Here is a 46,302-nt window from a genome sequence, read left to right as displayed (position 1 = left end):
AGCAGGTCGAGGGCTGGCAGGACATGCCCCTGACCGAAGCCGCCCAGAAGGTCCAGGTGTCGGCCTACCCGTTCCACTACGCCCAGTGGGAAACCCAGGCCGCCGACCTCGTCGCCGAGCACTGGACCAGCTGACCCCACCCGCACCACCCACAAACAAACCCCCACAGACCTGACCCACACAAGGGGAAAGAACTGTTGGCCGGCACCCGAACCGGGTGCCGGCCAACAGCCATGTCCGGCCTCCCGAGCGCAGGCCTCCGGCTTGGTGGGGACCGAGGGATGGTCGGTCGTTGGCGGCCGAGCCGGTTAGCCTGTCAGCCATGCGTCTCTCCGCCCGGGTCGACTATGCCCTTCGCGCGGTCGCCGAGCTCGCCTCGGCGACCGGCAGTACCTCGACCGGCCGAGGGCGGTTCGTGACCGCCGAACAGATCGCCCGAGCCCAGGAGATCCCGCCGAAGTTCCTGGAGAGCATCCTGTTGCAGCTGCGTCGGGGCGGTGTGGTGCAGGCCCAGCGGGGCCCGGAGGGAGGCTACTGGCTGGCGCGGCCGGCGGGCGAGATCTCCCTCGCCGAGGTGATTCGGGTGATCGATGGTCCGCTGGCCCATGTCCGTGGGCAGCGCCCGGAGCAGCTCGGTTACCACGGTGCCGCGCGCGCCTTGCAGGATGTCTGGATCGCTCTGCGGGCAAGCGAACGCCAGATCCTTGAGCTGGTCACCGTAGCCGACGTGGCCGACGGTGCCCTTCCAGCCCGGGTTACCGAGCTGGTCGCCGACCCGCGCGCCTGGACCTGAGCCGCGCCTGGATCTAGGCCGCGCCTGGATCTGAGCCGTAACTCGCCGTTGAACGTTGTTGACCCAGGCCCCACTCATACCGCATTGTCGACCAAGTCGATAGGAGATATCAGAAAACTAGGGAGGCGCGGTGCGTAAGCTGCTGGTCCTCGCGTTCGTGGGGTTGGCCGCGCAACTCGTTGACGGTGCCCTTGGCATGGCATATGGGCTGACCTCCTCAACGCTGCTGCTACTCGCCGGGATCGCACCGGCGGCTGCCTCTGCGTCGGTGCACCTCGCTGAGGTGGGCACCACGTTCGCGGCGGGCGTGGCGCACTGGCGGTTCGGCAACGTCGACTGGCGCGTCGTTGGGCGTATCGCCGTGCCCGGCGCCCTCGGCGCGTTCGCCGGAGCGACCTTTCTGTCTGCTCTCTCCACCGCTGCCGCCGCGCCCTGGATGGCGGCCATCTTGTTCACCCTCGGCGCGTACCTGCTGGTGCGCTTCGCCCGGCCGCTGCGCACCGAACGACGGGCTGGCCGGCTGCGTAGTCGCTTCCTTAGCCCCTTGGGGCTGGTCGCCGGTTTCGTTGATGCCACTGGCGGCGGCGGATGGGGTCCGGTGGCGACCCCCGCGCTGCTGGTCAGCGGGCGACTGGAACCTCGCCGCGTGATCGGGTCGGTGGACACCGCCGAGTTTCTCGTCGCCGGTGCGGCCAGCGTCGGCTTCCTGATTGGGCTTGGTTCCGAGGGCTTTCTGCTGCCGATGGTGCTCGCGCTACTGGCCGGTGGTCTGATCGCAGCACCGGTGGCCGCCTGGCTGGTGCGCCTCGTCCCGGCCCAACTGCTCGGTGCAGCGGTCGGCGGTGTGATTGTGCTAACCAACGCTCGTACGCTGATGCGCGCTCTCGATCTCGGCGCGGGGGTGCGACCTGTGGCGTACGCCCTGCTGGCGCTCGCCTGGGGAGTCGCGTTCGCGTTCGCGCTCCGGGCCTTGCTGCGCGCCCGTCGTGCCCGGACTGTCGTCGCTGTTGCCCGCAGCGCCACGCCATCCCGAGGTGCGAGCACCGCTGAGTCGCCCGGCGGTAACGTCGCCACCGAAGCGTCCCGCGAGGGGACGGTGGCCGGCTCTGGGCCGGTCCGGTAGCGCTTGCCGGGTGAGGGAGGGAGTGGGGCACCGGGCCGGCTTCGCGGAATCCGTCGACTCCGGCCCGGTGCGCCACAACTTGGCAACTCCCGACCCGTCCCGACCGGGAGTGCCAACCACCACCGAAACCAAAATAGGCGGGGCCCGCGTCCCAGGCGTGACAGGGAGGTGAAGATCCTGTTTCGGCGCGTAGTCAGGGCTGTGATCGGTCCTACCCCAGGCCTCGTGCCTGCTCGAAGATCAGGCTGGTCTGGGTGTGCTGCACCGCCGGATCGACTGCCAGGTGGTCGAGCACGAAGTCCCGCAGCGCGTCCGCCGATGCCGCCCGGACATGCAGCACGTAGTCGTCCGCACCGGCCACGTGGAACACCGCCACCATCCCCGGTAGGCGTACTGATCGGGCGCGGAAGGCGGCTACCACGGCCCGGTCGTGGGCGGAGAGCCGTACCGAGATCAGCGCCTGCAACGGCAGGCCCATCGCCGCCGGATCCACCTCGGCGTGGAAGCCGCGGATCGCCCCGCATCCGTGTAGCGCCCTGGTTCGCGCGAGGCAGGTCGACGGCGCCACCCCTACCCGCTCGGCGAGGGCGTTGTTGGGGAGGCGGCCGTCCGCGGCCAGCTCCGCCAGGATTGCGCGGTCGGTGTCATCAAGGCTCGCGTAGGGTGGTGCCGGATTCGGGGAAGAGGACATAGCGCCATCTTTCCGGGAATCTATGCGAGTTTCAACGCAATGCTCCCGAATTTTGTTCGGGCTGAATACTTCTCCATGGCCAAATATTCAATCTCCCCGTCATGACGGTCTCCGGATGCCGAAGCCGAGCAGGTCGGGGTTGGGAGACGACTCCGTCGCCCAGCAGGGAGCCTTCGAGTAGCTCTCCCGGAATCCCCGGTGGCCAACCCGAGCCGGTGCCACGGCTCATCACCCAGCCACTCGCCGGGTGGCGGAGATCCGGAACAACCTCCCGGTATCGCTGGTCTGTCCCGGGCGTCTCGCCGGTGGGGCAGCACCGGCGCTGCCGGGGCGACCGGCGCGGTGCTGGGCGAGCGGGCACGCCCAGCGGTGGACTGTTGCGGCTGTCGGTTGCCGGGAAGCGGTGGCCGCGCCGATGACGGCTCCCTGCTGGTGACCTTCGCGCTGAACCGGAACGGGTGTGCCGCCGGGCGGCACCACCCTGCTGGGGCTGCCGCCCGCAGCTTGACGCCGCTCGCGATCTGTCAACCGCCGGCCACGCGACGGTTGGTGGTGTCCCCGGTGGGATTCGAACCCACACTGTCGGAGGTTTGAGCTCCGTTTCTCTACCGGTTGGAATACGGGGACAGTGGCGCCGACAGCCTCGGTGTCGGGTCATAGAGTACCCACTACGCTAAGGGGCGCGGCACCCGGTCGGGTGTCGGTACGGACTGGTGGGAGTTGCTCGTGGCCGAGACGCAGACGGACGCCGAGCGTAGGCGGGTACTGATCGCCGAGGACGAGGCGCTCATCCGGCTGGATCTCGCCGAGATGCTCGTCGAGGAGGGCTACGAGGTCGTCGGCGAGGCCGGTGACGGTGAGACGGCCGTCCGGCTCGCCAAGGACCTCAAGCCGGACCTGGTCATCCTCGACATCAAGATGCCCATCATGGACGGGCTGGCCGCCGCCGAGCGGATCGCCGGCGAGCGGATTGCTCCGGTCATCATCCTGACCGCCTTCAGTCAGCGGGACCTGGTGGAGCGGGCACGGGCGGCCGGTGCGATGGCGTACCTGGTCAAGCCCTTCCAAAAGAGTGACCTGGTCCCGGCGGTAGAGATCGCGTTGTCGCGCTACTCGGAGGTCGCCGCCCTGGAGGCGGAGGTCGCTGGCCTCACCGACCGGCTGGAGGTGCGTAAGGTCATCGAGCGCGCCAAGGGTGCGTTGATGACCACGTACGGGATGACCGAGCCGCAAGCCTTCAAGTGGATCCAGCGGACCGCGATGGACCACCGGATGACCATGAAAGAGGTCGCCGAGCGGATTCTCCAGGAGACCACCGGCGGCGAGGTGCCCCGTCCGGCCCAGTAGGTCCGGTCCTTCTCCCTCTCCCTCTCCCGCGCCCTCTTCCGACGGTCGCTGCGGTCCGGGGTTGGCGCCGCCGCGGCGTTCGCCCGTCCGGGGTGTGCACCCGACGCGTACCGACGCCGCGGTTGTTCTTTCCTCCCGCCGGATCGATTGATGCCGGTGTCGCTGGTCGTGGCCGGCTGCGCTGGTCATCGCCGGTGTGCGTGCGGCCGCTGGCCAGCTGTGAAGGATGTTACGCGTTGGGGTCGTATTGGCGTTTGTATTCGTAACGGTTTGACAAGCGTGGCTTCGAGGGCTTCCGGGACCGTATCTCGACCAGTACGCTCCGCCATCACGAGCCGTAGCAGGTGTGTGGGCTCACATCGAGGTGGGGAGGCCGCCGTACTGGTGCGGCCGGCTGCCTCGGGTGTGCTCGGGCTCCTGCAACTGGAGGAGGTCTATAGCCGTGAGGCGTAAGTACGTACGGGCGCTCGGCGCCATTGGGTTGTCGGCAGCCCTCATTGGCGCTGCGGGCTGCCAGGCGGAGGAGGACAACTCCGCCGGCAGCAGTGACTGCGGTGGCAAGATCGCCATCTTCGGTGCCTTCAGCGGCCCGAACTCGGGTCTGGTGATCCCGTCGCGCGACGGCGCACTGCTTGCGGTGGATCAGCACAACGAGGCGAACCCGGACTGCGAGGTGACCCTGCAGGAGTTCGACACCCAGGGCGACCCGACCCAGGCCACGCCGGTCGCGAATCAGGTCACCGGTGACGAGTCCTTCCTGGGCGTCATCGGTGGCGCGTTCTCTGGTGAGAGCAAGGCGACGATGGCTGTCTACGAGGCGGCCGGGATGGTGATGGTCAGCCCATCGGCGACCGCGATCGAGTTGACCGCGGGCGGCAACGAGGTGTTCCACCGGGTGGTCGGCAACGACGCCGTTCAGGGTGCCGCCGCTGCCGTCTACCTCAGAGACGTCGTGCAGGCCGAGAAGGTCTTCGTGATCAATGACGGCACCACCTACGGCGCCGGCATCGCCGACGAGCTGACCGAGGCGCTCGGTGGGTTGGCGGGCGGCACCGATCAGGTGCAGGAGAAGCAGGTCAACTTCGCCGCCACCATCTCGAAGATCAAGGCTGCCGAGCCGGACGCGATCGCCTACGGCGGCTACACGAACGAGGCGGCGCCGTTGGTGAAGCAGCTGCGGGAGACCGGCATCACGACGCCCTTCCTCGGCTTCGACGGTCTCTACGACCCGTCCTTCCCGAAGGGTGCCGGGGCCAGCGCCGAGGGTGNGATCNTNACCTGCCNGTGNCTGCCGNCGGANAAGGCNGGTGGCACCTTCGCGGCTGACTTCGAAGCGGCGTACGGCGGGCCTCCGGGTTCCTACGGTGCCGAGGGTTTCGACGCCGCGAACGTGTTGATCGAGGGCTTGGCCGAGGGCAACACCACGCGTGCGGATCTGCTGGCGTGGGTCGACTCGTACGACAAGGAGGGGGTCTCGAAGTCCCTCAAGTTCGCCGACAACGGTGACGTGGACGAGTCCCGGGTGGTGATCTGGGCCTACGAGATCAAGGGCGGTGAGATCACGGCCCAGCAGGAGATCAAGCTCAGCTGAGCCAGGATGACCGTTGCGCGGCCGGGGCTTTCCCCGGCCGCGCAACGGTGCCAAAGGGGAGAAACCCGTGAATTTCGATGCCTTATTCGGCGACCTAGCCCAGCACACTGTCGACGGCTTGTCCAAGGGGGCGATCTATGCCCTCGTCGCCCTGGGGTACACGCTCGTCTATGGTGTGCTCCGTCTGATCAACTTCGCGCACTCTGAGATCTTCATGGTGGGCACCTTCGCGATCCTCGGTACCTGGTCGTTGCTCGGGGTGGCCGACAACCCTCCGATCGGGATGGCGATCGTCTACCTGCTCATCGGTCTGGTGGTCGGTGCGCTGGCCTCGGGTGCCACCGCGCTCACCGTCGAACGGGTCGCCTACCGGCGACTACGCCGGATGAACGCGCCGCCGCTGATCTTCCTGATCACCGCCATCGGGCTCTCGCTCGTCCTGGTGGAGATCTTCGCGCTGTGGATGGCAGGGTTCTTCTCGGGGCGCGGATTCACCGAGAACCGACTCGTGATCGGGATTCCGCCGCTGCTGAAGCAGGAGACGGTTCTCTCGGTGGCGGGCGCCGATATCACCAATGTGCAGATCATCATGGTGGTCTCCGCCCTCGTGATGCTCTACGGGTTGGACCAGTTCATCAACCGGACGCGGTACGGCCGTGGCGTGCGGGCCGTGGCACAGAGCCCAGACACCGCCGCGCTGATGGGGGTGCACCAGGACCGGGTGATCATGCTGGTCTTCGTCCTGGGCGGGTTGATGGCGGGCGCCGCGGCCCTGTTGTGGAACATGCGGTACGGGATCACCAAGTTCGACATCGGCTTCGTGGTCGGGCTGAAGGCGTTCACCGCGGCGGTGCTCGGTGGTATCGGTAACCTCCGCGGCGCACTGCTCGGTGGCCTACTACTCGGGGTCATCGAGGTGTACGCGGCGACGTTGACCCGATCCACCTGGGAGGATGTGGCCGCCTTCGTGGTGCTGGTGGTGGTGCTGATCTTCCGGCCGACCGGCCTGCTCGGTGAGTCTCTCGGAAAGGCGAGGGCATGACAGAGGCACTACGACAATTCAACGAGCGGCGCCGACACGTTCTGGGGGGTATGGGTGACCGGTGGCGGGCCCTGCCTCGTTGGCAGCGTTGGCTGACCCTGCTCGCGGGTGTTGCCTTCCTCTACTACCTGCCGTTCCTCGGTGACATCCCGGGGACGAACCTGATCATTCCGGGGCTGGACTGGTTCCGGACCGACTCCATCGACGGCGGCGCCAACTGGGCAGGGGTGCTCTTCGTCTGCGCCCTGTACGTCCTGGTGGCTATCGGGCTCAACGTCGTGATCGGGCTGGCTGGTCTGCTCGACCTCGGCTACGTCGGCTTCTACGCGGTGGGCGCCTACAGCGTGGCGCTGTTCGGGTCGGCCGAGTCGCCGGTTGTGGGGGCGTTGCAGGAACAGTTCGGCTTCTCCCAGGACTGGGCGATAGCGTGGGCGATCTGTATCCCGATCGCGTTGGCCTTCTCGTTGGTCGCGGGAGTTCTGCTCGGCTGGCCGACACTACGGCTTCGGGGCGACTACCTGGCCATCGTGACGTTGGGCTTCGGCGAGATCATTCGGATCGTCGCGAAGAACTCGGGGTGGGCCGGCGAGGCACAGGGCGTGCCCGGAATTCCCGGCCCGGAGGGCCCACCGTCGCCCGACAACAAGGTCTTCGGACTGCTCGACATCAAGCCCTGGTACTGGCTGGCGTTGAGCGTGGTGCTGGTGATGGTCCTGCTGGTTCGGCGGCTGGAGCACAGCCGGGTGGGGCGGTCGTGGCTGGCCATCCGGGAGGACGAGGACGCCGCCGCGGTGATGGGCGTCTACCCGTTCAAGTTCAAGCTGTGGGCGTTCGCCATCGGTGCCGCCCTGGGTGGGTTCTCCGGTCTGCTCTTCGCCAGCCGGTCGGCCTTCATTCAGCCCGAGACCTTCAACGTCCAGCTCTCCATCCTGTTCGTCGCGATGGTGGTGGTCGGTGGCTCCGGCAACATGGCGGGTGTGGCGGTTGGCGCCTTCCTGCTCGCGTACCTGCCGGAGCGGTTCCGCGACTTCTCGGAGTACCGGGTCCTCGCCTTCGGCCTAGCATTGGTGCTCATCATGCTGCTGCGCCCGCAGGGTCTGTTGCCGAGTCGGCGACGAACGCGCGAGTTGCAGGACAGGGCGAAGGAGGCTCCGGCAAATGTTGCCTAAGCAGAAGACATCGCCCGAGGACGCCGCCAAGCCCGAGGTGCTGCTTGAGGTGGACCGGGTCACGCTCCGCTTTGGCGGGGTGGTGGCGCTGGACGATCTGAGTTTCAACCTGTACAAGGGTGAGATCCTCGGGCTCATCGGTCCGAACGGGGCCGGCAAGACCACCTGCTTCAACGCGATGACCGGGGTCTACCGGCCGACCTCTGGTGCGGTTCGGTTCGACGGACAGCAGGTCAGCGGACGGAAGCCGCACCGGATCAACCAGATGGGGATCGCCCGGACGTTCCAGAACATCCGGCTCTTCCCGGAGATGACCGCGCTGGAGAACGTGCTGGTTGGTGCGGACTCCCAGCACCGCACCAGCGTGGTCGGTGCGTTGTTCCGGCTGTACCGGGTCAAGCCGAAGCCGGAGGAACTGCCCACGGTCGATTCGACCAACGGCCTGGTGCGGTTCTGGCAGCAGGTTCGCCGCTCCTCGGCCCAGGTGTTCGGCATCTCGCGGCACACGCTTGAGGAGCGTGCCGGCGAGCGTAAGGCATACGAGTTGCTGCGCTTCGTCGGGATTGACGACCGCGCCAATGACCTGGCCCGCAACCTCCCGTACGGCTACCAACGCCGATTGGAGATCGCGCGGGCGTTGGCCACCGAGCCGAAGCTACTCTGCCTGGACGAGCCGGCCGCCGGCTTCAACCCGGCGGAGAAGGAGGAGCTCCTCGAACTGATCCGCAAGATCCGGGATCGCGGTTTCACGGTGCTGCTCATCGAGCACGACATGCGCCTCGTCATGGGGGTCACCGACCGGATCGTGGTGCTGGAGTTCGGTAAGAAGATCGCTGAGGGGGCGCCCGCCGAGGTGCGGGACGACCCGAAGGTGATCGCGGCGTACCTGGGGGAGCCCGCAGATGCTGCTTGAGATTGACGATCTGACCCTCCGGTACGGCCGGATCGAGGCGCTGCACGGAATCAGCCTGCACGTGAACGAGGGCGAGGTGGTTGCCCTCATCGGTGCGAACGGCGCGGGTAAGACCACCACCATGCGGGCGATCTCCGGACTCCGGCCGGTGAGCCGGGGGGCGATCCGGTTCAACGGGGAGGACATCACCAACCTCCGAGCCGACCTGCGGGTACGGCGGGGCATCTGCCAGGCACCCGAGGGGCGGGGCATCTTCCCGGGCATGACGGTCCTGGACAACCTCGACATGGGGGCGTACACGCGTCGGGACCACGCCGGGATCGCCGCCGACCTGAAGCGGGTGTTCGAGCTGTTTCCGCGGTTGGCGGAGCGGCGTCGTCAGCTGGGGGGCACGCTCTCCGGTGGTGAACAGCAGATGCTGGCGGTCGGGCGGGCGTTGATGGCTCGGCCGAAGCTGCTGCTGTTGGATGAGCCGTCGATGGGGCTCGCTCCGATGATCATTCAGCAGATCTTCGATATCATCGTGGAGATCAACCAGCAGGGCACCACGATCCTCCTGGTGGAGCAGAACGCCCAGCAGGCGCTCTCCCGGGCCCACCGGGGGTACGTGTTGGAGACCGGCCGGATCGTCAAGGAGGGGTCCGGCCAGGACCTGCTGCACGACCCATCGGTCAAGGAGGCGTATCTGGGCGTCGCCTGATCGACGGCGCTGCCCACGCGGCCGGTCGTCCCGCCCCGGGACGACCGGCCGCCGCCCGCCGCCCCGGGTCCGGACTATCTCCACGCCGGGACGGCCGGGCCCGACGTGACTTTCCGCGCCGGCGCCCCGGTGCCGCCGCCCGGCCCTGTCGGCGGCACGGACTAGAGTCGCCACCGTGACAGCCACGAAGCCGCGCCTGCTCCTCGTTGACGGACACTCCCTGGCCTACCGGGCGTTCTTCGCCCTGCCGGTCGAGAACTTCTCCACCACGACGGGGCAACCGACCAACGCGGTCTACGGCTTCACCTCCATGTTGATCAATGTTCTTCGGGATGAGCAGCCGACACACATCGCCGTGGCCTTCGACGTCTCCCGGCACTCCTTCCGCACCGAGAGGTACGCGGCGTACAAAGCTGGCCGCAGCGAGACCCCGACCGACTTCAAGGGGCAGGTCAGCCTGGTCAAGGAGATCCTGGCGGCGTTGCGCGTCCCGGCGGTGGAAATGGTGGGCTACGAGGCGGACGACGTGATCGCCACGCTCACCCGGCAGGCCCGCGAGCAGGGGATGTCGGTCCTGATCACGACCGGAGACCGGGACGCCTTCCAACTCGTTGACGACGACGTCACGGTGCTCTACCCCCGCAAGGGCGTCTCCGACCTGGCCAGGATGGACCCAGCTGCGGTGACGGCGAAATACGGGGTACCTCCGCGGCACTATCGGGACCTCGCCGCGCTGGTTGGCGAGACCAGCGACAACCTGCCCGGCGTCCCGGGCGTCGGCCCGAAGACCGCCGCCAAGTGGATCACCGCCTACGGAGGGGTCGAGGGTGTCGTCGCCCGGGCCGACGAGATCAAGGGCAAGGCCGGGGCGAATCTGCGGGAGCGACTCGCCGACGTGATCCGTAATCACGAGCTCAACTGCCTGGTCACCGACCTGGATCTGCCCCTGCCGCTGGCGGAGACACGCTGGGCTGGCTGGGACCGGGAGGCGGTGCACCAGGTTTTCGACACGCTGGAGTTCCGCATCCTTCGGGATCGGCTCTACCAGTACCTGGACGCGGTTGAGCCGGAAGCCGAGGCGGGTTTTGACCTGGCGGGCGAGCTCCTCGTCGAGCCGGGGGCGCTCGCCGCCTGGCTGGGAGCGCACGCGGCACCGAACACGCCGGTTGGCCTCGCCGTCACGCTCGACACCGGGCCCAATCGGCGGCACCTCGCCGACGTGACCGGCATGGCGCTGGCGACCGCCGCCGGGGCCGGGGCCTGGTTCGACCCCGGCCGACTCGACGCCGCCGACGAGGCCGCCCTGGCGGGGTGGCTGGCTGATGCGAGCCGACCGAAGGTGCTGCACGACAGCAAGCCGGCGGTGCTCGCGTTCGCCGCCCACGGGTGGTCGATCCGGGGCATCACCAGAGACACGCAGATCGCCGCCTACCTGGCCCGGCCCGACCAGCGCTCCTACGACCTGACTGACCTGGCGCTGCGATATCTGCACCGGGAACTGCGGGTTGACCTGCCGGAAACCGGCCAGCTCACCCTCGACGGCCTGGGTGATGACGGTGCGGCCGAGCAGAACCTGATGCTGCGGGCTCGAGCCACCCTCGACCTCGCCGACGCGATCGACGCGGAGTTGTCGCGGGACGGCGAGCAGTCGGCCCGGCTGATGGCTGAGGTGGAGCTGCCGCTGATGCGGGTGCTCGCCGGCATGGAGCGCACCGGCATCGCCGCCGACACGCAGTACCTGTCCGAGCTGGAGGCGCACTTCGCCGCGGAGGTGAAGGCCGCCGCGCAGGGCGCGTACGAGGCGGTCGGGCGGGAGTTCAACCTGGGCTCCCCGAAGCAGTTGCAGGAGATCCTCTTCGGCGAGCTGGGGCTACCCAAGACCAAGCGGATCAAGACCGGCTACACCACCGATGCGGACGCCCTGCAGTGGCTACACGGGCAGAACCCGCATCCGGTGCTCGGGCACCTGCTGCGTCACCGGGACGTGGCGAAGCTGAAGACCACGGTTGACGGGCTGCTCAAGTCGGTCTCTGATGACGGTCGGATCCATACCACCTTCAACCAGACCGTGGCGGCCACCGGTCGGCTCTCCTCCACCGAGCCGAACCTGCAGAACATTCCGATCCGTACCGAGGAGGGGCGGCGGATCCGTCGGGCCTTCGTGGTCGGCGCCGGGTACGAATGCCTGCTCACCGCCGACTACAGCCAGATCGAGATGCGGATCATGGCCCACCTGTCGGCGGACCAGGCCCTGATCGATGCCTTCAACTCGGGCCGCGACTTTCATGCCGCCACCGCCTCATCGGTCTTCCAGGTGCCGGTGGAGACGGTCACCCCCGACCAGCGGCGCAAGATCAAGGCGATGAACTACGGCCTGGCCTACGGGCTGAGCGCGTTCGGCCTCTCCCAGCAGCTCGGCGTTTCCGCCGAGGAGGCGCGCGGGCTGATGGAGATCTACTTCGCCGGTTTCGGTGGGGTGCGCGACTACCTGCAGGAGGTGGTGGCCCGGGCCCGGCGCGACGGCTACACCGAGAGCGTCCTCGGCCGTCGCCGCTACCTGCCCGACCTGGTCAGCGACAACCGGCAGCGGCGGGAGATGGCCGAGCGGATGGCGCTCAACGCTCCGATCCAGGGCTCTGCCGCGGACATCATCAAGGTGGCGATGATGAACGTTGACGCGGCGGTGCGCGATGCCGGGCTGCGTTCCCGGATGCTGCTCCAAGTGCACGACGAACTGGTCTTCGAAGTGGCCCCCGAGGAGCGGGAGGTGCTGGAGACGCTGGTCCGGCGGGAGATGGGCGGGGCCTACCCGCTGTCCGTGCCGCTGGAGGTGTCGGTCGGGGAGGGGCGGGACTGGAACAGCGCCGACCACTGACCGGCCTACTACCGGCCGGGCCCCCGGCGTTCCCTGGGCGGGGTGCCGTGCCGTCGGAGCGCCTTGCGGGACGGGCCCCCCGGTGGCGGTAGCGGGCCCTTGGTCGGGTCGTGCCCCCAGTTCATCAGGGAGTACCGCCATCGGGTGTCCCGAACGTCGCCACTGGGCCGTTGCGCCATATGTCGGCGGACATAGCCGACAACTTTCCGCATGTGCCGGTAGTCGTCCTCGGAGAGATCGCCCCGTCGACGCCGGAGCAGGTCGAGGATTCGTCGGCCGGAGCGGTGGCCGACCGTCTCGCCGCCCTGGTCGCCCCGTCTTCGCCAGCCCACATGCTTGGACTTCTCGGTCTCCAGCCACTTCGACAGTTCACCGGGGCGCATGTTCACCGCCGCGGTGAAATCTTGGTAGGTCTGCTGCGGGTCGTTACGACGGCTCACGGCGTAGCACCTCCTGTCCGGCCCGGTCCGCCTGGCTTACCCGGGCCAGAACTGCGGAAACGGCCCTGACGACGGTGCGCTGGTTCGCCTCGTTCGCGCCCGGCGAGCCAACGCGGGTACGGGGACCACCCTTATCCTGGTCGGATGGCCCTACGACTCCAGACGCGCGCGTCCGACTCGCCCTGGATCGACGCCGTCTGGACCGGCACGAGTACCGGGGTCGTGGAGATGACCTCGGTAGCTACGGTCTGTTGGGGCCTGGTGTTCTGGGAGCGGCTGGGTACCGCGTACGCGGCCATCACCGGGCCCGAGACGAGGACCAGCGCCGCACCGGTGCCGGAGGGCGCGAGCTTCGTCGGGATCGACTTCGCCGTCGGTACGTCGTTGCGGACCGTGTCGACGCCGGCGCTGGTGGACGGCGGCGCCGAGCTTCCCGACGCCACCCGCCGGACCTTCCGGCTGGCGGGCGCCCGCTGGGAGACCCCCGGCCCAGACGACGCCGAGGCCCTGGTAGACCGCCTGGTCCGGAGCGGAGCCGTAGTCCGTGACCCGATCGTCACCGCGGTCCGCCGGGGCCACCGGCCCTCCGTCTCGCAGCGGACCGTCGAGCGTCGGTTCCGAGCGGCAACCGGGCTCACCCAGGGCGCGGTACGGCAGGTCGAACGGGTACGCGAAGCGGCGGCGCTCCTGGCCGCTGCCGCCCCGGTCGCCGATGTCGTCTCCCGTCTTGAGTACGTCGACGAGCCGCACCTGGCCCGTGCGCTGCGCCGGTACGTGGGCCGTACGGCGCGGCAACTCCGCGCGGGCGAGGGCGGCCCGATCGCTCTGGATCTGGATTAACGGACGACGTCATAGAGCAGCTTGACGACACCGTTCGGGTAGGCCGCGGTGTCCCGGAGGCGCAGGGGCTGCTTGGCCCTGTCCGCCGTGCTGAACAGGCGCTTCCCGGCACCGAGTAGGAGTGGGAAGCAGAGCAGGTGGTACCGGTCGATCAACCCGGCGTCGGAGAGCCGTCGGGCGAGTTCGGCGCTGCCGTGGATGAATATCGCGCCGCCCTCGCTCTGCTTGAGCTCGCGGATGTCCTCGGTTGATCGCAGGACCGTCGTCGGTCCCCACCCCGGGACGAGGGCGTCGTCGGACAGCGTGGTCGAGACGACGTACTTGGGCAGTTCCCGGTAGTCGGCGTGGTCGTCCGAGTCGCGCCAGATCGGTGCGAATGCCGCGTAGCTCCGGCGGCCGAACATCAGTGCCGAGGTCTCCTTGAGCTCCTCGCCCTTGAGCGAGAAGACCTCGGGTAGGAATTCGATGTCCTTGAACACCCAGCCGCCGCTGCGGTGCTCCTCACCCGGCCCACCGCCGGGGGAGTCCAGGACGCCGTCTAGCGAGATGAACCCGGTGTAGACCAGCTCACGCATGTCTCGTGCTCCCAGGAGTAGGCGACCGGCGTCACCATGTCGATCGAACGGCCGTCCCCCTGCTCGCGCGGGATGAACCCACCGAGAGGAGGTAGCGCCCGGCCGACGCACCGTGGTGGAGCGCGCCGTCCATGCTAGGCAACCGCCACCGGTGGAGTCTTGGACGAAAACGACGGCCGCCGCGTACCCGGGTTGCCACGATCCGTACCGTTGGCAGGATGCAGCAGTCCGAACCGGCGGTCACCCGTCGCGTGGTGTCAGCGACTGAGGGGCGGGCGGCGAGCCGACGGTGGTGGGACCAGGACGCCGACAGCTATCAGGCGGAGCACGGTGCGTTCCTCGGGGATGTTGATCTCGTGTGGGGTCCCGAGGGGCTGCGGGAGGCGGAGGCGCGGCTGCTCGGTGCCGTTGCCGGGGCTCGGGTCCTGGAGTTGGGGTGTGGCGCGGCCGCGGGCTCCCGTTGGCTGGACGGGCAGGGGGCGGCGGTGACGGCCCTCGACCTGTCCGCCGGCATGTTGCGGCAGGCCCGGCTGGCCGCCGAGCGCTCGGGCGTGCGGGTGCCACTCGTGCAGGCCGACGCCCTGGCGTTGCCGTTCGGGGCGGGCGTCTTCGACACCGTACATTCCGCGTTTGGCGCGGTTCCGTTTGTCGCGGACTCGGCGACGCTGATGCGTGAGGTGTTTCGGGTGCTGCGACCCGGCGGAGCCTGGGTATTCGCGGTTACCCACCCGCTGCGCTGGGTCTTTCTGGATGACGCCGGCGAGGGCGGGCTGGTCGCGGTGCACTCCTACTTCGACCGTCGCCCCTACGTGGAAGAGGACTCGTCGGGAGTGCCGACCTACATCGAGGCACACCGCACCGTTGGTGATCGGATCCGGGACCTGGGTGCCGCCGGCTTCGTGCTTCGCGACCTGGTGGAACCGGAATGGCCGCCGGGGCACGAAGAAACCTGGGGGCAGTGGAGCCCGTTGCGGGGCCGGCTGATCCCGGGCACCGCCATCTTCGTCGCCGAACGGCCCGCCACCTGACGGCCCTCAGCGGCGCAGGCGTGGTCCCGGTGCAGGGACGGGCGAGAGTGCGGCATCGGGTGCTGGCAGTGCGCGCCCGCTGGCTGGCGCCGCTGGGTTGGTGCCGGTGGGGCCGGTGTGATTCGGGTGACAGGCCGGGCGTGTTATTCGACGATAATCCGCTTTCGCAGGTGGCGCGATGGTGAGCGGGTGGGAGGCCTTGCACGCTGTGGTAATGCAGAGGGTAGGGTAGACGATGCGCTCGCGGATTGTGTGCCTCGGTAGGGAGCAGGTGCGCGGTCGACGGAGCCACATCATGATCCCGCGCAGTGATCGTTCGGTGTGTCCGGCGGCGGGTCCGTTTGCGCGAACAGGTCACCGCGGCTCACATCCGTGATGACAACCATCCGACCGGAGCAACCGCCCACATGACGAGCAGCATCGAGGCCCCCTCGAGCGCCACCAAGGTCACCGTCGACGATCTCGGAAGCGAAGAGGCTTTCCTCGCCGCGATCGACGAGACCATCAAGTACTTCAATGACGGCGACATTGTCGAAGGCACCGTCGTCAAGGTCGATCGGGACGAGGTCCTGCTCGACATCGGCTACAAGACCGAGGGCGTCATCCCCTCTCGGGAGCTGTCGATCAAGCACGACGTGGACCCCGCCGAGGTCGTCTCGGTCGGTGACCACATTGAGGCCCTTGTGCTCCAGAAGGAGGACAAGGAGGGGCGGCTGATCCTCTCGAAGAAGCGGGCGCAGTACGAGCGCGCCTGGGGCACGATCGAGAAGATCAAGGACGAGGACGGCGTGGTCCGCGGCTCGGTCATCGAGGTGGTCAAGGGCGGCCTGATCCTCGACATCGGGCTCCGCGGCTTCCTGCCGGCCTCCCTGGTCGAGATGCGTCGGGTGCGGGACCTCCAGCCGTACGTCGGCCGCGAGCTCGAGGCCAAGATCATTGAGCTGGACAAGAACCGCAACAACGTGGTCCTGTCCCGCCGGGCCTGGCTCGAGCAGACGCAGTCCGAGGTGCGCACCGAGTTCCTCAACAAGCTGCAGAAGGGGCAGGTCCGGAAGGGCGTTGTCTCCTCGATCGTCAACTTCGGTGCCTTCGTTGATCTGGGCGGCGTGGACGGCCTGGTGCACGTCTCCGAGCTCTCCTGGAAGCACATCGATCACCCGTCCGAGGTGGTCGAGGTGGGCCAGGAGGTCGAGGTCGAGGTCCTCGACGTCGACCTGGATCGCGAGCGGGTCTCGCTGTCGCTGAAGGCGACCCAGGAGGACCCGTGGCGGCAGTTCGCCCGCACCCACGCGATCCAGCAGATCGTGCCCGGTAAGGTCACCAAGCTGGTGCCGTTCGGCGCGTTCGTCCGGGTGGACGACGGCATCGAGGGTCTGGTCCACATCTCCGAGCTGGCCGAGCGCCACGTGGAGATCCCGGAGCAGGTCGTCCAGGTCGGCTCCGAGGTCATGGTCAAGGTCATCGACATCGACCTGGAGCGTCGCCGGATCTCGCTGTCGCTCAAGCAGGCCAACGAGGGCTTCGTCGAGGGCGAGGAGCACTTCGACCCGACCCTCTACGGCATGGCGGCAACCTACGACGCCGAGGGCAACTACATCTACCCCGAGGGCTTCGACCCCGAGACGGGCGAGTGGCTCGAGGGCTACGAGAAGCAGCGCGAGACCTGGGAGCAGCAGTACGCTGAGGCGCGTCAGCGCTGGGAGGCCCACCAGAAGCAGGTGCAGGCATCCCGCGCCGCCGACGCCGAGGCTGCGGCCAACCCGCCGGCCGCCAGCCCGACCACCACGGCGACCGCGGCTCCGACCCGGCAGGCGGAGGAGCCCTCCGGCACCCTCGCCACCGACGAGGCGCTCGCCGCCCTGCGGGAGAAGCTCGCTGGCGGCAAGTGATCCGAGGGCTCTGGGCCGCCCCGCGGCGAGCCGGAGCCGGTACTGACGACGGGCCCCGCCCCGGTGATCGACAGATCGCCGGGTCGGGGCCCCGCCGTTTCTGCCGACCGGGGTGAGCCGGGGCGCCGGTGTGGCGTGCTGCCGACTGATCAGGTTGACTGGTCCGGTGTTGATGGTGGGACTGACCGGTGGGATCGGCTCGGGTAAGAGCGCCGTGGCGGCCCGACTGGCGGGGCTGGGTGCGGTGATTGTGGACGCCGACCAGCTCTCCCGCGAGGTGGTGGCGCCGGGCACCGAAGGGCTCGCGGAGATCGTCGCCGCCTTCGGTGATCGGGTGCTCGGCTCGGACGGGGCGCTCGACCGGGCGGCGCTCGGCGCCCTGGTCTTCACCGACGAACCGGGTCGCCGGGCCCTGGAGTCGATCATCCACCCGCGGGTCCGGACCCGCACGGCCGAGCTGGTGGCCGCGGCGCCCCCCGGCGCGGTTGTCGTCAACGACGTACCGCTGTTGGTCGAGTCGGGGCTCGGCCCCACGTACCACCTGGTGGTCGTGGTGCAGACGGCCCTGTCGATCCGCCTGGAACGGCTGACCCGCGACCGGGGGATGGCGCCGGCCGAGGCGCGGCGGCGGATCGCCGCGCAGGCCGACGACGCCCGCCGCCGAGCGGCAGCGGACGTGTTGCTGACCAACGACGGGACCCGCGACGAGTTGCACCGCGCGGTTGACGCGCTCTGGGCCGACCGGCTGCTGCCCTACGCGGTCAATCTCCGCGACCGGCGGGCAGCCGACCTGCCCCTTCCCGAGCAGGTCGAGGTCGACCTGCCGCGGCCCGAGCGGGTCTTGGTTGACCCGCCCCGGTCCGAGCGGGTCGTGGTCGGCCCGCCCCGGCCCGAGCAGTACGCGCGACTGGCCGCCCGGATCCACCGCGCTGTCACCCCCGCGGACCTGCGGATCGACTACCTCGGATCGATGGCGATTCCAGCATCGGACTCGGCGGATGTGATCGACATCCAGCTCACCGTGCCGTGCCTGGGCGACGCGGACGGAGCGCTGGCCGAGCAACTCGCGGACGCCGGGTTTCCCCGGCTGCCCGAGCCCGCGCGGAGTGCGGCACGCTGGCCGGAACGGGTGCACGGCAGTGCTGACCCGGCGCGCCCGGTGCGCCTGTACGTCCGGGAGGCGGGCTGGCCCGGCGGGCGGCCGTGAGGGCCCCCGCGGCGGTGACCGCGGACAGCGCCCCGCCCGGGCGGTGTGCGTCAAGAGGGTCCGCCCGTGGCACCGTCCTCGAACGTGAGGTCTAGCTGTGCCCAGGTCCCGGCCGCCGTCGGGAACTGCAGCCGGTGGGGGAGCCCGGACCGGTCGAGCCAGTAGCGAATCGGTTCGCCGACGGCCGCCACCACCTCGACCACATCCAGCTCGGCGCCGGTCAGTCGGTCGCCTCGGATACGGCGCGCCGTGCCCGCTTCGGCGGGTGTCGCCGCGCGCAGCGCGGCGTCGAGCAGGGCGGTGAGCTCAGCGTCGGGAGCGGGTTCCCAGCCGGTGGTGGGGACGGGCAACGGTGGCGGCACCGGGTCCACCCCGGCGCTGACGGCTACTGGCAGCTCGGTCTGGGTGGTGCGTCCATGTTCGTGCCGGAGCAGGGTACGCCGATGTGGGACGTCAAGGTCATCCACCGCGAGGTATGCGCTGCGTCGGCTCCAGTTGATCCATCCCGCCCCCCGGAGGTTGGCGGCAGAGCCGAGCAGTGCCGTGAGGGTGGCGCGCGCCTCGCCCGCGGTGCGGAGCTGGGTAGGGAGTGACATCAGGCGGCGGCGTTCGGCCGCGCTGAGCTGCCGCGGGGTACCGGCCTGCCCACCGAGGGCCTCCACCGGACGTAGCGACGGTCGGTCGGCGCGGTTCAGTCGTACGGTGACCGGGCCGAGGTCGGGGAGCTGGGCCTCCAGCCGGTGTAGCCGCGCCTCCCGATCCACCCACCAGTGCACCTCGGTGGCCGGCGGTGGGTTTGGTGCGCCGGGTCGGGCCGGCGGCAGCCCGGCGGTGAGGACGTCGGTTCCGTCGGCGCTGGCGATCCACCGTGCCGTCTCCCCGACTGGTGGATCGGCCCGGTCGGTGGCGAGGGCGAAGAGCAGGTCGAGCAGCGGCCGGAGGCGGTCGCCCGTCGGCGGGGCGGCTAGCCGCCACCCGTCAGCAGGGGGTACCAGGGGCGGGGACGCCGGTGCCGGGGGTGCCGGGGTGGTGGAGTCCGGGCGGAGTAGCAGCACTGCGGGCGTCGCCTGGAGCAGCCCCCGTTGGGCGCCCAGGCCGGGACCGCCGAGATCGAGGTAGAGCAGCCGTCGGGACCAGTCGACCCAGCCGACCAGGTCGATCCGGGTGGCTCCGGTCCCCGCCGTCAGATGTACACCGGCTCGCAGCTCGCGGTAGTTGGTGACCCGTACCGCGGCGAGTCGGGTTCGCTCGTCGGCGGTTGGCCGGCGGGATGGCTCGGCTGGCTCGGGTATCCAGCTCAGGCCGAGAACCAGTGCGGTGGCGGCGAGCAGGGCCACCGCGGCGAGCGTACGGAGGATGGTCCGGCGGCGGCCGGTGATCCGGGGAAGCTGGCCGGTCTGGCTGTCGTCGGGGGCGGTCGAGGTGGGCTGGGTATCGGGCGTGGGCCGATGCCGGGGGGTGCGGCGGGGACGGGGGGTACGGCGGGTGCGGGCAGAGGACTCCACGGCATGTTGAACGGAGCCGACCGGCCGCGGGTGACGCGTGTTGCGCTCGCGGCGGCCGGTCAGCGCGGTCAGCGCGACCACGTCGGGTGCGCACGCCGGAAACGGGTGCTGCGACCACGTGCCGGGGGGTGGGGGCCATCCTGGGCCCGTTGCCGGCCCGGTCGGCCGCCGCGAGCGGCCTACCCGAAAAGCGTAGCTCGCCGGGTGCGGGCCGACAACGAAATATCGAAGCTGATCACCGGACCTCTGGTAGTCGCACCGGAGTGTCGGCCACCGAGCGTACGGTGGGGCCATGGCGCTCGACATTCCCCGGCTGGACGGCCGTTTCCAGGTCGTCAGTGATTTCCAGCCGGCCGGTGACCAGCCGGCCGCGATCGATGACCTGGAGAAGCGGGTCCGGCGTGGCGACCGGCACACGGTGCTGCTCGGCGCGACCGGCACCGGCAAGAGCGCCACCACAGCGTGGTTGATTGAGCGGCTGCAGCGCCCGACGCTCGTGTTGGCGCCGAACAAGACCCTCTGCGCCCAGCTGGCCAAGGAGTTCAGCGAGCTGCTGCCAAACAATTCGGTGGAGTACTTCGTCTCCTACTACGACTACTACCAGCCCGAGGCGTACATTCCGCAGACCGATACCTACATCGAGAAGGATTCCTCGATCAACGAGGAGGTGGAGCGGCTGCGCCACTCGGCCACGATGTCGCTGCTCACCCGCCGGGACGTGGTGGTGGTCGCCACCGTCTCGGCGATCTACGGCCTGGGTACCCCGGAGGAGTACCTGGACCGGGCCGTCCGGGTGGTCACCGGTCAGGAACTGGACCGCGACCAGCTCCTGCGCCGGCTGGTCGACATTCAGTACGCCCGCAACGACATGGCCTTCCAGCGGGGCACATTCCGGGTGCGGGGCGACACCCTGGAGATCATCCCCGCCTACGAGGAGCTGGCGGTCCGGATCGAGCTGTTCGGGGACGAGGTGGAACGGCTCTATTACCTCAACCCGCTCACCGGTGATGTGGTCCGGGAGGTCGACCACCTGCTGATCTTCCCCGCCACGCACTACGCGGCCGGGCCGGCGCGGATGGAGCGGGCGATCCGTGATATCGAGGCTGAGCTGGGCGAGCGGCTGGCCGAGCTGGAGCAGCGGGGCAGTCTGCTGGAGGCGCAGCGGCTGCGGATGCGGACGACGTACGACATCGAGATGATGCGGCAGGTCGGCTTCTGCTCCGGCATCGAGAACTACTCGATGCACATCGACGGCCGACTGCCCGGCAGCCCGCCGCACTGCCTGCTCGACTACTTCCCGGACGACTTCCTCACGGTGGTTGACGAGTCGCACGTGACCATCCCGCAGATCGGCGGGATGTACGAGGGCGACGCGTCGCGCAAGCGGATGCTGATCGACCACGGCTTCCGACTGCCCAGCGCCGCCGACAACCGGCCGCTGCGGTTTGACGAGTTCCTGGAGCGGGTCGGCCAGATGGTCTTCCTCTCGGCCACCCCTGGCTCCTGGGAGTTGGAGCACGCGCAGGGCGAGTATGTGGAGCAGGTCATCCGACCGACCGGCTTGGTTGACCCGGAGGTGGTGGTCAAGCCGACCAAGGGCCAGATCGATGACCTCATGCACGAGATCAAGTTGCGTACCGAGCGCGACGAGCGGGTGCTGGTCACCACGCTGACGAAGAAGATGGCCGAGGACCTGTCCGACTACCTTCTGGAGAACGGTATCCGGGTGCGTTATCTGCACTCCGAGGTGGACACGCTGCGCCGCGTCGAGTTGCTGCGGGAACTCCGGAAGGGTGACTACGACGTGCTGGTCGGTATCAACCTGCTGCGGGAGGGGCTCGACCTGCCGGAGGTGTCGCTGGTCGCCATCCTCGACGCGGACAAAGAGGGCTTCCTGCGCAGCGGCCGGTCATTGATCCAGACGATCGGGCGGGCGGCGCGTAACGTCTCCGGCCAGGTGCACATGTACGCCGACAAGATCACTCCATCGATGGCGGAGGCGGTCGGGGAGACCAACCGGCGCCGGGCCAAGCAGATCGCGCACAACGAGGCGCACGGCATCAGTCCGGAGCCGCTGCGCAAGAAGATTCACGACATTCTCGACGACATCTACCGGGAGGCGGAGGAGACAGACAACCGGGTCGGTGGAGCGGCCCGGCAGCTCTCCCGCGGCAAGGCGCCGGTGAAGGAGACCCGTAGCCGCAGTCGAGCCGCCGCCGGACCGGCCCGGGAGGGAATGGCCCGGGCGGAGCTGGCTGAGCTGATTCAGGAGCTGAATGGCCAGATGCTCGCCGCTGCGCGGGAGTTGCAGTTCGAGTTGGCCGCCCGGATTCGTGACGAGATCTCCGAGTTGAAGAAGGAACTACGCGGGATGGATGCCGCGGGGGTGTCGTGACCCTTGGCTGCGATGGCGGGTGCATGCCGCCGGCTACCAGAACAGCGGCATGCACCCGGATGCACGGCGCGACCAACCGGACCCGGTGCCCCCGAGCGCATCGGGGCCAGCGGTCGGTGCGTGTGGGGACACCGTAGGCGCTGGGTGTGACAGCCTTTGCCGGCGCCGGGTCACTGGGCGGTCACCTGTCGACCGGCCCGGCAGCTGATCTACCGGTCATCGGAGCGGTCATTGCCCGCCCGGCACGTCGGTGAAGTGTTCGACCTGCGGCGGATTGGCGAAGTGCGGGCTGATCAGCTCCCGCCACCGGCGAAACCGGTCGGAGGCGCGAAAGTTCTGGTCGTGCGCCTCGACCGAGTCCCACTCGACCAGCAGTACGAACCGGGACGGGGACTCGACCCCGCGAGTCATTCGCACCGAGCGGCAGCCGGGCGTATCGGCGAGCACCGAGTGTCCCTTGGCGTACGCGGCTGCGAAGGCCTCCTCGTGTCCTGGCAGTACGTCAATCAATGCGACTTCGAGCACCATGTGTGCAGCTTCGCACGGTGGCTGGGTCAGCTCGCCGTCTGGGTAGCCGAGGTCGGCCGAGGGCGAACCGGCGGGCCGCCGACTACCAACCCGGGCTCCTCGGTCTTATTGCTGGGGCAGCTCGGCCGGCTCCGGCGCGGTACTTACGCCCGCTGCCCCGCTGTCTCGCCGCGCCCCGCGCCCCGCTGCACCGCCGTGACCAGGGGTTGGTGGACGTGAGGGGGACACCGGCCGCCCACTGTGCGGTGGCTCCACGAGGTGGGCGACAATGAACGGCGGAGGGGAGTATTCCCCCGCGATGGAGTCGTCAGCACGGTCGAGTGCGAGCCCGATAACTCGACCCGGCCCCATCGGTCACTGCTCCGGAAGGGGCGGTGGCGGAAGAGACCTCCGACAGTCACCATAGTCGGCGTCATCGGCACACCCCGTCCTCCTGGGCGTACGGTGCGCCGATTGTTGCGTGTCTGCCGGAGGTTGAGCCTTGGACGTGTCCGGACTGGTGTGGGCGGGGACACTCGTCGCACTGACCGCGATCCTCATCATCGATCTGTTGATCATCGGTCGTCGCCCACACGAACCCAGCATGCGGGAGTCGAGTCTCTGGGTCGGCTTCTACGTCGCCCTCGCGCTGGTCTTCGGCGCGGGAATCTGGTTCGTCTCCGGGCCGAGCGCGGCGGGGCAGTTCTACACCGGTTGGCTCACCGAGTACAGCCTCTCGGTGGACAACCTCTTCGTCTTCGTGATCATCATGGCCCGTTTCGGTGTGCCCCGGATCTACCAGCAGAAGGTCCTGCTCATCGGCATCGTGCTCGCGTTGTTGATGCGCGGTGGCTTCATCGCCGCCGGCGCCGCGTTGATCTCCCAGTTCTCGTGGGTTTTCTACATCTTCGGCGCATTCCTTATCTACACGGCGATCAACCTCGCTCGGCAGGGCGATTCGGATGAGGATGACTTCAGCGAGAACCTGCTGATCCGGTGGAGCCGTCGGGCGCTGCCGATCTCGCGGGACTACGACGGCGCGAAGCTCACCACGTACGAGCACGGGCGAAGGGTGTTCACCCCGATGTTGGTCGTGATGATCGCGATCGGCACGACAGATCTGATCTTCGCGCTCGACTCGATTCCGGCGATCTTCGGTATCACCCAGGAGGCGTACCTGGTGTTCACCGCGAACGTCTTCGCCCTGATGGGTCTGCGGCAGCTCTACTTCCTGCTCGGCGGCCTGCTGGACCGGCTGATCTACCTGAGCTACGGCCTCGCGGTGGTACTCGGCTTCATCGGCGTCAAGTTGGTGCTGGAAGCCCTGGCCGACAACAGCCTGCCGTTCGTCAACGGAGGCGAGCATGTCGGATGGGCCCCGCACATCCCGATCTGGCTCTCGTTGACGGTCATCCTGGGTACCTTGACGCTGGCAACGGTGGCAAGCCTGGTCAAGTCGTCCCGGGACCGACGTCGGAACCTGGTTCAGGTCCGCGACTGAAGGCCCACGCCGGACCTGGTCCAGCACCGCGACTGGCGGAGCGACCGGCCTCGGGATGGTTCAGCTCGCGGCCCGACGGCCCGCCGCAGCCGGTGCTGCCCGCCGTGCTGGGGTGTACCGCCGTGATCGTCATCGGGCACCCTGGAGGGACCGGCGGGTGATTGGGGACTGTGTGGACAAGTGGACCGTTGCGGCGGGTGTGGTGCGGGCGAGTGGTGTCCGCCAACGGGGTGGAGCACCGGTGTGACCGCCCGGGAGCTGGCGCTGGTGGGGGCGCCGAACGCGCGTGACCTCGGCGGTCTGGTCGGTGCGGGGGGCCGTCGGGTGCGCGATGGGGTGCTGCTGCGTACCCCCGCGTTGGGGCGGCTGGCTGACGAGGACCTACCGGTGCTGGCGAAGCTGATGCCGGCCTGTGTGGTGGACCTGCGGGACGCCACGGAGGCGGTGGTGGCCCCGCCGGACCGGCTGCCGGGGGACCCCCGAGTGATCCACCTGCCGGTGTACGACGTAACGCATCCGGTCTTCACCTACGTGTCGGCGGTGCTGCTCGGTCACGACCTGGGCGCGTACGCGGAACTGGCACAGGAGGGCACGCCGGCGGCGATGCGATCCATCTACCGCTGGTTCGTGACCGGGGAGTCGGCGCGGGCCGGCTACGGTGCGGCGGTGCGGTTGGCGGCGGAGGCGGCGAACCTGCCCCTGCTCTACCACTGCTCGGCTGGTAAGGACCGCACCGGCTGGTTGACGGCGGTGCTGCTGCACGCCCTCGGGGTGGACGAGGCGACGATCCGGGCGGACTACCTCGCCAACAACGTACTCACCGAGAGCCTGCGGGAGGTGCTCCTCGCCGGGATGCGGCGGCGGAACCCGGAGCTGGACGTCACCGTGGTCCGGCCGGTGCTGGAGGTGCGCGACGAGTACCTGGACGCCGGGTACGACGAGGCGCGGCGGGTGTACGGGTCGTTCGGGTCGTACCTGCGCGACGGGCTTGGGGTGGACGACGAGTTGGTCGCGACGTTGCGGGCGCGGTTGCTGGAGTAACCCCACACCGTGGCGGGGTGAGCTCTGGGCCGTCGGCCGAGCTGGTGGCGGCCCGGCTCAGCCGAGCTGGTGGCGGTGGGCGAAGGCGCGGGCGGAGAGGTCGGCGAGGAGTTGGCAGGCATCCTCGTCCCGGCTGTGGTCGGGGCGGTCGCTGGTGCGGCAGACGGCTAGGACGTACGGGGGCGCGTCGTCGGGGTAGACGACCCCAACGCTGTGCCGCACCCCACGTACCCAGCCGTTCTTGTGGGCGATCCGGGTGCCGGTGGGCAGGCCGGCGGCGAGATCCTCGCGGTGTTCCTGCGCGACGAGGATGTCGAGCATGGCGGCGCAGCTCTCGGGTGTCGCCAGTGGCCCGGGCCGGGTGGCGCCGAGCGCCAGGCTGCGCAGGAGGGCGGCGAGGTCGGCGGCGGTGACCAGGTTGGTGATGCCGACCGCACGGGCGGCGAAATCCTCGATGCCGCGGCCGGTGACGCTGTGCCGGGCCCCGGCCCGGGCCCAGACGTCGGCGACGGCCGGTAGGCCGACCTGGTTCAGGAGCAGGTTGGTGGCGAGGTTGCTGGATCGGACAATCATGCGTTCGGCCAGCCAACGTAGCGGGGCGGTACCGCCGATCCGCTCCCAGACGTCGTCGTCGTTTCGAGCGGGGCGGGTGCAGGCGAACCGAGCGGCGCCGGGCTGGGCCGAGTCGAACTCGTTGCGGACCGGTACGGCGGTGTCCGGGGCGAGGTGTCCGGCCGCCAGCGCGCGGTGGAGCGCCACCAGCACGGCCACCTTCATCGTGCTGGCCGCGTAGTGGGTGGTGTCCGGGCGCCGGGTCCAGGTGGGGGCCGCGTCGAGGCGAGCCAGGTAGGCCGAGACGGTGCCGGGCATCCGGTCGAGACGCGCGTCGACACCGTCGAAGATCACCTACCGAGGGTAGCTGGTATGCCGGGGCGCCTCCGCGCGTCTCGCGGTGTCGGCGCCCCGGCGTGGCCTCAGCTGGAGTGCTTACGACGGGCCGCCGCCCGGGCCCGCTGCGTCTGGTCGAGCAGTACCTTACGGATCCGCACCGCGGCCGGGGTCACCTCGACGCACTCGTCCTCGCGGCAGAACTCCAGGGCCTGCTCCAGGGAGAGCTTGCGGGGCGGGATCAGCTTCTCCGTCTCGTCGGCGGTCGACGAGCGCATGTTGGTGAGCTTCTTCTCCTTGGTGATGTTGACATCCATGTCGTCGGAGCGGGAGTTCTCCCCGACGATCATGCCCTCGTACACCTCGGTGCTCGGCTCGACGAAGAGGGTGCCGCGCTCCTGCAGGTTCATCATCGCGAACGAGGTGGCGGTGCCGGTCCGGTCGGCGACCAGCGAGCCGTTGTTGCGGGTCCGGAGCTCGCCGAACCAGGGCTCGTACGACTCGAAGACGTGGTGCAGGATGCCGGTACCCCGGGTCTCGGTGAGGAACTGGGTGCGGAATCCGATCAGACCCCGCGCCGGGACCAGCCACTCCATTCGGATCCAGCCGGTGCCATGGTTGACCAACTGCTCCATCCGACCCTTGCGGGTGGCCAGCAGCTGGGTGATCGCGCCCAGGTATTCCTCGGGCGCGTCGATGGTCAGCCGCTCCACCGGCTCACAGGTCTTACCGTCGATCTCCTTGGTGACGACCTGCGGTTTGCCGACGGTCAACTCGTAGGACTCGCGGCGCATCTGCTCGACCAGGATGGCCAGGGCCAACTCGCCGCGGCCCTGTACCTCCCAGGCGTCGGGCCGTTCGGTCGGCAGGACCCGCAGCGAGACGTTGCCGATCAGCTCCCGGTCCAGTCGGTCCTTGACCATCCGCGCGGTGACCTTGGCGCCCTTGGCCCGGCCCACCAGTGGGGAGGTGTTGGTACCGATGGTCATGGAGATGGCCGGCTCGTCGACGGTGATCAGTGGCAGCGGCCGCGGGTCCTCCGCGTCGGCGAGCGTCTCCCCGATCATGATTTCCGGGATGCCGGCGACGGCGATGATGTCACCCGGCCCGGCGGAGTCGGCCGGCTTGCTCTCCAGGCCCTCGGTCATCAGCATTTCGGAGATACGCACCCGCTGGCTGCTGCCGTCGGTGCGGCACCAGGCGACGGTCTGCCCCTTGGTGATCGTGCCCTGTCGGACCCGGCAGAGGGCGAGCCGGCCGAGGAACGGCGAGGCGTCCAGGTTGGTGACGTGCGCCTGGAGCGGGGCCTGCTCGTCGTACGTGGGCGGCGGGATGGTGTCGAGCAGGGTGCGGAACAACGGCTCGAGGTTGTGGCTGTCCTGCGGGACGGCGCCGTCGGCGGGCTGGGTGAGGGAGGCGATACCGTCCCGGGCGCAGGCGTAGACGATCGGGAAGTCGATCTGTGCGTCGTCGGCGTCCAGATCGAGGAAGAGCTCGTAGGTGTCGTCCACGACCTCCTTGATCCGAGCGTCGGGCCGGTCCACCTTGTTGATGACCAGGATGATCGGCATCCGCGCCCGGAGGGCCTTGCGGAGCACGAACCGGGTCTGCGGTAGCGGGCCCTCACTGGCGTCCACCAGCAGCACGACGCCGTCGACCATGGTGAGACCGCGCTCCACCTCGCCGCCGAAGTCGGCGTGCCCCGGGGTGTCGATGATGTTGATGGTCACCGGATCGGAGCCGTCGGCCGGCAGGTACCGCACGCCGGTGTTCTTTGCGAGAATGGTGATGCCCTTCTCGCGTTCGAGATCCATCGAGTCCATCACCCGTTCGGTCACCTCACCCCGGGCGCCGTAGGCGCCAGCCTGCCGCAACATGGCGTCAACCAGGGTGGTCTTGCCGTGGTCGACGTGGGCGATGATGGCGACGTTGCGGAGGTCGGTGCGAAGCTGCATGCCTCCATCCTTCCGCCTGCGCGGATCCGGCGCAGCGTCGGGGTCATCCGGGGTCTTCCCCGGGGTATCCCGGATCTCTACCGAAACGCCTGTAACTCGCGATCGACCGCTGGCAAGCTGACCCTCGTGACCAGGGGCCCGGGTGAATGAGTTGCTGAGCCGGCTGCAGGAGCTGCCACCCGGGCTGATCCTGCTGGTCGCGGCGTTGATCGTGGCCGCCGAGACGGCGCTCATCTTCGGGTTGTTGATGCCCGGGGAGGCCACGCTGCTGTTGGTCGGATTCCTCACCTACACCGGAGCCCTGCCGCTGGGGCCGGCACTGCTGGTGATGATCGCCGCGGGTGTGCTGGGAGATGCGGTGGCGTTCCGGGCCGGTCGCCGGTACGGGCCCCGGCTGCGCGCCAGCCGCTTCGGTGCCCGCGTCGGGCCCCACCGGTGGCGCCGCGCGGACGCGATGCTCGGAAGACTGGGGGGCCGGGGGGTCTTCACCGCCCGCTGGGTGGCCTTCGCCCGGACCCTGGTGCCCCGGCTGGCGGGGGCGGGGCAGATGCCGTACCGGCGGTTCGCGCCCTGGAACCTGGGTGGGGTGGTGACCTGGGTGGGGGGCTCGGTGGTCGCCGGAAACCTGGCCGGCGAGTCGTACGAGACGGTCTCGCACCTGCTCGGCCGAGCTACGGGAGCGGTCCTGGTGCTGCTCGGGGCGGTGCTGGCGGTGCTGCTGGCGGGGCGCTGGCTGGGTCGAAACCCGGACCCGGTACGGGCGTTGCTGTCCCGGGCCGGCGGCCTGCCCCCGGTGCGCGGGCTGACCCGTCGCTACGGGGCGCTCTTCGGTCTGCTCGCCCGATCCCTCGGTCCGGGGTGGACTTTGCTGCTGAACCTGGTCGCCGGTCTACTGCTGCTGTTCCTGGCTGGGCTCGCCGTCGCCTGGGTGCTCGGCGTGGTGGTCCGGCGGAGCGGGTTGTCGGTGGTGGACGGCGCCGTCGCCGACTGGTTCGCCGCCCGTCGTACGCCGGAGGCGGTGGAGGTGGCGCTGGCCGCGGTTTCGGCGCTGCGCGGCCCGGTGGTGATCCTGTTCGTGTCGGTGGTGGCGGCGGGGGTCGCCTGGCGGCAGCGACCCTGGCGGGCAGACCTGCTCAGCGTGGTGGGCACCGTCGGCGCGTGCATGCCGTTGGTGGTGCTGGCGGTCGCCGCAGACGTGGTCCAACCCGACCGATCCGGCCCGCCGGTGTTGTTTCCGACCCAGACCGCCGTGGTCGCCGCGAGCCTGTGCACCCTCGCGTGGCTGCTGTCTCGGGGCGCCCGTTGGCCGGTCGCCGTCGCCGCCTGGACTGGTGCCGCCGCCGGGGTGGTGGGGGTTGGTGGCGCCCGGCTGTACCTAGGCCTGAGCACCGCCAGCAGCGCGCTTTCCGGAGTGCTGCTGGGGGTGGCGTGGACGGCCGTGTTCATGGTGGCGTGGGTGACCCGGGACCGGGCGGTCGGGGTGGCCTCGGACGTCGGCGACCCGGCGGGCCCGGCGGTAGCCGGGTCGCGTCCGCCGCAGGGGGTCTCCGGCGGATGACGGGGCGGCGGTAGGCATCGACAACTGCTACCTTGCGTCGGTCGGAGGGGGAGACGACATGAAGATGCTCCGGATCGGCGTGGGTGCGCTCGCTGTTGTGCTGCTCACGGTGGGGTGCGCGGGGGAGCGGGGCGAGGTGGCGGCCGATCGGACAGTGGCGGCCAGCACCACGGAGCCCTCGCCGACCGCCACCCCGTTCGCGCGGACGGAGTGGGGTGACGCGCCGAGCCACAGTGCCACACCCAGCAGTTCCGCCGGCGGTGGGCCCGCATCGAAGCCCGCCGCCACCGCGTCGTCTGGGGCGGCGGCGAAATCCGCTCCGGAGACGCAGGCCCCACCTCCGCCGCCGGAGTCGGAGCCGACCGGCTGCCCACCCCGCCACGAGGGCACGCCGGCCTCCCGTACGCAGATGAGGTCGGCACTCACCGACGCCGCGGCGAAGACGTACTGGCCGACCTCCGCACCGGAAATCCGGATTCCGGCGGCCCTGGTGAAGGCGACCGCGTGGCAGGAGAGCGGCTGGCAGTCCACGATCGTCGCCTGTGACGGCGGCATTGGGTTGATGCAGGTGATGCCCGCGACCGCAGACTGGATGAACCAACGGTTCGGGCAGAGCTACGACGTGTGGGACTACCGCGACAACGCCTACATCGGCGTGAACTACCTGGCCTGGCTGACCAAGTACATCGGCGACGAGTACTTCGACGGCGACTACCGGCTGGACGCGGCGCTGTGCTCGGCCGAGCTGAACTCGTGCCTGCTCAATGCGGTGATCGCCAGTTACAACTACGGCCACGCGGCGGTGGCGAGCGGGGAGGGCCCGATCACCATCCCGAATCCGCGGTATGTGGGCAACGTCCGCGCGCTGATGACCGAGTGCGTCTGTCTCGCCTACTGACGGTTCGGGCGCCCCGCCCACGCCGTGGCGCCCGAACGAGGGCCGTCAGTCGTGGGCGGGGACCGGTACCGGGGTGGCCGGTGTCTGCCCGGGGGCCACGGCCGGCGGCCGACCGGGCCACCAGAACCGGTCGCTGAGCAGGAACACCAGGGCGGGGACCAGCACCGTCCGGACGAGCAGGGTGTCGAGCAGGACACCGATGCAGACGATGACTCCGATCTGAGTGAGTAGGATCAGCGGGAGCACGCCGAGGACGGCGAAGACCGCGGCGAGCAGCACCCCGGCGCTGGTGATGACGCCGCCGGTAACCCGGAGAGCCGAGAGCATCCCGTCCCGGGTCCCGGTGTGGCGGGCGTCTTCCCGGGCCCGGGTGACCAGGAAGATGTTGTAGTCCACCCCGAGGGCGACGAGGAACACGAACGCGAGCAGGAGCACGCCGCTGTCGAGTGCGGGGAAGCCCAGGACGTGGTCGAAGAGCAGCCACGCCGCCCCGAGGCTGGCGAAGAACGACGCGATCACGGTGAGTACCAGCAGCACCGGGGCCAGCAGGCCGCGCAGCAGCAGTACCAGGACGGCGGCGACCAGCAGCAGGATGATCGGCAGGATCAGCCGCAGGTCCAGCGTGTTGGCCTCGGCGGTGTCGTAGCCGGCGGCGACGGCGCCGCCGACCAGGGCTCCGTCGTGGGGGCCGGTGCCGGCAACCGCGGGTGGGGCGGAGTCGGGTACTGCGGCGACCGCCGCGCGCAGCTCCCGTACCGTCTGGTCGGAGGCGGCGGTGCCGGGCTCGGCGGTCAGCACCACGTCGACCTGGGCGACGGTGGCGCCGGTGCTACCCGGTTGGGCTGAGGCGACGCCGGGCACCGTGGCGGCGGCCGCAGTGACCGCGGCGACGGCGGTCGGGTTGGTGAGCACCGCGACCGGCTGGGTGGTCCCGGCGGGAAACGCGGTGGCCAGGGTCTGCGCTCCGGCGACCGCCTCCGGTTCGACCCGGAACTGTTCGGTCTCCGACAGCCCGGTGCGGACGCCCAGGCCGCCGAGGGCGAGCCCGGCCAGCAGCAGCGTCGCCAGCACCGCGACGGAGGCCGGGCGGCGCAGGACCACGGTGCCGAGCCGGCCCCACAGGCGTCCCTCGGTGACCGCGCTGCCGAGGCGCGGGACGAACGGCCAGAACAGGCCACGGCCGAAGATCACCAGGGCGGCCGGGAGTACGAAGAGCGCGGAGAACATGGCGAACACGACGCCGGTGGCGCAGGCCACGGCGAGCGCCCGGTTGTTCTCCTGCTCGGACAGCAACAGGGTGAGAACGCCGAGGACCACGGTGGATCCGCTGGCCAGGATGGGTTCCGCGGTGCGGCCCAGGGCGGTTCGCATCGCCGTGAAGCGGTCCGCCTCGCGGCGTAGCTCCTCCCGGTAGCGGGCGATCAGCAGCAGCGCGTAGTTGGTGGCGGCGCCGAAGACGAGGACGCTGGCGATGCCGGTGACGGCCCCCGACTGCAGGTTGATCCCGACCGCCGGCACGATCGTCTCGATCGCGCGCAGGGTGAGCTGCTCGGTGGCGGCGACGACCACCAGCGGCACCATCCAGAGGATCGGGCTGCGGTAGGTGATCAGCAGCAGCAGCGCCACCACGGCGGCGGTCACCGCCAGCAGGGTGGTGTCCGCGCCGTCGAAGACCCGGGTCAGGTCGGTGGTGAAGGCCGGGGCCCCGGTTACGTCGATGGTGAGGTCGCCCGGAGTGTCGGCCAGCACGGCCCGCAGCTCGTCGATGGTCTCGACGGTCCGTTCCTGCCCCTCGGTGGCGGACAGCGGTACGGCGATCAGGGCGACCGAGCTGTCCGGGGCGACCTGCGGTGGCGGCACCTGCCCGTTTACCGCGAACCGGCGAAGTTCGTTGCGCTGCCCGGTGAGGGTCTCCTGGTCAGCGGCGGTGAGCGCGTTGCCGTCGGTGCGGCTGACGACGACGAGAGCCGGTTGGACCTCACTGGCGGGCAGCTGTTCCTGGAGCCGTTCGACCTGGGTGGACTGCCACTGGTCGGAGAGACCGGTGGCGGATACGGGGGCGGGGTTGTCGGGCTTCGGCAGCCCGAAGACGGCGGCGCCGAGGACGATCGCGGCGAGCACGGTGAGCCACGCGGCCCACCTGCCCCGCGCGACGTGGGTGAAGACGGACATCGTTTCCTCGTGGGCTCGACGGGATGACGGCTCGGGTGCTCACATCGGGGAATACGCGATTGCCAAGTATCTTGGCAGGCGAGATTATCGGTATCTCCGCTATGCTGCAACCACACCACCAGGGCGAGGAGAAAATCGGGACGTGGCAGGTCAGAGCATGTACCGGCGACGCGACACCCGACGCGAGCACCTCATCGCGGAGATCACCAACGAGCTCCGGCGGTACTCGGTGGACGCCCAACACGTCGGCCACGCCTTCGCCCACCTGCACGGACTGGGCGCCACCGACCTGCAGGCCCTGATCGCCGTCATGGACGCCGAACTACACGGCGACCCGATCACCCCGGGTCGGCTCGGCGAACAACTCGACCTCTCCTCCGGGTCGGTCACCGCCCTCCTCGACCGGTTGGAACGCGCCGGCCACGTCCGCCGCGACCGCACCTCCACCGACCGACGCAAGGTCCTGGTGCACTACGCCGACCGCGGTGCCGAGGTGGCGAGGGAGTTCTTCCGACCGCTCGGTCGCCGGACCGACGCGGTGATGCTCGGCTTCACCGACGACGAGTTGGAGACCGTCCACCGCTTCATCACGGCCGTCCGGGCCACGCTCCGCGAACACCGCGACGCGGTCCGGGCCGCCCGCCCCGAGCCCCGCCGGGCGAACGGCTGAGGCCGTGTTCGCGGCGCTGGCGACCCGGGCAGCCACGGCCGTGTTGCGCCTGCCGCCGTCACGTACCCGCCGGGTCAGGCTGACCCGGGACATCCCGGTCCGAGTTCGCGACGGCGTGTCGCTGCGCACCGACCACTACGCCCCGGACCGCCCGAACGCGCCCACCGTGCTGATCCGCACCCCGTACGGGCGGGGCGGGCCGATCCGGCTGCTCGGCCGGCTCATCGGCGAGCGGGGCTACCACGTGGTGATTCAGTCCTGCCGGGGCACCGGCGGCTCGGACAGCCGGTTCGACCCACTGGTCCACGAGCGCGAGGACGGCCTCGACACCCTCGACTGGCTACGGCGACAACCCTGGTGGAACGGCGAGTTCGGCATGTTCGGGGTCAGCTACCAGGGCTTCGTCCAGTGGGCCGTCGCCGCCGACGCCGGGGCGGACCTCCGGGCGATGGTCGCGGTGGTGACCGCCTCCGGCACCCGCGACTCGACGTACCCGGGTGAGTCCTTCGCCCTGGACACCGTGCTCACCTGGGTCGAGCTGCTCCAGGCGCAGACCGTCGGGTGGCTCGCCCGGCAGTGGGAACTCCGGCGCGGCCAGCCCCGGCTCGCCGCCGGCCTGTCCCACCTGCCGTTGGCCGAGGCGGACCGGGTGGCCACCGGGGTGACCGTGCCCTTCTTCCAGGAGTGGCTGCGCCACCACACCCCCGACGCGGCCTACTGGCGGGCCCGGGTCTTCGGCGACCGGCTCGCCGAGGTGCGCGCCCCGGTATCCATGATCGGTGGCTGGCACGACATCTTTCTCCCCGCCCAGCTGCGTGACTTCGCGGCCCTGCGAGACGCCGGTGCCGCGCCCCGGCTCACCGTCGGGCCGTGGACGCACGGCAGTCCGGGGCTCTTCGTCGCCGCGCTCCGCGACGGACTGGACTGGCTCGACGAACACCTGGGTGGCTATCCGGGGCGCGCTCGTGCCCCGGTTCGCCTGTACGTCGGCGGGTCCGGCGGTGGTTGGCGGGAGCTGCCGGACTGGCCGCCCCCAGCCACGCCGACGCCCTGGTACCTGCACCCGGAGGGGGTGTTGCGCGCCGCGCCGTCGCCGGCCTCAGCCGCGGACGGTTTCTGGTATGACCCGGCCGACCCCACCCCCTCGGTGGGCGGCCCGCTGCTGGTGGCCCAGCAGGCCGGCCCGGTCGACAACCGGCGCGTCGAGGCTCGCCCGGATGTACTGACCTGGACCAGCGCGGCCCTGCCGGTCGCGTTGGAGATCATCGGAGCGGTCGAGGCGGAGGTCTTCGTCCGAAGTGAGCTGCCTCACCTCGACGTCTTCGTGCGACTCTGCGACGTGGACCGTCGAGGTCGCTCCTGGAACATCTGCGATGGGCTGGTCCGAATCAGCCCAACCACCTTCGCGGCCGACCCGACGGGCGCGGTCCGCGTCGCGGTGCCGTTGTGGCCGGTGGCCCACCGGTTCGCCGCCGGTCACCGACTGCGGGTGCAGATCTGCGGTGGGGCCCATCCCCGATACGCCCGTAACCCCGGCACCGGTGAGCCGCTCGGCACCGCGATCACGCTGCAGGCCGGATGGCGGGAGATCCTGCACGATCCGCGGCACCCGTCGGCGGTGGTCCTACCCACCGTGGAATATCGATACCCGTCAGCTCGGTAGTAGCCGAACCGCACATCGGAATCGCTGGTCGTCGGCGGGGTGGCGCGCTCCGGCGCCGCGGCAGGCGTGCCGAAGGCCACACGCTACGGTGACGGCGGCCGGTCGGTCCGACCGCCGTCACCGCGCCGGGTCACGCCGGGCGGACGTTATCCGCCTGCGGGCCCTTCTGGCCCTGGGTTACATCGAAGTCGACCTTCTGGCCCTCGCTCAGCTCCCGGTAACCGCTCATCGAGATCGACGAGTAGTGGACGAAGACGTCCGGCCCCCCGCCATCCTGCTCGATGAAGCCGAAGCCCTTTTCTGCGTTGAACCACTTGACGGTGCCGGTTGCCATGCATCTCTCCCTGTTCCAAGCGGGCGAACCCCGGCCGGCGGCCGATGATCGCCCGGTACCTTCCCGACAGTAGCGGGCCGCGCGCCAATCCGCTGGACGAAGTGCCGTAGGCAACGAAATGACCGGTCCGGGGGCGGACCTGCCGAACACCACACGGTGGCCCACCAGACTGGGGCATGCTGCCCCGGTGGGCGTAGCCGCGACCGCGTTGGTCGACCTGGAACGGGAGATCGCTGCGCCCGGCCACGGCCTGGACCGGCTGCGACTGTTACCCGTGCCGTTCGTGCCCGAACTGCGCCTGCATCTCGCCGAGGATCCGATCGTCTGGTGGGCGCGGATGGAAGCCCGGGCTGGGCACGCGCTGCCCCCGCCGTACTGGGCGTCGGTGTGGCCCGGCGGTCAGGCCCTCGCCCGGCACCTGCTCGACCACCCCGACCTGGTGACGGGTCGCCGGGTACTCGATCTGGCCGCTGGCTCGGGTGTGGTCGCGGTCGCCGCCGCGCTGGCCGGCGCCGCGCGGGTTGTGGCCGCGGACACCGACCCGTACTCGGTCGCCGCCGTCACGGTCAACGCGCGGGCCAACGGGGTGCGGATTGCGGCCACCGACCGGGACCTGCTGGACGACACCCCCGCCGAGTTGGACCTGCTGGTGGCCGGCGATGTCCTGTACGACGGGGCGACGGCGGCGCGGATGCTGCCCTTCCTCCGCCGCGCCGTCTCCGCCGAGGTCGACGTGCTGGTGGGCGAGCCGGGCCGCGGGCATGTGCCGACCCATGGCATGGTGGTCGTCGCCGAGTATCTGGTGCCGACCACCGAGCCGACCGCCGACTCCCCGGTGCGGCGGGTGCAGGTGCTGCGGCCACGCTGACGCCAACCCCTGAGCGGGGAATCAGGGGCTGGTGGGGGGCCCTCCGGATATCCGGGGAGGCGACGTGGTCCTAACGTGTTGGGCATGGATTGGCTGGTCCAGATTGGAGAACTCCCCACTCTTTTGCTCTTGGGGGCGCTCGGGTTGGTGATGGTCTTCGATGCCGTACCGCTGCTCGGGGTGCTGGTGCCCGGAGACGTGGCGATCCTCGCGGCTGTGGGGGTGCAGGGCCCCGCCGCCGGGCCCGCCGTGCTCGGCACCGTGGTCGCCGGCTGCCTGGCCGGCTGGTCACTGAGCTTCCTGGTCGGCCGTTACCTCGGTGACCGGCTGCGGCGCGGGCGAGTCGGTGACTGGATCGGCGAACAGCGCTGGGCGGCGGCGGAGCACATGTTGCGCCGCAGCGGCGGCCAGATGGTGCTGGTGGCGCCCTTCCTGCCGGTCCTCAACGCGCTGCTGCCGCTGGTCGCCGGTGGCTTACGGATGTCGTACCGGCGGTTTGTGGGCTGCGCGGCGCTCGGTGCGGCGGCGTGGGGCGGGCTCTATCTGGTGCTGGGCGCGGCAGCCCGGTCGATCACCGGGCTGCTGCCCGGCGCACCCAGCCCGATGGTGGTGACGATGGTGGTCGGTGTGCTGCTCGCCACCGGGGTGTTGGCGGTGACTCGGCGTCGGTTGCTGCCGGGACTGCCCGACGACGGGCACCCGGCCCCAGCCGGGTCCCTCCACCAGGCACCGGTGCCGGAGCAGGCGTCCGGCTTCGACCGTGGCTGACCGGTAAGCGGCGCCGGGCGGTGGGATACCGGTCCCGACATCAGTCGAGTAGGTTCAGTGCATCGACGTCGGTGACGGTGAAGATGGGGAGACTGGATGCCCGCGAAGCGTCGTTCATGGTGGGGCTGGGGCTACGTCGAGGACGCAGTCACCGGTGCTGAGGCCGGGCGGCTGGCCGACCGGGTGCGGGCCCTGCTACCCGACGTTGACCTGACCCCGCACGAACCGCCGCCGGTGGCCGAGTTGGACCTGGCGCCGGCGCGGGTCACGCCGCCGGCGGCGCTGTCGCACCTCTGCTCAGCTGAGCCGGCCGACCGGGCGGCGCACGCGCACGGAAAGGCGTTCCGGGACGTGGTCCGGAACCTGCACGGCGAGGTGCGGCACCCGCCGGATCTAATCGCCCGCCCCACCTCCGAACAGGACGTGGTCGACCTGCTGGACTGGTGCTCGCGCTCCGGCCTGGCGGTCGTCCCGTACGGTGGCGGCTCCTCGGTGGTCGGTGGGGTGGAGCCTCGGGTGGGCGACGGCTACCCCGGCACGGTCAGCCTCGACCTCGGCCGGCTCGACCGGGTGCTGGAGGTCGACCGGACCAGCCGGGCGGCGCGGGTCCAGGCCGGCGTGTTCGGGCCGGCGCTGGAGGAACACCTGCGCCCGCAGCACCTCACCCTGCGGCACTTCCCACAGTCGTTCGAGTTCTCCACTGTCGGCGGCTGGCTGGCGACGCGGGCGGGCGGGCACTACGCGACGGTCCTGACCCACATCGATGACCTGGTGGAGGCGTTGCGGGTGGTCACCCCGGCCGGGCTCAGCCAGTCCCGACGGTTGCCGGCCTCCGGCGCGGGACCGGCACCGGATCGGCTCTTCCTCGGTTCGGAGGGCACGCTCGGCGTCATCACCGAGGCGTGGCTTCGGGTGCAGGACCGGCCGCGGTGGCGGGCCGACGCGGCGGTGCACTTCGACGACCACGACGCGGCCGTCGCGGCGACTCGGGCGATCGCCCAGTCCGGGTTGCACCCGAGTAACTGTCGGCTGCTCGACCCGGCGGAGGCGCTGCTCAACGCCGGCGCGGCGACCGGCGGCGGGGTGCTCGTGCTGGGCTTCGAATCCGCGGACCATCCGGTCGGGCCGGTGCTGGGCCGGGCCATCGAACTGTGCCGGGACCACGGCGGGACGCTGCCCGAGCCGCCCCGGGAGCGCGACGCGTCGCCGTCCCGGGGGAGTGGCGCCACCGACACCTGGCGGTCGTCGTTCCTGCGGATGCCGTACCAGCGGGACGCCCTCGCGGCCCGGTCGATGATCGTGGAGACCTTCGAGACCGCCTGCACCTGGGACCGCTATCCGGCGCTGCGCGCCGCGGTGCTCGACGCGGTCGGCGCCGCGCTGCGGGAGGTCGGCGCCACCGGCGTGGTCACCTGCCGGTTCACCCACGTCTACCCGGACGGGCCGGCCCCCTACTTCGGCGTCTACGCCGCCGGCCGGTGGGGCAGCACCGTCGCCCAGTGGGATCAGATCAAGTCCGCCGTCTCCGCGGCGCTGCTCGCCGCCGGGGGCACCATCACCCACCACCACGCCGTCGGTCGCGACCACCGACCCTGGTACGACCAGCAGCGCCCCGAGCCGGTGGCGCTGGCGCTGCGTGCCGCGAAGGCCACGCTGGACCCGTCCTGGGTGCTCAACCCCGGCGTCCTCCTGGACGCTCCGGGCGTCGGCGGTGCGGTGCATCCGATGGCCAGCCGGTCGAGCGGTAGGGCGGAGAGGGCCGGGTAGCAGATTCCTTGTGCCGCAACGGCTCGAGAAGCTGCATTGTGTGTTTGCCCCCCCCACCCGCGTCGCCGCAGTGCTGCCCGGCCGTCAGGGCCGATCCGATCGCGCGGCCGGGAAAGCCCCGGCCGCGCAACGGTCCTCCGGGCTTAGCTGAGCTTGATCTCCTGCTGGGCCGTGAGCTCACCGCCCTTGATCTCGTAGGCCCACGTCACTACCCGGGACTTGTCCACGTCACCGTTCTCATCGAACTTGAGGGACTTCGAGACCCCCTCCTTGTCGTACGAGTCGACCCACGCCAGCAGATCCGCACGCGTGGTGTTGCCCTCGGCCAAGCCCTCGATCAACACGTTCGCGGCGTCGAAACCCTCGGCACCGAAGGGCCCTGGAGGCCCGCCGTACGCCGCTTCGAAGTCAGCCGCGAAGGTGCCACCGGCCTTTTCCGACGGCAGACACAGGCAGGTAATGATCGCACCCTCGGCGCTGGCCCCGGCACCCTTCGGGAAGGACGGGTCGTAGATCCCGTCGAGGCCGAGGAAGGGCGTCGTAATGCCGGCCTCCCGCAGCTGCTTCACCAACGGCGCCGCCTCGTTCGTGTAGCCGCCGTAGGCGATCGCGTCCGGCTCGGCAGCCTTGATCTTCGAGATGGTGGCGGCGAAGTTGACCTGCTTCTCCTGCACCTGATCGGTGCCGCCCGCCAACCCACCGAGCGCCTCGGTCAGCTCGTCGGTGATGCCGGCGCCGTAGGTGGTGCCGTCATTGATCACGAAGACCTTCTCGGCCTGCACGACGTCTCTGAGGTAGATGGCAGCGGCGGCACCCTGGACGGCGTCGTTGCCGACCACCCGGTGGAACACCTCGTTGCCGCCCGCGGTCAACTCGATCGCGGTCGCCGATGGGCTGACCATCACCATCTCGGCCGCCTCGTAGACAGCCATCGTCGCCTTGCTCTCACCGGAGAACCCACCGCCGATGACGCCCACGAAGGACGCGTCGCCGGCCACCCTGTTCGCGACCGGCGTGGCTTCGGTCGGATCACCCTTGGTGTCGAACTCCTGCAGGGTCACCTCGCAGTCCGGGTTCGCCTCGTTGTGCTGCTTCACCGCAAGTTGGGCACTCTTGAGCGCCGGGATCGCCAGACCCGAGTTCGGGCCGCTGTAGGCACCGAACATGGCGATCTTGCCACCGCAGTCACTGCTGCCGGCGGTGTCGTCCTTCTCCGCCTGGCAGCCCGCAGCGCCAATGAGGGCTGCCGACAGCCCAATGGCGCCGAGCGCCCGTACGTACTTACGCCTCACGGCTGTAGACCTCCTCCAGTTGCAGGAGCCCGAGCGCACCCGAGGCAGCCGGCCGCACCAGTACGGCGGCCTCCCCACCTCGATGTGAGCCCACACCTGCTACGGCTCGTGATGGCGGAGCGTACTGGGCCGACAAACGGTCCTGGAAGCCCTCGAAGTCACGCTTGTTAAACCGTTACGGATACAAACGTCGATATGGCCTGAACCTGTAACATCCGGCACAGTTGCCCCGAGACCCGCAGGCGGGCAACTCAGGCAGCAGGACCGTGTTCGACGCCGCCTCGTGTGGATCGTCGGCAAGCCACCGTTGGGCTGCCGCAACCCGGGTGGACTGTCTATCGGTGACGGTGGGGAGACGGGATGCCCGCGAAGTGCCGGCGCGGGTCATCCGCCGGTGGTGCTGGCGTCGCGCGCCACGCAGGCGGCGCTGGACCCGGCCTGGGTGCTCAACCCCGGCGTCCTCCTGGACGCTCCGAGCGTCGCATCGACCGGTCGCGGTCATCGCTCCGGCCGGGTGTTCACAGGCAGCCCTGCGGACAGAAAGCCCGATGATCGGCGGCAAAGCGGAACCCGAACTCTTGCTCGATCCGGTCAATTTCCGAGTCGGTGAGTCCGGGGTCTACGGTACAGGCCGATCCGAGCCGCAGCCGCCGCATCGCCTCCTCACTGAGACGGCAGCCATCCTCGCCCTCTTGATCAAGCCTTGCCATCACGACGCGAGACTCTACCTCGTCAATTTGTCACGGATTTGCGCCTTCGTCATCGCACCGACGCACTCACGTCGGGCGTCTCAGAGCGAAAGCTGTGGCCGAGTTGGGCGCCGAGGCCGAAGTAGTGGCGGAAGTTGTAGATCAGTGGATTCCAGGCGCTGGGGTCGACGTGGTCGGTGCCGGCCACGACGATACCGGGGTCGGCGTGCACGGCGAGGACCTGGGCTTCGACGATGAGGAAGGCACCGCCGGTGGCGGTGTGGATCCGGCTGGCCCGGGCCTCCACCTGTAGCGGGCAGTCGGCGACCCGAGGCGGGTTTACGTGCAGTGACTCCTGCGGGCGCAGGCCGGCGGCGGTGAACTTCGCAGGTTCGAAGCGAAACCGGTCGCGTTTGCTGGCCGGTACCGGATGCCGGCCGGTCAGCGACGCGATACGTTCGACCGCCTGCCACTGGTGGGCGGCGGGCAGGTTGATGACCATCTCGGGACGTGCGGTGAGGTTGTGGCCGCTCTGCCCGTCGGGGCCGAGGCCGAGTACGACGGTGTGGCCCAGTGCCCATGCCGACGAAATCGGTGCCAGGTTGGCACTGCCATCGTCGTTCTCGGTACTGAGCAGCACCACCGGGGTACCGAAATACAGGATCTTCGGGCTGATTGTCAGGTGTGTGGCGGCAGTCGGGTCACTGAGGGTTGGCATAGGTGTCGAGGCTAGGCACGAAGCGTTTCGGTGGTCGCCGAAATGTCGCCGTGCCATGCTCGGGCGATGGACTCCCGCGAGGCCGCCTCGGCGGTCGCAGGTTGGGCGTCGTTGCTCGCCGATGACACCCGGGCAACGGTGTGCCTGGCTCTGCTCGATGGACGGGCCTGGACACTGGGCGAGTTGGCCCGCCACGCCGGGGTGGCGGCGTCGACGCTGAGCCAGCACGCTGATCAGCTGGTCGCCGCGGGGCTGTTGGTACAACACCGTCAGGGCCGACACCGTTATCTGCAGATTGACGGTCAGGCCGCGCCGCTGATCGAGGCCGTGGCCGCCGCGGCCGGACACCGCCCGGCTCCCACGCGGTCGCTGGCGGGCGCACGTCGCGGACATGCTCTGGCGCACGCGCGGACCTGCTACGACCACCTGGCTGGCACCGTTGCGGTAGCCATAGCCGACGCGATGACCGAGCGTGGCCTGTTGACCTGGCGACATGGGTTGTCGCTGACCACTGATGGGGTGGCCTGGCTGGGTGATTTCGGCATTGCCGTATCCGCGGCCGATGCGCGCCGCCGACCGGCACTACGCGCCTGCCTGGACTTCACTGCCCGCCGCCCCCACCTAGCCGGAGCGGTCGGCGCCGCACTGTGCCACCACGCGTTCACCTCCGGCTGGATCACCCGGATCGGTACCAGCCGTGCGGTCACCATCACCGTCGCGGGCCGTCAGGCGTTGGTGCGACACCTGGGCATGGAGGAACAATCGCTGCGCCAGCCCCGGGCTGACTAGTCCGAGCCTACGTTCACGACGTCACCCGGAACCCTGCCTGGCCCGCCGCCGGCACACGCACGGAGGCCGAACTACGCGAGGCGATGGATCCCATCCTCACCCAATACGACTACCACCACCACCGCCCGGACCACACATCGACCGAGGGCCATCGCTAGGCATGCAGGCCCGGTCTTAGCTTTCAGCCCGGAACCAACAGCTCAAGCCCGGCCTGGTCCATGCGTGGGGCGGTTGCGGGTGTTTGAGATCGGGTTGCGTGGTTCGACCGCCAGGGTCTCAACGCTCCCCAGATTTCAGGCATCTTCCCCAGGTTCTCCTCAATCTCGTGCGATGCATTGCACCGACTTGATGTCTACTGCCTGTCCTATATGGTTGTCCGCGGTGCACTGCACAGATTTCTCTGTTCCGAGAAACAGGTCGACACGCCCGCCCTGGCGCGCCGGGCGGCCGCCCGGCCTCTGAATCTCAGGGACGGTGACGAGTGTCAACGCGCTGCAAGGGGCCTTCGGGTCCGAGGAAGTACCGACGGGCCACCACCAACAGGTGGCGGGATGTCGGAGAGTGGGTAGTACTAGTACTCAAGGTGCTCGCCTACGCCACAGGTCTGGCGATAACCCTCGCCGGAAACGGATGCGGGCCCAACTGACAACCGCCAGCTGAGCCCACATCGAAGGGGAAGGGCTCCGCCTCACGGCCTGGAAAGCTGGGGCGGGGCTCTTCCAGCAACATCACGCTGTGATACCAAACTGGTACCACAGGTGGCATCAAAAGGTACCCCCTTTTATATAAGTAGACAACTCCGGGTTGTCTACCCGAGCGAGTCCCGGTCCCCGCAGTTCAGGTTGTTCATCCGGGACTCGACCCAGCCCGCCTCGAAACCCGCCAGCATGACCTTGTCCGACACACCTCGGCGTTGGCCCACCTCATAGACCACACCATCGTTGCCGGTCTCCTCGGAGGCGAGCCGGTGCCGCGCATGGGAACCTCCTCTGCTCGGGCAAGTCGAACGGACCGCAGCACTGCGGGTGGGGCTGGGTGCCGCGACGCCAAACGACCGGCGTTTCCGACAGGCCAGTGTCAGCTGGCCGAGTCGAACGACGCCTCGAGCCGCGGAAGGTAGTCGGCGATCGCCGGGGCCCAGCAGCCATAGTTGTGACCGCCATTACACGTGGACGCCAAGGTGGAGCCGTCTCCGTAGTTGACGGTGTGGTGGGGGATACCGAGGTCGTTGAGGCGGTCCCCGACCGTCGCGGTGGCGACGGCGGTGGAAGACTCGACGGGGATCTGGTCGCCGGTGTAGAGCGCGATGGTGGTGTCAGCCAACTTGGCGAGGTTGGTCGGTGCGGCCGGGTCGACTTCGTTCCAGATCCGGTCGGCGTTGAAGATGGGGTATGGCGAGCCGAAAATAGCGTCGCTGTCGACGTACGGGCCTACGCTGGCGCAGGTGCCCTCCGGCACAGAGCTGCACACCAGGCCGGGGAGGTTGATCTCCATGGCCAGGACGACCGCGCGGATCTCCGCCATGCCGAAGTCGATCCCGCCGGACAACGAGGCGACGTGACCGAACAGGTCGGGGCGGGCCTGCGCGTAGTGCAGCGATCCGAAGCCGCCCATCGACAGACCGATGACGGCCCGGTGGTTCCGGTCGGTGCGGGTACGCAGGTTGGCGTCGATGAAGGGNACGACCTGTTCGGTGTGGAAGGTCTCCCAGTTGGCCGCGCCGAGGGCGGTGTCCTGCATGACCCAGTCGGCGTACCAACCCTTGAGCCCGCCGTTCGGAGCCACCGTGATCATCGAGTTTGAGCGCAGGGCCGGGACGGCCGCCACGTCGTGCGGGCGGCCGCCCCCGCCGTGCAGGAAGTACGCGACCGGCCAGCGCTTGTCGGGTTCGGTGGCGTAGTCGGCGGGAAGGAACACGCGGATCTGGTGTTGGCCGGACAACTGCGCGGTNGTCACGGTGAGAGTGAGGTCGGTGCTGGAGTGGGCCTCGGCGTCGACGACGGTCAGACCGTGGCCGTCGGTAAAGCTCGGGATCTCGACGGGTTGGGCCTGCGCCGCCGATCCGACGACAGCGACCGCCGCTACCGCGGCCACGGTGGCGGCGGCGGGGAGCCGCAGGAACGACCGGGTCCGGTCGGAGAACCGGGTTCTCATCGGGTGTGGTCCCTTCCTCGAGACGGTCACCGGCCTCGGTTGCTGGCAGCAACGCGGAGCGATCGGTGGACGCGTCGATTCCTCGTTCGGGCACCCCTGATGGTGGTATTCGGGCAGGTGCGGAGGACAGGCCACAACACCGGCCATTCGTGACCGGGCCGGCACCCGCGACAACAACCGCCCTCGCCGACGAAGCCGGTGCGGTTCAGACCGTGCCGACGAACTGGCTGACGTGGTAGGCGGTGGTCCTGCGGTCGGGCGTCTTGGTCCAGGTCGAGGCCAGTAGGTGCAGGCCGTTGACGTGCCGGTTGGACCACGGGTGGATGAACCCGCCGTTGACCCGGGGTAGAAGAGCTGGTCCCAGAAGACCCGACGAAGCATCATCGGGCCGTCCTGGCGCCCCGGGCGCACGGAGAAGACGTACACCCAGTCGCCGTCGCGCTGCATCGTCCACATCTGGTACGGGTCGGTGTTGGTGCCGTCGTTCCACCACTTCAGCGGAGTGCGGACGAACTCGTTGCCGTTGTCGCTGAAGGCCAGTCCGGCGTAGCGCGATCGCCAGTGGGGTCCGGGTTGCATCGGGTTGTAGCAAGTCATCCTGCGGCCGTCTAGCCTTGCTTGAGCAGTCCGCCGTTGGCCGGACACCGCAACACGCCCGCACTCCGAAGAGTGCCGAGTGGGAACGGACGCGAGTATGCGGCACGGAAGAGGCAGCCAGTACGCCTTCGTGACCTCGTGGCTGCTCAAGAACACAACGGAAGACGGTTCGCGCGGCTGCTCCGCGAAAGCCGCACAAAAGCAAGACTACGCCAGGAAGACGTAGTCGCTAGATCAGGCGTCAGCCTTTCCACCATCCAACGCTGGGAAGGCGGAAACGCCCGCGCCGCAACCCCAAACCCGACGAAGTGCAGGCCGTCTGCCGCGTGCTCGGCGTGTCCACCGTCGCAGCCGGCGTCGCGCTCGGCTACCTGTCACCGGCCGACGTCGAATACCTACCCCCACCGCCCCGGCCCCAAGCCCCACCGTCGCCGAGGCCCTCAGCGTCATCGAAGACCCTGACATGCCCGATGCCACCAAGCAGGCGGCCCTGCAGTACCTGCGGTATCTGCACAGCACACGGCCAAGCCCCACCAAACAGGACCAGGCCGCCTCCTAGCGCCGTCGGCTACCAGCCGCGCGCTCTCCACTCGCCCAGATGCGGACGTTCCGCCCCCAGCGTCGAGTCCTTGCCGTGGCCTGGGTAGAACCATGTCTCATCAGGTAGCGGCCCGAACACCTTTGCCTCCAGGTCGTCCATGATCTGTGCGAAGTCCGTCGGATTTGTTGTCCTCCCAGGACCCCCAGGAAAGAGGCTGTCCCCGGTGAACAGGTGTGCTGTGCCGGCCGGGTCCTGGTAGAGCAGGGCGATCGAGCCGGGGGTATGCCCGCGCAGGTGAATCACCTTCAGCGTGCAGTCGCCGACCGGGATTCGGTCGCCGTCGGCGAGGGGCTCCACCTTGATGGGCAGCCCGGGCGCGTCCTCGGCGTGCGCCAGCGGCCGGGCCCCGGTCTCGGCCACCACCTCTCCGAGCGCCAGCCAGTGGTCCATGTGCTGGTGGGTGGTGACCACCGTGGCGAGGCTGGCGTCGCCGATCAGGTCGAGTAGCCGGGGCGCCTCGTTGGCCGCGTCCACCAGGATCTGCTCGCCGTTGCTCCGGCATCGCAGTAGGTAGGCGTTGTTGTCCATCGGGCCCACCGACACCTTGGTGATGGTGAGCTGGCCCAACTCGCGGGTGGCTGGCGGGCCGCCGGGGGTGACATCTCCGGTGTAGGGCATTGGTCGGTCAGATCCATTCGGGTGGGGTCGGTAGCGGGCCGTCGGGGGTGACGGTGAGCCGGGTGCCGGGGCTGCGGCCGATCAGCCAGGCGGCGAGGTGGGGCGCGGCGCCGCTCACGGTGGGGGCGGCG

General features: G+C 69.7%; 40 protein-coding genes, 1 tRNA gene and 1 pseudogene (1 of these 42 cut by a window edge). 25 read left to right on the top strand and 17 right to left on the bottom strand.

Features of this window, described 5'->3' with window-relative positions:
• Positions 1-322: 322 nt before the first annotated feature.
• Both B118_RS0127745 and B118_RS0127740 read left to right on the top strand, forming a co-directional pair.
• Positions 323-793, top strand: a complete 471-nt coding sequence (locus tag B118_RS0127745) for an RrF2 family transcriptional regulator (protein WP_018223323.1) — start codon at positions 323-325, stop codon at positions 791-793.
• 130 nt (positions 794-923) lie between these two features.
• Positions 924-1,916, top strand: a complete 993-nt coding sequence (locus B118_RS0127740; RefSeq protein WP_027648046.1) for a sulfite exporter TauE/SafE family protein — start codon at positions 924-926, stop codon at positions 1,914-1,916.
• A gap of 211 nt (positions 1,917-2,127) precedes the next feature.
• Here B118_RS0127740 and B118_RS0127735 read toward each other — a convergent pair whose 3' ends face one another.
• A complete protein-coding gene (locus B118_RS0127735; protein WP_018223325.1) occupies positions 2,128-2,607 on the bottom strand; it encodes an Lrp/AsnC family transcriptional regulator in 480 nt (159 codons plus the stop codon).
• Positions 2,608-3,157: 550 nt separating this feature from the next.
• Positions 3,158-3,234, bottom strand: a tRNA-Leu gene (locus tag B118_RS0127730).
• A gap of 99 nt (positions 3,235-3,333) precedes the next feature.
• Between B118_RS0127730 and B118_RS0127725 the strand changes: the two genes are divergently transcribed.
• The 7 genes from B118_RS0127725 to polA all read left to right on the top strand — a co-directional run bounded on the left by B118_RS0127725 (position 3,334) and on the right by polA (position 12,244).
• Positions 3,334-3,954: an ANTAR domain-containing response regulator gene (locus B118_RS0127725; RefSeq protein ID WP_028193820.1), complete on the top strand. Its 621-nt coding sequence runs from the start codon at positions 3,334-3,336 to the stop codon at positions 3,952-3,954.
• A 442-nt stretch (positions 3,955-4,396) separates the two neighbouring features.
• Positions 4,397-5,545, top strand: coding sequence for a branched-chain amino acid ABC transporter substrate-binding protein (locus B118_RS0127720; RefSeq protein WP_028193819.1), 1,149 nt, complete (start codon positions 4,397-4,399; stop codon positions 5,543-5,545).
• Between the two features lie 67 nt (positions 5,546-5,612).
• Positions 5,613-6,587: a branched-chain amino acid ABC transporter permease gene (locus B118_RS0127715; protein WP_018223328.1), complete on the top strand. Its 975-nt coding sequence runs from the start codon at positions 5,613-5,615 to the stop codon at positions 6,585-6,587.
• Complete coding sequence (locus tag B118_RS0127710) at positions 6,584-7,756, top strand: branched-chain amino acid ABC transporter permease (protein WP_033660799.1); 1,173 nt, start codon at positions 6,584-6,586, stop codon at positions 7,754-7,756. The genes B118_RS0127715 and B118_RS0127710 overlap by 4 nt, the downstream gene beginning before the upstream one ends.
• Entirely contained in the window at positions 7,746-8,669 is a 924-nt protein-coding gene (locus tag B118_RS0127705; RefSeq protein ID WP_018826791.1) for an ABC transporter ATP-binding protein, read from the top strand. Before B118_RS0127710 ends, B118_RS0127705 begins: the two co-directional genes overlap by 11 nt.
• Positions 8,659-9,369 (top strand): ABC transporter ATP-binding protein, encoded by a 711-nt coding sequence (locus B118_RS0127700; protein ID WP_018223331.1) that lies wholly within the window; start codon positions 8,659-8,661, stop codon positions 9,367-9,369. Before B118_RS0127705 ends, B118_RS0127700 begins: the two co-directional genes overlap by 11 nt.
• A 175-nt stretch (positions 9,370-9,544) precedes the next feature.
• Positions 9,545-12,244: a DNA polymerase I gene (gene polA, locus B118_RS0127695; protein WP_018223332.1), complete on the top strand. Its 2,700-nt coding sequence runs from the start codon at positions 9,545-9,547 to the stop codon at positions 12,242-12,244.
• Between the two features lie 8 nt (positions 12,245-12,252).
• On the opposite strand, the gene B118_RS0127690 is transcribed toward polA, so the two are convergent.
• On the bottom strand, positions 12,253-12,684 hold the full coding sequence (locus B118_RS0127690; RefSeq protein ID WP_018223333.1) for a DUF3140 domain-containing protein: 432 nt from the start codon (positions 12,682-12,684) through the stop codon (positions 12,253-12,255).
• A gap of 144 nt (positions 12,685-12,828) precedes the next feature.
• On the opposite strand from B118_RS0127690, the gene B118_RS0127685 reads away from it, so the two are divergent.
• Positions 12,829-13,524 (top strand): helix-turn-helix domain-containing protein, encoded by a 696-nt coding sequence (locus B118_RS0127685; RefSeq protein ID WP_018223334.1) that lies wholly within the window; start codon positions 12,829-12,831, stop codon positions 13,522-13,524.
• Here the strand turns inward: B118_RS0127685 and B118_RS0127680 are convergent.
• Positions 13,521-14,099 (bottom strand): dihydrofolate reductase family protein, encoded by a 579-nt coding sequence (locus tag B118_RS0127680; RefSeq protein WP_018223335.1) that lies wholly within the window; start codon positions 14,097-14,099, stop codon positions 13,521-13,523. The two genes, B118_RS0127685 and B118_RS0127680, sit on opposite strands and share 4 nt — an antisense overlap.
• Before the next feature lie 218 nt (positions 14,100-14,317).
• On the opposite strand from B118_RS0127680, the gene B118_RS0127675 reads away from it, so the two are divergent.
• The 3 genes from B118_RS0127675 to coaE all read left to right on the top strand — a co-directional run bounded on the left by B118_RS0127675 (position 14,318) and on the right by coaE (position 18,223).
• A complete protein-coding gene (locus B118_RS0127675) occupies positions 14,318-15,127 on the top strand; it encodes a class I SAM-dependent methyltransferase (RefSeq protein WP_018223336.1) in 810 nt (269 codons plus the stop codon).
• Positions 15,128-15,435: 308 nt separating this feature from the next.
• Positions 15,436-17,016, top strand: coding sequence for a 30S ribosomal protein S1 (gene rpsA / locus B118_RS0127670; protein ID WP_018223337.1), 1,581 nt, complete (start codon positions 15,436-15,438; stop codon positions 17,014-17,016).
• Positions 17,017-17,182: 166 nt separating this feature from the next.
• The gene (coaE, locus tag B118_RS0127665) at positions 17,183-18,223 is read left to right on the top strand and encodes a dephospho-CoA kinase (RefSeq protein WP_018812840.1); all 1,041 of its coding nucleotides are present in this window, start codon (positions 17,183-17,185) and stop codon (positions 18,221-18,223) included.
• A gap of 50 nt (positions 18,224-18,273) precedes the next feature.
• Here coaE and B118_RS0127660 read toward each other — a convergent pair whose 3' ends face one another.
• Complete coding sequence (locus B118_RS0127660; protein ID WP_050592877.1) at positions 18,274-19,809, bottom strand: hypothetical protein; 1,536 nt, start codon at positions 19,807-19,809, stop codon at positions 18,274-18,276.
• 211 nt (positions 19,810-20,020) lie between these two features.
• On the opposite strand from B118_RS0127660, the gene uvrB reads away from it, so the two are divergent.
• On the top strand, positions 20,021-22,123 hold the full coding sequence (gene uvrB, locus B118_RS0127655; protein WP_018812838.1) for an excinuclease ABC subunit UvrB: 2,103 nt from the start codon (positions 20,021-20,023) through the stop codon (positions 22,121-22,123).
• 228 nt (positions 22,124-22,351) lie between these two features.
• Here uvrB and B118_RS0127650 read toward each other — a convergent pair whose 3' ends face one another.
• A complete protein-coding gene (locus tag B118_RS0127650; protein ID WP_018223341.1) occupies positions 22,352-22,651 on the bottom strand; it encodes an antibiotic biosynthesis monooxygenase family protein in 300 nt (99 codons plus the stop codon).
• 481 nt (positions 22,652-23,132) lie between these two features.
• Between B118_RS0127650 and B118_RS0127645 the strand changes: the two genes are divergently transcribed.
• Both B118_RS0127645 and B118_RS0127640 read left to right on the top strand, forming a co-directional pair.
• Positions 23,133-24,131, top strand: coding sequence for a TerC family protein (locus B118_RS0127645; protein ID WP_026270991.1), 999 nt, complete (start codon positions 23,133-23,135; stop codon positions 24,129-24,131).
• Between the two features lie 243 nt (positions 24,132-24,374).
• Positions 24,375-25,172: a tyrosine-protein phosphatase gene (locus B118_RS0127640; protein WP_018223344.1), complete on the top strand. Its 798-nt coding sequence runs from the start codon at positions 24,375-24,377 to the stop codon at positions 25,170-25,172.
• A 57-nt stretch (positions 25,173-25,229) separates the two neighbouring features.
• On the opposite strand, the gene B118_RS0127635 is transcribed toward B118_RS0127640, so the two are convergent.
• Together B118_RS0127635 and typA are read right to left on the bottom strand one after the other, a co-directional pair.
• Positions 25,230-26,078, bottom strand: a complete 849-nt coding sequence (locus B118_RS0127635) for a serine hydrolase (RefSeq protein WP_028185450.1) — start codon at positions 26,076-26,078, stop codon at positions 25,230-25,232.
• Positions 26,079-26,146: 68 nt separating this feature from the next.
• The gene (typA, locus tag B118_RS0127630; RefSeq protein ID WP_018223346.1) at positions 26,147-28,015 is read right to left on the bottom strand and encodes a translational GTPase TypA; all 1,869 of its coding nucleotides are present in this window, start codon (positions 28,013-28,015) and stop codon (positions 26,147-26,149) included.
• A gap of 142 nt (positions 28,016-28,157) precedes the next feature.
• Here typA and B118_RS0127625 point away from each other — a divergent pair, with 142 nt between their 5' ends.
• Together B118_RS0127625 and B118_RS29475 are read left to right on the top strand one after the other, a co-directional pair.
• Positions 28,158-29,573: a DedA family protein gene (locus B118_RS0127625; RefSeq protein WP_018812835.1), complete on the top strand. Its 1,416-nt coding sequence runs from the start codon at positions 28,158-28,160 to the stop codon at positions 29,571-29,573.
• A gap of 58 nt (positions 29,574-29,631) precedes the next feature.
• Complete coding sequence (locus tag B118_RS29475; protein WP_043542281.1) at positions 29,632-30,471, top strand: lytic transglycosylase domain-containing protein; 840 nt, start codon at positions 29,632-29,634, stop codon at positions 30,469-30,471.
• A gap of 45 nt (positions 30,472-30,516) precedes the next feature.
• On the opposite strand, the gene B118_RS0127610 is transcribed toward B118_RS29475, so the two are convergent.
• Positions 30,517-32,643, bottom strand: coding sequence for an MMPL family transporter (locus B118_RS0127610; RefSeq protein ID WP_028193816.1), 2,127 nt, complete (start codon positions 32,641-32,643; stop codon positions 30,517-30,519).
• A 157-nt stretch (positions 32,644-32,800) separates the two neighbouring features.
• Between B118_RS0127610 and B118_RS0127605 the strand changes: the two genes are divergently transcribed.
• Positions 32,801-33,313: a MarR family winged helix-turn-helix transcriptional regulator gene (locus B118_RS0127605; RefSeq protein WP_033662317.1), complete on the top strand. Its 513-nt coding sequence runs from the start codon at positions 32,801-32,803 to the stop codon at positions 33,311-33,313.
• A gap of 4 nt (positions 33,314-33,317) precedes the next feature.
• On the top strand, positions 33,318-34,976 hold the full coding sequence (locus B118_RS0127600; RefSeq protein ID WP_028193815.1) for a CocE/NonD family hydrolase: 1,659 nt from the start codon (positions 33,318-33,320) through the stop codon (positions 34,974-34,976).
• A gap of 130 nt (positions 34,977-35,106) precedes the next feature.
• Here the strand turns inward: B118_RS0127600 and B118_RS0127595 are convergent, their stop codons facing one another.
• The gene (locus tag B118_RS0127595; protein ID WP_018216284.1) at positions 35,107-35,310 is read right to left on the bottom strand and encodes a cold-shock protein; all 204 of its coding nucleotides are present in this window, start codon (positions 35,308-35,310) and stop codon (positions 35,107-35,109) included.
• 187 nt (positions 35,311-35,497) lie between these two features.
• Here B118_RS0127595 and B118_RS0127590 point away from each other — a divergent pair, with 187 nt between their 5' ends.
• The 3 genes from B118_RS0127590 to B118_RS0127580 all read left to right on the top strand — a co-directional run bounded on the left by B118_RS0127590 (position 35,498) and on the right by B118_RS0127580 (position 38,713).
• Positions 35,498-36,178, top strand: coding sequence for a class I SAM-dependent methyltransferase (locus tag B118_RS0127590; protein ID WP_026270988.1), 681 nt, complete (start codon positions 35,498-35,500; stop codon positions 36,176-36,178).
• An 84-nt stretch (positions 36,179-36,262) separates the two neighbouring features.
• On the top strand, positions 36,263-36,946 hold the full coding sequence (locus tag B118_RS0127585) for a DedA family protein (RefSeq protein WP_026270987.1): 684 nt from the start codon (positions 36,263-36,265) through the stop codon (positions 36,944-36,946).
• A gap of 96 nt (positions 36,947-37,042) precedes the next feature.
• Complete coding sequence (locus B118_RS0127580; RefSeq protein ID WP_018812828.1) at positions 37,043-38,713, top strand: FAD-binding oxidoreductase; 1,671 nt, start codon at positions 37,043-37,045, stop codon at positions 38,711-38,713.
• A 143-nt stretch (positions 38,714-38,856) separates the two neighbouring features.
• On the opposite strand, the gene B118_RS0127575 is transcribed toward B118_RS0127580, so the two are convergent.
• The 3 genes from B118_RS0127575 to B118_RS0127560 form a co-directional block, all read right to left on the bottom strand.
• Positions 38,857-40,005, bottom strand: a complete 1,149-nt coding sequence (locus B118_RS0127575) for a branched-chain amino acid ABC transporter substrate-binding protein (RefSeq protein WP_028193814.1) — start codon at positions 40,003-40,005, stop codon at positions 38,857-38,859.
• A 518-nt stretch (positions 40,006-40,523) separates the two neighbouring features.
• The gene (locus B118_RS32280; protein ID WP_026270986.1) at positions 40,524-40,718 is read right to left on the bottom strand and encodes an SMI1/KNR4 family protein; all 195 of its coding nucleotides are present in this window, start codon (positions 40,716-40,718) and stop codon (positions 40,524-40,526) included.
• 46 nt (positions 40,719-40,764) lie between these two features.
• The gene (locus B118_RS0127560; protein ID WP_028188925.1) at positions 40,765-41,412 is read right to left on the bottom strand and encodes a flavin reductase family protein; all 648 of its coding nucleotides are present in this window, start codon (positions 41,410-41,412) and stop codon (positions 40,765-40,767) included.
• Between the two features lie 66 nt (positions 41,413-41,478).
• On the opposite strand from B118_RS0127560, the gene B118_RS0127555 reads away from it, so the two are divergent.
• Positions 41,479-42,201: an ArsR/SmtB family transcription factor gene (locus B118_RS0127555; protein ID WP_018826808.1), complete on the top strand. Its 723-nt coding sequence runs from the start codon at positions 41,479-41,481 to the stop codon at positions 42,199-42,201.
• A gap of 1,077 nt (positions 42,202-43,278) precedes the next feature.
• Here B118_RS0127555 and B118_RS0127545 read toward each other — a convergent pair.
• Both B118_RS0127545 and B118_RS0127540 read right to left on the bottom strand, forming a co-directional pair.
• The gene (locus tag B118_RS0127545; RefSeq protein ID WP_028193813.1) at positions 43,279-44,355 is read right to left on the bottom strand and encodes an alpha/beta hydrolase; all 1,077 of its coding nucleotides are present in this window, start codon (positions 44,353-44,355) and stop codon (positions 43,279-43,281) included.
• A 205-nt stretch (positions 44,356-44,560) separates the two neighbouring features.
• A pseudogene (locus B118_RS0127540) lies at positions 44,561-44,937 on the bottom strand (DUF4185 domain-containing protein); the annotation flags it as partial.
• A gap of 87 nt (positions 44,938-45,024) precedes the next feature.
• Between B118_RS0127540 and B118_RS34045 the strand changes: the two are divergent.
• The gene (locus B118_RS34045) at positions 45,025-45,414 is read left to right on the top strand and encodes a helix-turn-helix domain-containing protein (RefSeq protein ID WP_420329479.1); all 390 of its coding nucleotides are present in this window, start codon (positions 45,025-45,027) and stop codon (positions 45,412-45,414) included.
• 106 nt (positions 45,415-45,520) lie between these two features.
• Here B118_RS34045 and B118_RS0127530 read toward each other — a convergent pair whose 3' ends face one another.
• A complete protein-coding gene (locus B118_RS0127530) occupies positions 45,521-46,171 on the bottom strand; it encodes an MBL fold metallo-hydrolase (RefSeq protein WP_018811221.1) in 651 nt (216 codons plus the stop codon).
• A gap of 7 nt (positions 46,172-46,178) precedes the next feature.
• Positions 46,179-46,302 carry the final stretch of a maleylpyruvate isomerase family mycothiol-dependent enzyme gene (locus tag B118_RS0127525; RefSeq protein WP_018811220.1) on the bottom strand. It continues 593 nt past the right edge of the window, so the window shows 124 of its 717 coding nt (coding positions 594-717); its start codon lies off the right edge, out of view — the gene reads right to left on this strand; it ends in the stop codon at positions 46,179-46,181.

The sequence above is a fragment of the Salinispora pacifica CNR114 genome, from assembly GCF_000514775.1.
In the GTDB taxonomy this organism is placed as follows: domain Bacteria; phylum Actinomycetota; class Actinomycetes; order Mycobacteriales; family Micromonosporaceae; genus Micromonospora; species Micromonospora pacifica.
This window is presented reverse-complemented; position numbering and strand designations above follow the sequence as displayed.

What these genes read in the sequence shown, in the direction of transcription:
- B118_RS0127745 (WP_018223323.1), top strand. Translation starts at nt 323, where the DNA reads ATGCGTCTCTCCGCCCGGGTCGACTATGCCCTTCGCGCGGTCGCCGAG.
- B118_RS0127735 (WP_018223325.1), bottom strand. Translation starts at nt 2,607, where the DNA reads ATGTCCTCTTCCCCGAATCCGGCACCACCCTACGCGAGCCTTGATGAC.
- B118_RS0127710 (WP_033660799.1), top strand. Translation starts at nt 6,584, where the DNA reads ATGACAGAGGCACTACGACAATTCAACGAGCGGCGCCGACACGTTCTG.
- B118_RS0127705 (WP_018826791.1), top strand. Translation starts at nt 7,746, where the DNA reads ATGTTGCCTAAGCAGAAGACATCGCCCGAGGACGCCGCCAAGCCCGAG.
- B118_RS0127700 (WP_018223331.1), top strand. Translation starts at nt 8,659, where the DNA reads ATGCTGCTTGAGATTGACGATCTGACCCTCCGGTACGGCCGGATCGAG.
- B118_RS0127685 (WP_018223334.1), top strand. Translation starts at nt 12,829, where the DNA reads ATGGCCCTACGACTCCAGACGCGCGCGTCCGACTCGCCCTGGATCGAC.
- B118_RS0127680 (WP_018223335.1), bottom strand. Translation starts at nt 14,099, where the DNA reads ATGCGTGAGCTGGTCTACACCGGGTTCATCTCGCTAGACGGCGTCCTG.
- B118_RS0127675 (WP_018223336.1), top strand. Translation starts at nt 14,318, where the DNA reads ATGCAGCAGTCCGAACCGGCGGTCACCCGTCGCGTGGTGTCAGCGACT.
- uvrB (WP_018812838.1), top strand. Translation starts at nt 20,021, where the DNA reads ATGGCGCTCGACATTCCCCGGCTGGACGGCCGTTTCCAGGTCGTCAGT.
- B118_RS0127650 (WP_018223341.1), bottom strand. Translation starts at nt 22,651, where the DNA reads ATGGTGCTCGAAGTCGCATTGATTGACGTACTGCCAGGACACGAGGAG.
- typA (WP_018223346.1), bottom strand. Translation starts at nt 28,015, where the DNA reads ATGCAGCTTCGCACCGACCTCCGCAACGTCGCCATCATCGCCCACGTC.
- B118_RS29475 (WP_043542281.1), top strand. Translation starts at nt 29,632, where the DNA reads ATGAAGATGCTCCGGATCGGCGTGGGTGCGCTCGCTGTTGTGCTGCTC.
- B118_RS0127610 (WP_028193816.1), bottom strand. Translation starts at nt 32,643, where the DNA reads ATGTCCGTCTTCACCCACGTCGCGCGGGGCAGGTGGGCCGCGTGGCTC.
- B118_RS0127605 (WP_033662317.1), top strand. Translation starts at nt 32,801, where the DNA reads ATGTACCGGCGACGCGACACCCGACGCGAGCACCTCATCGCGGAGATC.
- B118_RS0127595 (WP_018216284.1), bottom strand. Translation starts at nt 35,310, where the DNA reads ATGGCAACCGGCACCGTCAAGTGGTTCAACGCAGAAAAGGGCTTCGGC.
- B118_RS0127585 (WP_026270987.1), top strand. Translation starts at nt 36,263, where the DNA reads ATGGATTGGCTGGTCCAGATTGGAGAACTCCCCACTCTTTTGCTCTTG.
- B118_RS0127580 (WP_018812828.1), top strand. Translation starts at nt 37,043, where the DNA reads ATGCCCGCGAAGCGTCGTTCATGGTGGGGCTGGGGCTACGTCGAGGAC.
- B118_RS0127560 (WP_028188925.1), bottom strand. Translation starts at nt 41,412, where the DNA reads ATGCCAACCCTCAGTGACCCGACTGCCGCCACACACCTGACAATCAGC.
- B118_RS0127555 (WP_018826808.1), top strand. Translation starts at nt 41,479, where the DNA reads ATGGACTCCCGCGAGGCCGCCTCGGCGGTCGCAGGTTGGGCGTCGTTG.
- B118_RS0127530 (WP_018811221.1), bottom strand. Translation starts at nt 46,171, where the DNA reads ATGCCCTACACCGGAGATGTCACCCCCGGCGGCCCGCCAGCCACCCGC.